Annotated in this window: 54 protein-coding genes (2 of these 54 running past the window's edge); 26 read left to right on the top strand and 28 right to left on the bottom strand. The window is 67.2% G+C overall.

Annotation, left to right across the window (positions count from 1 at the left end):
* The 9 genes from RD110_RS09045 to RD110_RS09005 form a co-directional block, all read left to right on the top strand.
* Positions 1-253: the 3' portion of a PqqD family peptide modification chaperone gene (locus RD110_RS09045; protein ID WP_076198723.1), read on the top strand. 1,895 nt of this gene lie to the left of the window's left edge; only the last 253 of its 2,148 coding nucleotides appear in the window; the start codon falls outside the window, past its left edge; its stop codon occupies positions 251-253.
* A 1-nt stretch (position 254) separates the two neighbouring features.
* Complete coding sequence (locus tag RD110_RS09040; RefSeq protein ID WP_076198721.1) at positions 255-2,246, top strand: preprotein translocase subunit SecA; 1,992 nt, start codon at positions 255-257, stop codon at positions 2,244-2,246.
* Positions 2,243-3,067 (top strand): efflux RND transporter periplasmic adaptor subunit, encoded by an 825-nt coding sequence (locus RD110_RS09035; protein WP_076198719.1) that lies wholly within the window; start codon positions 2,243-2,245, stop codon positions 3,065-3,067. The genes RD110_RS09040 and RD110_RS09035 overlap by 4 nt, the downstream gene beginning before the upstream one ends.
* Before the next feature lie 202 nt (positions 3,068-3,269).
* Positions 3,270-3,716, top strand: coding sequence for a thioesterase family protein (locus tag RD110_RS09030; RefSeq protein WP_076198717.1), 447 nt, complete (start codon positions 3,270-3,272; stop codon positions 3,714-3,716).
* A 9-nt stretch (positions 3,717-3,725) separates the two neighbouring features.
* Positions 3,726-5,072 carry a phenylacetate--CoA ligase family protein gene (locus RD110_RS09025; protein ID WP_076198715.1) on the top strand — a complete coding sequence of 449 codons (1,347 nt, stop codon included), beginning with the start codon at positions 3,726-3,728 and terminating at the stop codon, positions 5,070-5,072.
* Positions 5,069-5,824: an enoyl-CoA hydratase/isomerase family protein gene (locus tag RD110_RS09020; protein ID WP_076198713.1), complete on the top strand. Its 756-nt coding sequence runs from the start codon at positions 5,069-5,071 to the stop codon at positions 5,822-5,824. Before RD110_RS09025 ends, RD110_RS09020 begins: the two co-directional genes overlap by 4 nt.
* A gap of 14 nt (positions 5,825-5,838) precedes the next feature.
* Complete coding sequence (locus RD110_RS09015; RefSeq protein ID WP_076198711.1) at positions 5,839-6,531, top strand: HAD family hydrolase; 693 nt, start codon at positions 5,839-5,841, stop codon at positions 6,529-6,531.
* A 36-nt stretch (positions 6,532-6,567) separates the two neighbouring features.
* Positions 6,568-7,692, top strand: a complete 1,125-nt coding sequence (locus RD110_RS09010) for a branched-chain amino acid ABC transporter substrate-binding protein (protein WP_076198709.1) — start codon at positions 6,568-6,570, stop codon at positions 7,690-7,692.
* A 54-nt stretch (positions 7,693-7,746) separates the two neighbouring features.
* A complete protein-coding gene (locus RD110_RS09005) occupies positions 7,747-9,519 on the top strand; it encodes a sigma-54 interaction domain-containing protein (RefSeq protein ID WP_239467204.1) in 1,773 nt (590 codons plus the stop codon).
* Between the two features lie 5 nt (positions 9,520-9,524).
* Here RD110_RS09005 and RD110_RS09000 read toward each other — a convergent pair whose 3' ends face one another.
* Positions 9,525-10,382, bottom strand: coding sequence for a LysR family transcriptional regulator (locus RD110_RS09000; RefSeq protein ID WP_076198707.1), 858 nt, complete (start codon positions 10,380-10,382; stop codon positions 9,525-9,527).
* Between the two features lie 99 nt (positions 10,383-10,481).
* Between RD110_RS09000 and RD110_RS08995 the strand changes: the two genes are divergently transcribed.
* The 3 genes from RD110_RS08995 to RD110_RS08985 all read left to right on the top strand — a co-directional run bounded on the left by RD110_RS08995 (position 10,482) and on the right by RD110_RS08985 (position 14,243).
* Positions 10,482-11,792, top strand: a complete 1,311-nt coding sequence (locus RD110_RS08995) for an aspartate aminotransferase family protein (protein ID WP_076198705.1) — start codon at positions 10,482-10,484, stop codon at positions 11,790-11,792.
* Positions 11,793-11,895: 103 nt separating this feature from the next.
* Positions 11,896-13,737: a M14 family metallopeptidase gene (locus RD110_RS08990; protein ID WP_394329446.1), complete on the top strand. Its 1,842-nt coding sequence runs from the start codon at positions 11,896-11,898 to the stop codon at positions 13,735-13,737.
* A 101-nt stretch (positions 13,738-13,838) separates the two neighbouring features.
* Complete coding sequence (locus tag RD110_RS08985; RefSeq protein WP_076204684.1) at positions 13,839-14,243, top strand: hypothetical protein; 405 nt, start codon at positions 13,839-13,841, stop codon at positions 14,241-14,243.
* A gap of 18 nt (positions 14,244-14,261) precedes the next feature.
* Here the strand turns inward: RD110_RS08985 and RD110_RS08980 are convergent, their stop codons facing one another.
* From RD110_RS08980 to RD110_RS08950, 7 genes are all read right to left on the bottom strand, one after another.
* The gene (locus tag RD110_RS08980; protein WP_076198703.1) at positions 14,262-14,897 is read right to left on the bottom strand and encodes a hypothetical protein; all 636 of its coding nucleotides are present in this window, start codon (positions 14,895-14,897) and stop codon (positions 14,262-14,264) included.
* Positions 14,898-14,914: 17 nt separating this feature from the next.
* Complete coding sequence (gene zapE, locus RD110_RS08975) at positions 14,915-16,015, bottom strand: cell division protein ZapE (protein ID WP_076198701.1); 1,101 nt, start codon at positions 16,013-16,015, stop codon at positions 14,915-14,917.
* A gap of 81 nt (positions 16,016-16,096) precedes the next feature.
* Positions 16,097-17,515, bottom strand: coding sequence for a dihydrolipoyl dehydrogenase (gene lpdA / locus RD110_RS08970; RefSeq protein ID WP_076198699.1), 1,419 nt, complete (start codon positions 17,513-17,515; stop codon positions 16,097-16,099).
* A gap of 14 nt (positions 17,516-17,529) precedes the next feature.
* Positions 17,530-18,807 carry a 2-oxoglutarate dehydrogenase complex dihydrolipoyllysine-residue succinyltransferase gene (gene odhB / locus RD110_RS08965; RefSeq protein ID WP_076198697.1) on the bottom strand — a complete coding sequence of 426 codons (1,278 nt, stop codon included), beginning with the start codon at positions 18,805-18,807 and terminating at the stop codon, positions 17,530-17,532.
* Positions 18,808-18,906: 99 nt separating this feature from the next.
* On the bottom strand, positions 18,907-21,774 hold the full coding sequence (locus RD110_RS08960) for a 2-oxoglutarate dehydrogenase E1 component (RefSeq protein ID WP_076198695.1): 2,868 nt from the start codon (positions 21,772-21,774) through the stop codon (positions 18,907-18,909).
* Positions 21,775-21,998: 224 nt separating this feature from the next.
* Complete coding sequence (locus RD110_RS08955) at positions 21,999-23,939, bottom strand: propionate--CoA ligase (protein ID WP_076198693.1); 1,941 nt, start codon at positions 23,937-23,939, stop codon at positions 21,999-22,001.
* Positions 23,940-24,043: 104 nt separating this feature from the next.
* On the bottom strand, positions 24,044-24,646 hold the full coding sequence (locus tag RD110_RS08950; RefSeq protein WP_076198691.1) for an isochorismatase family protein: 603 nt from the start codon (positions 24,644-24,646) through the stop codon (positions 24,044-24,046).
* Positions 24,647-24,965: 319 nt separating this feature from the next.
* On the opposite strand from RD110_RS08950, the gene RD110_RS08945 reads away from it, so the two are divergent.
* Positions 24,966-25,826: an Ivy family c-type lysozyme inhibitor gene (locus RD110_RS08945; RefSeq protein ID WP_083686169.1), complete on the top strand. Its 861-nt coding sequence runs from the start codon at positions 24,966-24,968 to the stop codon at positions 25,824-25,826.
* Between the two features lie 10 nt (positions 25,827-25,836).
* Here RD110_RS08945 and RD110_RS08940 read toward each other — a convergent pair whose 3' ends face one another.
* Entirely contained in the window at positions 25,837-26,928 is a 1,092-nt protein-coding gene (locus RD110_RS08940) for a PQQ-dependent sugar dehydrogenase (RefSeq protein ID WP_239467273.1), read from the bottom strand.
* 308 nt (positions 26,929-27,236) lie between these two features.
* Here RD110_RS08940 and RD110_RS08935 point away from each other — a divergent pair, with 308 nt between their 5' ends.
* Positions 27,237-27,800, top strand: a complete 564-nt coding sequence (locus tag RD110_RS08935; RefSeq protein WP_076198687.1) for a C40 family peptidase — start codon at positions 27,237-27,239, stop codon at positions 27,798-27,800.
* 204 nt (positions 27,801-28,004) lie between these two features.
* Positions 28,005-30,107, top strand: coding sequence for an elongation factor G (gene fusA, locus RD110_RS08930; RefSeq protein WP_076198685.1), 2,103 nt, complete (start codon positions 28,005-28,007; stop codon positions 30,105-30,107).
* A 20-nt stretch (positions 30,108-30,127) separates the two neighbouring features.
* Here the strand turns inward: fusA and RD110_RS27810 are convergent, their stop codons facing one another.
* The 9 genes from RD110_RS27810 to RD110_RS08885 form a co-directional block, all read right to left on the bottom strand.
* The gene (locus RD110_RS27810) at positions 30,128-30,481 is read right to left on the bottom strand and encodes a hypothetical protein (protein ID WP_162277353.1); all 354 of its coding nucleotides are present in this window, start codon (positions 30,479-30,481) and stop codon (positions 30,128-30,130) included.
* 121 nt (positions 30,482-30,602) lie between these two features.
* Positions 30,603-30,827, bottom strand: a complete 225-nt coding sequence (locus RD110_RS08920; protein WP_076198681.1) for a hypothetical protein — start codon at positions 30,825-30,827, stop codon at positions 30,603-30,605.
* A gap of 141 nt (positions 30,828-30,968) precedes the next feature.
* Positions 30,969-31,739 carry a CbtA family protein gene (locus RD110_RS08915; protein ID WP_076198679.1) on the bottom strand — a complete coding sequence of 257 codons (771 nt, stop codon included), beginning with the start codon at positions 31,737-31,739 and terminating at the stop codon, positions 30,969-30,971.
* A gap of 12 nt (positions 31,740-31,751) precedes the next feature.
* Positions 31,752-31,937: a CbtB domain-containing protein gene (locus RD110_RS08910; protein ID WP_076198677.1), complete on the bottom strand. Its 186-nt coding sequence runs from the start codon at positions 31,935-31,937 to the stop codon at positions 31,752-31,754.
* A 122-nt stretch (positions 31,938-32,059) separates the two neighbouring features.
* Positions 32,060-32,611 (bottom strand): VWA domain-containing protein, encoded by a 552-nt coding sequence (locus RD110_RS08905; RefSeq protein WP_239467203.1) that lies wholly within the window; start codon positions 32,609-32,611, stop codon positions 32,060-32,062.
* Positions 32,612-32,760: 149 nt separating this feature from the next.
* Positions 32,761-33,840: a magnesium chelatase ATPase subunit I gene (locus tag RD110_RS08900; RefSeq protein ID WP_076198675.1), complete on the bottom strand. Its 1,080-nt coding sequence runs from the start codon at positions 33,838-33,840 to the stop codon at positions 32,761-32,763.
* Positions 33,837-37,667 (bottom strand): cobaltochelatase subunit CobN, encoded by a 3,831-nt coding sequence (cobN, locus tag RD110_RS08895; RefSeq protein ID WP_076198673.1) that lies wholly within the window; start codon positions 37,665-37,667, stop codon positions 33,837-33,839. The genes RD110_RS08900 and cobN overlap by 4 nt, the downstream gene beginning before the upstream one ends.
* Positions 37,668-37,679: 12 nt before the next feature.
* The gene (gene cobW, locus RD110_RS08890; RefSeq protein WP_076198671.1) at positions 37,680-38,729 is read right to left on the bottom strand and encodes a cobalamin biosynthesis protein CobW; all 1,050 of its coding nucleotides are present in this window, start codon (positions 38,727-38,729) and stop codon (positions 37,680-37,682) included.
* Positions 38,730-38,760: 31 nt separating this feature from the next.
* Positions 38,761-39,351: a CHAP domain-containing protein gene (locus RD110_RS08885; RefSeq protein ID WP_157900101.1), complete on the bottom strand. Its 591-nt coding sequence runs from the start codon at positions 39,349-39,351 to the stop codon at positions 38,761-38,763.
* A 120-nt stretch (positions 39,352-39,471) separates the two neighbouring features.
* On the opposite strand from RD110_RS08885, the gene RD110_RS08880 reads away from it, so the two are divergent.
* The 4 genes from RD110_RS08880 to RD110_RS08865 all read left to right on the top strand — a co-directional run bounded on the left by RD110_RS08880 (position 39,472) and on the right by RD110_RS08865 (position 43,709).
* The gene (locus RD110_RS08880) at positions 39,472-40,134 is read left to right on the top strand and encodes a response regulator (RefSeq protein WP_076204679.1); all 663 of its coding nucleotides are present in this window, start codon (positions 39,472-39,474) and stop codon (positions 40,132-40,134) included.
* Positions 40,131-42,035, top strand: coding sequence for a sensor histidine kinase (locus tag RD110_RS08875; RefSeq protein WP_076198667.1), 1,905 nt, complete (start codon positions 40,131-40,133; stop codon positions 42,033-42,035). Before RD110_RS08880 ends, RD110_RS08875 begins: the two co-directional genes overlap by 4 nt.
* Positions 42,036-42,183: 148 nt before the next feature.
* Entirely contained in the window at positions 42,184-42,525 is a 342-nt protein-coding gene (locus RD110_RS08870) for a hypothetical protein (protein WP_157900100.1), read from the top strand.
* Positions 42,526-42,632: 107 nt separating this feature from the next.
* Positions 42,633-43,709 carry an NAD(P)-dependent alcohol dehydrogenase gene (locus RD110_RS08865; protein WP_076198663.1) on the top strand — a complete coding sequence of 359 codons (1,077 nt, stop codon included), beginning with the start codon at positions 42,633-42,635 and terminating at the stop codon, positions 43,707-43,709.
* A 10-nt stretch (positions 43,710-43,719) separates the two neighbouring features.
* On the opposite strand, the gene RD110_RS08860 is transcribed toward RD110_RS08865, so the two are convergent.
* On the bottom strand, positions 43,720-44,067 hold the full coding sequence (locus tag RD110_RS08860; RefSeq protein ID WP_076198661.1) for a hypothetical protein: 348 nt from the start codon (positions 44,065-44,067) through the stop codon (positions 43,720-43,722).
* Between the two features lie 219 nt (positions 44,068-44,286).
* Here RD110_RS08860 and RD110_RS08855 point away from each other — a divergent pair, with 219 nt between their 5' ends.
* Positions 44,287-45,009, top strand: a complete 723-nt coding sequence (locus tag RD110_RS08855) for a helix-turn-helix domain-containing protein (protein WP_076198659.1) — start codon at positions 44,287-44,289, stop codon at positions 45,007-45,009.
* Between the two features lie 3 nt (positions 45,010-45,012).
* Here the strand turns inward: RD110_RS08855 and RD110_RS08850 are convergent, their stop codons facing one another.
* Positions 45,013-46,716, bottom strand: coding sequence for an FAD-dependent oxidoreductase (locus RD110_RS08850; protein ID WP_076204676.1), 1,704 nt, complete (start codon positions 46,714-46,716; stop codon positions 45,013-45,015).
* 213 nt (positions 46,717-46,929) lie between these two features.
* On the opposite strand from RD110_RS08850, the gene RD110_RS08845 reads away from it, so the two are divergent.
* From RD110_RS08845 to RD110_RS27805, 6 genes are all read left to right on the top strand, one after another.
* Positions 46,930-47,427: a hemerythrin domain-containing protein gene (locus tag RD110_RS08845; protein WP_076198647.1), complete on the top strand. Its 498-nt coding sequence runs from the start codon at positions 46,930-46,932 to the stop codon at positions 47,425-47,427.
* A gap of 141 nt (positions 47,428-47,568) precedes the next feature.
* Complete coding sequence (locus tag RD110_RS08840) at positions 47,569-47,832, top strand: hypothetical protein (protein WP_076198645.1); 264 nt, start codon at positions 47,569-47,571, stop codon at positions 47,830-47,832.
* A 174-nt stretch (positions 47,833-48,006) separates the two neighbouring features.
* Complete coding sequence (locus RD110_RS08835) at positions 48,007-50,844, top strand: ATP-binding protein (RefSeq protein ID WP_076198643.1); 2,838 nt, start codon at positions 48,007-48,009, stop codon at positions 50,842-50,844.
* A gap of 97 nt (positions 50,845-50,941) precedes the next feature.
* Complete coding sequence (locus tag RD110_RS28825) at positions 50,942-51,064, top strand: hypothetical protein (RefSeq protein WP_275425867.1); 123 nt, start codon at positions 50,942-50,944, stop codon at positions 51,062-51,064.
* Between the two features lie 105 nt (positions 51,065-51,169).
* Entirely contained in the window at positions 51,170-51,439 is a 270-nt protein-coding gene (locus RD110_RS08830) for a hypothetical protein (protein ID WP_157900099.1), read from the top strand.
* 14 nt (positions 51,440-51,453) lie between these two features.
* A complete protein-coding gene (locus RD110_RS27805; RefSeq protein WP_157900098.1) occupies positions 51,454-51,627 on the top strand; it encodes a hypothetical protein in 174 nt (57 codons plus the stop codon).
* A gap of 63 nt (positions 51,628-51,690) precedes the next feature.
* Here the strand turns inward: RD110_RS27805 and RD110_RS08825 are convergent, their stop codons facing one another.
* The 8 genes from RD110_RS08825 to ccoP form a co-directional block, all read right to left on the bottom strand.
* The gene (locus RD110_RS08825) at positions 51,691-52,566 is read right to left on the bottom strand and encodes a class III extradiol dioxygenase family protein (protein WP_076198639.1); all 876 of its coding nucleotides are present in this window, start codon (positions 52,564-52,566) and stop codon (positions 51,691-51,693) included.
* 3 nt (positions 52,567-52,569) lie between these two features.
* A complete protein-coding gene (locus tag RD110_RS08820) occupies positions 52,570-52,932 on the bottom strand; it encodes a protocatechuate 4,5-dioxygenase subunit alpha (RefSeq protein ID WP_076198637.1) in 363 nt (120 codons plus the stop codon).
* A 13-nt stretch (positions 52,933-52,945) separates the two neighbouring features.
* The gene (locus tag RD110_RS08815; protein WP_394329445.1) at positions 52,946-53,263 is read right to left on the bottom strand and encodes a high-potential iron-sulfur protein; all 318 of its coding nucleotides are present in this window, start codon (positions 53,261-53,263) and stop codon (positions 52,946-52,948) included.
* A gap of 106 nt (positions 53,264-53,369) precedes the next feature.
* Entirely contained in the window at positions 53,370-54,098 is a 729-nt protein-coding gene (locus RD110_RS08810) for a sulfite exporter TauE/SafE family protein (RefSeq protein WP_076198635.1), read from the bottom strand.
* 40 nt (positions 54,099-54,138) lie between these two features.
* Complete coding sequence (locus RD110_RS08805) at positions 54,139-54,378, bottom strand: hypothetical protein (protein WP_076198633.1); 240 nt, start codon at positions 54,376-54,378, stop codon at positions 54,139-54,141.
* Positions 54,375-54,662: a FixH family protein gene (locus RD110_RS08800; protein ID WP_076198631.1), complete on the bottom strand. Its 288-nt coding sequence runs from the start codon at positions 54,660-54,662 to the stop codon at positions 54,375-54,377. Before RD110_RS08800 ends, RD110_RS08805 begins: the two co-directional genes overlap by 4 nt.
* A 44-nt stretch (positions 54,663-54,706) precedes the next feature.
* Positions 54,707-56,170 carry a cytochrome c oxidase accessory protein CcoG gene (gene ccoG, locus RD110_RS08795; RefSeq protein WP_083686649.1) on the bottom strand — a complete coding sequence of 488 codons (1,464 nt, stop codon included), beginning with the start codon at positions 56,168-56,170 and terminating at the stop codon, positions 54,707-54,709.
* A gap of 8 nt (positions 56,171-56,178) precedes the next feature.
* Positions 56,179-56,350, bottom strand: the 3' end of a protein-coding gene (gene ccoP / locus RD110_RS08790) for a cytochrome-c oxidase, cbb3-type subunit III (protein ID WP_076198629.1). Its footprint extends 746 nt past the window's final position; the window shows 172 of its 918 coding nt (coding positions 747-918); its start codon lies off the right edge, out of view — the gene reads right to left on this strand; it ends in the stop codon at positions 56,179-56,181.

The following is a 56,350-nucleotide window of genomic DNA, read 5'->3' as shown; positions in this document are numbered from 1 at the left end:
GGCCAGCCACAACCTGCCGAGCGCGGCACTCGGTGCCACGGGCGGCGGCAAGTTCGCCGTCGATCCGCGCGACGAGACCGGCGCCACGGCGATGGAGACGGCGTTCCAGTTCGACATCGAAACCCCGGACACACCCACGCTGGGCGCCATCGGCACCCGTGCCTATGTGGCACTCGAGCAGTCGCCGGAGGCCATCGGCTGGCGCTGGTGGCGGCATGCACGACGGCTTTTCCTCGCTCACCTCAATATCTGAAATGACATCGCTGAACGCCAACCTCGACCTGGCCCGCAGCGGCAGTGCTTATCCCGAGCGCGCCGACCTGCGCGAAACTGCGCTCGATCGGTGGGCGCGCGCTTGCTGGCGGAAGTTCGAAGCACTGGATCGGCGCGACCAGGCGCTGCGCCAGAGCGTGCAGCAGGCCGTGGGCCGCGCTGGCGCGATGCGGCAACTCGGCGAGGCCGAACTGCTGGGCCAGCTGCGCCGCAGCGCGCGTCGCGGCTGGGGCGAAACCGCGCACCTGTCGGAGGCGCTGGCCGGCGTGCGCGAGTTGTGCCGGCGCAGCCTGGGCATGGAGCCGTATCCTGCGCAGTTGCTCGGCGCGGCCGGCCTGCTGACCGGCCGCCTCGTGGAGATGCAGACCGGCGAAGGCAAGTCGCTCACGGCCGCGCTCGGCGCCACACTCGCGGCGAGTGCCGGCATTCCTGTGCATGTGGTGACGGTGAACGACTACCTGGCCGAGCGCGACGCCGAAGAAATGAAGCCGCTGTTCGAACGCGCCGGCCTCGGCGTCGGCTCCATCATCACCGGCATGTCGCTTGGCGAGCGGCGCGCGGCCTACGCCCGACACATCTGTTATTGCACCGGCAAGGAACTGGTGTTCGACTACCTGAAGGACCGCTCGAATTTCGGCGCCGACGTGAGCGCCGCGCGCCAGCACCTGCGCCACTGGGTGGACCACGAGGCCGCGGGTCAGGCGCTGCTGCGCGGCCTGCACTTCGCCATCGTCGACGAGGCCGACAGCATCTTCATCGACGAGGCGCGCACACCGCTGATCCTGGCCGTGAAACTCGGCGCCACCGGCGAGAGCACCCATTTCACCGAAGCGCTGCAACTGGCCGCCAGACTGGAGCCCGAAAAACACTTCATCATCGCGCCGCGCCACCGTTCGATCCAACTCACCGTGCTGGGACGGCAGGAAATCACCCAGGCCAGCGTGCTGCTTGGCGCCAGTGCATCGGCCTCCGCCGCAGAATGGCAGGTGCGCCTGGCGCGTGAGCATTGGGTCATGCAGGCGCTGCGCGCGATCCACCTGTTCCTGAAAGATCGGCATTACGTGGTGCGCGAAGGCAAGGTCGAGATCGTCGACGAGAACACCGGTCGTGTACTCGAAGGCCGCACCTGGGAACAAGGCCTGCACCAGATGATCGAGACCAAGGAGGGCTGCGCGCTGTCGGACCGCGCCAAGACCATGTCGCGCATCACCTACCAGCGCTTCTTCGCGCGTTACCTGCGGCTGGCGGGCATGACCGGCACGGCGCGCGAGGTGCGCCAGGAGATCCGCGCCTGTTACGGCCTGCGCACGCTGGTGGTTCCCACGCACCGCCCTTCGGCGCGTGTGCGCTGGCCCGACATCGTGGTGGCCGACACGCCGGCCAAGTGGCAGCGCATCGCGAGCGAGGTCGAGCGTCTGGTCGCCGCCGAACGTGCGGTGCTGGTCGGCACGGGATCGGTGGAAGCCTCCGAAGCCCTGTCGCTGGTGATGGCCCACCGCGGCATCGCACACCGCGTGCTCAACGCGCAGCAGGACGCGGCCGAGGCCGAACTGGTGCGCAGCGCCGGCCTGCCGGGCATGGTCACGGTGGCCACCAACATGGCTGGGCGCGGCACCGACATCAAGCTGCCGGCCGAGGTGCTGCGTCGCGGCGGCCTGCACGTGATCCTGAGCGAACACCACGAATCGAGCCGCGTCGACCGGCAATTGTTCGGCCGTGCCGGACGCCAGGGCGACCCGGGCAGCGCGCAATGCATCGTGGCGCTCGACGACGACCTGTTCACCCAGTTCACCCCGGCCCTGTCGCGGCTGGCGAGGCAACTGCAGCAGGCCGGCGCGCGGAACGCTGCATTCCGCCTGGCGCGCTGGCTCGCGCAGCGCAAGGCCGAACACCAGCACCACAACTCTCGGCGCGAAGCCTTGCGCGTCGACGATCAGTTGGCGGACCTTTTGTCGATGTCGGGACGTTTATGAAACACCTCAGTCAATCCCTGGCGGCAACGCTTGCCGCACTTGCCACGGCTTCGGCTCTCGCCGCCGACACCCTGCCCTGCCTCATCGAGCCCGCGCAGAAGCTGTCGATCCGCAGCACCGTCACCGCGCAGATCGTCGACGTGCCGGTGGACCGCGGCAGCGTCATCCGCAAGGGTCAGCCCCTGGTGACCCTCGACGCTTCGGTGGAAAAGGCCGCGCTCGACGGCGCGCGTTACCGGGCCGTGATGCAGGGCGCGGTGACCGCCGCCGATGCGCGCCTGGCCCACCTCAAGGAAAAGCTGCGCCGCCGCGAAGAACTGGTGAAGGAGAAATTCGTCTCGAGCCAGGACCGCGACGACACGCTGGCCGAGTCGCGCGTGGCCGAGGCCGACCTGCTCGAGGCCCGTGACAACCGCGAACTGGCCAAGCTGGAAGTGCAGCGGCTCGCAGCCGAACTCGGCCGGCGCAGCATCAACAGCCCCGTCAACGGCGTGGTCACCGACCGCCTGCAACACCCGGGTGAAATGGCCCAGGCCGGCGAAAGTGCAGGCGCGATCCTGAAGCTCGCGCAGACCGACCCGGCGCGTGTCGAAGTGGTGCTGCCGGTGGCGATGTACGGCCGCGTGAAGGCCGGCGACCTGGCCGACATCAAGCCCGAAGCACCGTTCGCAGGCCTTTACAAGGCCACGGTGCGGGTGGTGGACACGGTGGTCGACTCGGCCAGCGGCACCTTCGGCGTGCGGCTGGAGCTGCCGAACCCAAGCGGCAAGATACCGCTGGGCGTGCGCTGCAGCGCGTCCTTCGGCCCGGCACCGGGCTGAAGCGGGAGGTCGGCGTCCCTGGTGCCGCCACGCCGGAAAGAAATTTGCCGGTCGACATCTTTTGTGCCGTCAAGCTTTTGCGCGACCATCGGCGTCGCCCCGCGAATAGCCGCATAAAATCGGTCTACACGCATCTTTTCACACCCATCTTCACCTAAATCCAATGATTTCGGGGTGGCATACCTATTGCAAAGAGGTGTGCATGAGCACCTCAGAACCCCTTCTCCAATCCGGCGCGCAAGTCGCCATCGACCAGACCGTGACGCCTGGCGACCTGGCCTCGGAGTACGCGGTCACCTCGGGTGAGAACTACCCTAGCGTTCTCGCCACGCCGGCCATGCTGGCGCTGCTCGAACGCGCCTGCGCTCAGTTGCTGCAGCCGCTGCTGAAGCCGGACCAGCTCAGCGTCGGTGCCGCGGTCGAGATCACCCACACCGCCCCCACCGCCGTCGGCGAAACCGTGCGCGCCGAGGCGCGCTTCTCCCATCTCGACGGCCGGCTCTACTGGTTCGACGTGACGGTGCGCGACGCTGCCGGCCTCATCGGCCAGGGACGGCATGCACGCGCCATCGTCAGCCAGACCATGGTTTCGGTGAGGGCCGAGACCCGCCGCGCCGCGCCGCCCGTTCCAGCCCCCGCCACCTTCTGAACACATCCCATGCCAACCAGCAACGACACCTTCTTCGACCCCGAATTCGAAACTCTCGCTCCTGCCGACATCCGCCGCGCGCAGGAAGAACGCTGGGCGCAGCAATGGCGCTACCTCGGCGAACACTCTGTTTTCTACCAGCGCCTGTTCGGCGAACGTTTTTCCAGGACGCCGAACCTGGACGACCTGCAGGACCTGCCCTTCACCGAAAAAGACCACCTGCGCATCAGCCAGGAAGCCTCCTATCCCATGGGCGAATACGTGGCCTGCACCGAGGCCGACGTGGCCCGGCTGCACCGCACCTCGGGCACCACCGGCCGGCCGTTGATCCTGGCCAATTCACGCCGCGATGCACTCGACGTGGCCCATGTGGGCGCGCGTTCGATGTGGGCTGCCGGACTGCGCCCGACCGACCGCGCCGTGCATTGCCTCAACTACTGCATGTGGACCGGCGGCTTCACCGACCACACCATCCTCGAAGCAACGGGCGCCGCCGTGCTGCCCTACGGCACGGGCCAGACCAGACAACTCGTCACCTCGATACGCGAACTGAAGATCACCGCCATCTCCTGCACGCCGTCGTATCCGGCCCTGTTGGAGGAAGTCCTGCGCGAACATTTCCCGGGCCTGCAGCCGCGCGACCTGGGCCTGAAACTCGGCCTGTTCGGCGGCGAGGCCGGCCTGGACAACCCCGACTTCCGCGCGCAGATGGAGGACAAGTGGGGCTTCAAGGTGCGCAATGCGAACTTCGGTCTCTCCGAGGTGCTGAGCATCATCGGCGGCCAGACCGACTGGACCAACGATCTGCTGTTCCATGGCGCCGACGTGGTCTTCGTCGAGATCATCGATCCGGTGACACTGCAGCGCCTGCCGATCGCCGAAGGCGTGACCGGCGAACTGGTCTGCACCCACCTGCGCAAGCAGTGCCAGCCACTCGTGCGTTACCGCACCCGCGACGTGGTCACCATCACCGGCGTCGCACCCGGCCCCGACGGCCGCACCGCGCCGCGTTTCCGCGTCAGTGGCCGCACCGACGACATGTTCAACGTGCGCGGCATCAACGTGTTTCCGAGCGCGGTGCGTGCGGGCATCGAGGCCCATCCCGACCTCAGCTCGGGCCAGTTCCGCATCCTGCTCGACGGCCCGGGCCCCTACGACCGCGTCGATGTACGCGCCGAAGCCGCGCTCGGCCTGCCACCCGAGGCCTGGCCCGACGCGGCCCGCGCGCTGGAGCAGGCCGTGCGCGAACGCATCGGCGCCACGGCGCTGGTGCAGATCGTGCCCTTCCAGTATTTCCCACGCACGGACGGCAAGACGCAATGGGTCGAACAAGTCAAGAAGGAGACCAAGCCATGAGCTACGTCAACATCGAAAACCACGGCCCGGTGCGCCACGTCATCCTGAACCGGCCCGAGCGGCTCAACGCCATCAGCGGCGCACTCATGGACGACCTGCATGCGGCGCTGCGCCTCGCGCAAGCCGAAGAAGCCGTTCAGGTGATCGTGCTCAGCGGCAACGGCCGCGCCTTCTGCGCGGGCGACGACCTGAAGGAATTCGGCGACCAGACCAGGGACGCCGACGCCATCGTGCAACACATCGACCGCATCCAGCAGATCACGCGCGACCTGATGTTCGGCGCCAAGCCGGTGATCGGCGCGGTGCACGGCTACGCCGTGGGCGGCGGCTTCGAGTGGCTGCTGAACTGCGACATGGTGGTGGCCGCCGACGACCTGGTGTGCTTCTTCCCCGAGATGGACTGGGGCCAGTTCGTCACCGGCGGCGTGACCCATCTGCTGCCGCAAGTCGTGGGCTACCAGAAGGCCATGGAATTGTGGCTGCTCGGCGAGCGGCAGAGCGCGGCGGACCTGAAGGCGCTGGGCATCGTCAACTGGGTCGTGCCGAAGCAGCAGATGCTGGCCAAGGCGCTGGAAGTGGGGGCCAAGGTCGCCACCAAATCGACCTTCAGCGTGGGGCGGCTCAAGCGCTTGTTGACCACCCAGCTAAACCCGCAACTCCCGGCCGCGCTGGAGCTCGAAAAAGACGCCACCATCGCCGCCTTCGGCAGGCCCGAAGCCGCCGAACGCGTGCGCAAGTTCGGCCAGAAATAAAACAAGGAATCCTCATGCAGATCAAGGCCATCACCTTCGACTACTTCGGCACGCTGGTGGACGTAGACCGGGGCGGCATCCGCGGCATGCAGGCCGTGCTCGACGCGACGGGCATTGACACGCCACGCACGGCCGCCGAGCTCTACCTCGACTGGGACGTGATCAACGTACAGACCTACCGCGGCGGCAAGTTCCGCCGCTACCGCGAGGTGAGCACCATCGCGCTCGCGCACTGCCTCGAAAGACTCGAACCCGGCGTGACGCGGCGTGTCGACATCGACCAGCTCGCCGACATGCTCCTCGGCCATCTGGTCGAGGATTCGCCACCACACACCGACGCGGTGGCCGCGCTCGAATGGATGTCAAAGACTTATCCACTGATGCCGATCACCAACATGGACAGCGACCTCTGGCAGCGCAGCGCCCTCGTCGATTATTTCGAACACGTGACCACGGCCGAAATGGCGCGCGCTTACAAACCGTCGGAGGCCATCTTCAAACTCGCCATCGACCGCCTGGCCGTGGCGCCGGAAAACATCCTGCACTGCTCGCTGGCATCCTGGGCCGACATCGACGGCGCCAAGCCGCTGGGCATGAACGTGGCCTGGATCAACCGCGGCGGCGAGAGCCTGGGCCCTTGGCAACCGCGCCCTGACTTCGAATTCCCGACGCTGGCCGGCGTGCAAGCCGTGCTCTCGCCCAGCTGACTCCGATTTTTCAACCCAGCCACCAAGAGAGAAACCATGCGCAAAACTTCATCGAATATCGCCATTGCCCTGCTGGCGCTCGCTTCCTCCGCCGTCATGGCCCAGGACGTCGTCGTCAAGATCGGCCATGCCGGCCCGCTCAGCGGCCCGCAGGCCACCAGCGGCAAGGACAACGAACGCGGCGTGGCGCTGGCCGTGGCCGAACTCAACGCCTCCGACTTCAAGGTGGCCGGCAAACGCGTGAAGTTCGAACTGCTGTCCGAGGACGACCAGGCCGATCCGCGCGCCGGGGTGACCGTGGCGCAGAAGCTGGTGGACCAGAAGGTGGCCTTCGTGCTGGGCCACTACAACTCGGGCGTGTCGATCCCGGCCTCGCGCATCTACAACGACGCCGGCATCGCCATGATCAGCGGAGCCTCCTCGAATCCCAAGCTCACGCAGCAAGGCTTCAAGACGGTGTTCCGCCTCGCCGCGAACGACAACGTGATGGGCGCGGCCATCGCGCGTTATGCGGCAGATCACGGCGTGAAATCGGTGGCCGTGGTGGACGATCGCACGGCTTACGGCCAGGGCGTGGTCGATGTATTCCTGAAGACCGCGACCGAACTCAAGCTCAAGGTGGTGGGCCATGAGTTCGGCACCGACAAGTCCACCGATTTCACCGCAGTGTTGACCAAGCTGCGCGGCGAGAAGCCGGACGCGATCTTCTACGGCGGCTACTACGCACAGGCCGGCATCATGGCGCGCCAGATGAAACAGCTCGGCCTCGACGCGATGCTGATGGGTGGCGACGGCATCTGTTCGAATGACGTCCTGACGCTCGGCGCCACCGTGCTCGAAGGCAAGTTCATCTGCGCCCAGGGAGGCTCGCCACTGGCCTCGCAGCCCGGTGGCGCCGAATTCACCCAGAAGTTCCGGAAAGCCTATGGCGCCGACATCGACGTGTACGCCCCGGCCTTCTATGTGGCCACACTGGCCGCCGCCAAAGCCATGCAGGACGCGGGCAGCACCGATCCGAAACAGATCACGGCCGCGCTGGCCAAGGTGGACTACGACAGCCTGCTCGGCAAGGTGAAGTTCGACGCCACCGGCGAATGGATCAACCCGCCGGTCACGGTCTACAACGTGCTCGGCGGCAAACTCGTACCACTCGCGAAGTAGCCCTAGCCACGCAGGCGGTCATATAAACTGGACCGCATTTTCCGACCCACCGAAGTGCAACACATCGAGCCCTCGACCGAGTCACCGTCTCACAACGCATCAGAACGCATCTGGGCCTACCTGACGCGCCAGTTCGTCGCGGACGGGCTCGAGTGCTGCGTGGTCTGGACGGCCACGCAGCACATGGTCTGGACCGACGGGGCGCCGCTGATCATCGAAGGGACACCCCAGACGCTGAGCGAACCGAGCGATGGTGTCGCCAAGGCGCAACTCGAAGTCGTGCTGAACGGCATGCTGGCCCGGCTGCAAGGCATTGCCGCCATCGGCGACGCGCCGGATTCGGTGTTCGTGCTGGGCCGGCGCAAGTCAGGCGGCGACGGCCTGCACGATCTCCTGAAGCCCGTCGCGCTGCTCTGGCAGATCGCGCTGGAAACCGCGGCGCTGGTGGACGCACAGGCGCACCAGTTGCGCGAGCAGCAGGCCATCGTCGACCACATCACAGACGGCCTGCTGGTGGTGGACCGGGACGGCGTGGTCAAACACCTGAACGCCGCGGCCGGCCGCATCCTGAGCCTGGTGCCGGCCGAAAGCGTGGGCCGGAAGTTCAGCGAAATGCTCGACTTCGAGCCCATCATCGCGCCGATCCTGGCCAGCGGCGTGGGTTACCAGGACCGCGAACTCATCATCGATTCGCCGCGCCGGCACCTGCACCTGATCGACACCGCCGTGCCGATCGAGGACCGGCACGGCCGCGTGATCTCCATCGTCAACTCGTTCCGCGAGATCCAGCGCGTGCGCAAGGTGGCCGACAAGTTCAACGGCAGCCATGCGCGCTACACCTTTGCCGACCTGATCGGCCAGAGCGAAGCGCTGCTGCGCGCCGTGGACGCCGCGAAGAAGGCCGCGCGCGGTTTTGCCAACGTGATGCTGCTCGGCGAAAGCGGCGTGGGCAAGGAGGTGTTCGCGCAGGCCATCCACAACGCGAGTGAACGTGCCGACGGGCCGTTCGTCGCCATCAACTGCGCCGCGCTGCCGCGCGACCTCATCGAGAGCGAGCTGTTCGGTTATGCCCCTGGCAGCTTCACCGGTGCGCGCAAGGAAGGCCGGCCCGGCAAGTTCGAGGCGGCGTCTGGCGGCACCATCTTCCTCGACGAGATTTCGGAGTTGCCGATCGACGTGCAGGCGAAGCTGCTGCGTGTGCTGCAGGAGCGCGAGGTGGTACGCGTGGGCGACAGCCGTGGCATCCCCATCGACGTGCGGTTGATCTCCGCCTCGAACCGCGACCTGCGCGCCATGTCGCGGCTGCGCGAGTTCCGCGAAGACCTGTATTACCGCTGCAACGTGATCGGCATCAACCTGCCGGCGCTGCGCGAGCGGCCGAGCGACATCCCGCTGCTGACCAACTACTTCATCGCCAAATACGCCGGCCTGCTGTCGCGCAACGTGTTCGGCTTTTCGCCCGAGGCGCTGGAGCGTCTGCACCGCTACAACTGGCCGGGCAACGTGCGCGAGCTGGAAAACGCCATCGAACGCATCGTGAACCTCACCGAGCACCCGCTGGTGCAACTGAGCGATCTGCCGGATGAACTGCAGGACTTGGTTGCGCCGATGGCGCATGCCGCGGACCCACAAAACACGATATCCGTGCCGGCCGTTGCGCCACGCAGCCTGCACGAGGTCGAGCGCGAAGCCATCGTCGCCATGCTGCAGCACTGCGGCTTCAACGTGACAGCCACCGCACGCAGGCTTGGCATCTCCAAACCCACGCTGTACGCCAAGGTGCGTGAACACGGCATCACGCTGGAGCGTGGACCCAGGGCAGAGTAAACGGGCTACAGCGCGGGAAGAATCGTGCGCAGATGCGTCGCGAATTCGGTGACCAGCGCCGGCGGCCGGGCCAAATCGAACAACACCGTGAGGCCAACCGATGGCAACGGCGGCAAGGCGTCGGCCACGCCCAGGATGCGCAGGTCGGCCGGCACAGCGGCCTGCGTCAGCACCGCAATCGCCTGGCCCGATCGCACCACCGCCAACAACCCCGAGATGCTGCCGCTCGCGTAAGCAACACGGTAGGGCCGGCCCGCAGCCTCGAGCGCAGCACACGCGGCGCGGTGGTCCAGCGTGTCGGGATCGGACAACGCTAGCTGCAACGGCGTGCGCGCCCCGGCCTTGTCGCCCGCCTGGCCGACCCACACCAGTGGTTCGCGGCGGATCACTTCGGCCTTGGCGTCGGTCTCGGCCACCGAGGTCAGCGCCAGATCGAGCGCATGCTGGCGGATGCGCTCCAGCAAGCGCGGCGTCGGCGCGCAGAACACTTCGACGAAGACCTGCGGATGCCGGCCCGCGAAGTCGCGCAGGATGGCCGGCAGGAAGGCCGCCGCGTAGTCGTCGGGGCAACCGAAGCGGATCGTGCCCGACAGCCCCGCGCCCGAGATGTCGGCCAGGGCCGCATCGTGGTGGCGCAGGATGGTACGCGCGTGGCCGAGCAGCCGCTCGCCATGCAGCGTCAGCACCACGCCGCGGCCGGTGCGGTTCAGCAGCGGCTGGTTCAGCATGTCCTCGAGCTTCTTCACCTGCATGCTGACCGCCGCCTGGGTGCGGCCGATGCGCGCGGCGGCACGGCCGAGGGTCTGTGTCTCGGCGATGGCGGCGAAGGTGCGCAGCAGGTCGATGTCGAGGTGGCGGGCCAAGGTATCAGATTTTCTTAATTCTAGGTTTAGAAATATTAGCTTTATTTGAATCTCGATGTTTTCTAAGCTGGTGGCTGCCCATCTTTCCAAGGAGCCCCCATGTCTCGCAACGACGACCCGCTGTTCTGGCAAAACGCACGCCAGCACCTGATCCGCTACGGCGGCAGCTTCGAGCCCATGGTGATCGAACGGGCCCAGGGCTGTTTCGTCTATGACGCCGATGGCCGCGCCATCCTCGACTTCACCTCCGGCCAGATGAGTTCGCTGCTGGGCCACGGCCATCCCGAGGTCGCCGCCGTGGTGGCCGACCATGCGAAGAACCTCGACCACCTGTTCAGCGGCATGCTCACGCGGCCAGTGGTCGACCTGGCCACCAAACTGGCCGAAATCACCCCGCCGGGCCTGGAACGCTCCATGCTGCTGAGCACCGGCGCCGAAGCCAACGAGGCGGCCATCAAGATGGCCAAGCTCTACACCGGCAAATTCGAGATCGTGAGCTTCGCGCAGTCCTGGCACGGCATGACCGGCGGCGCCGCTTCGGCCACCTACAGCGCGGGGCGCAAGGGTTATGGGCCGGCGGCCGTGGGTTCGTTCGCGATTCCCGCGCCCAACACTTACCGCCCGCGTTTCGAGCGCGGCGGCGTGTTCGACTGGCAGGCCGAGCTCGACTACGCCTTCGACCTGATCGACCGGCAGTCGAGCGGCAACCTCGCGGCCTTCATCGCCGAGCCGATCCTCAGTTCCGGGGGCATCCTGGACCTGCCGTTGGGCTACCTGGCCGCGCTGAAGCACAAGTGCACGGAGCGCGGCATGTTGCTGATCCTGGACGAAGCGCAGACCGGCGTGGGCCGCACCGGCACCATGTTCGCGTTCGAGCGCGACGGCGTGACACCCGACATCCTCACGCTGTCGAAGACGCTGGGCGCGGGCCTGCCGCTGGCCGCGGTCGTCACCTCCGCCGAGATCGAGGAGGCCTGCCATGCGCGCGGTTTCCTTTTCTACACCACGCATGTGTCCGATCCGCTGCCAGCCGCCGTCGGCCTGAAGGTGCTCGAAGTGGTGCAGCGTGACAGGTTGGTGGAACGTGCGCGCGTCGCTGGCCAGAGGCTCGAAGGCGGCCTGCGCGCGCTGCAGCGCGAGTTCGACTGCATCGGCGATGTGCGTGGCCGCGGCCTGTTGCTGGGCATGGAGATCGTGAAGAGCCAGGCCGGCAAGGAAGCCGCGCCCGAACTCGGCACGGCCATCACGCGGGAATGCATGAAGCTCGGCCTGAGCATGAACATCGTGCAGTTGCCGGGCATGGGCGGGGTGTTCCGCATTGCGCCGCCGCTGACCGTGAGCGATACAGAGATCGAGCTCGGGCTGGATCTGTTGAAGCGGGCGATCGAAACGGTCCTGGCGAAAGCGTGAGGGGCGGCCCGGCGCGGGCCTGCGTGTAGGCCAATGTCTGTAGGCCCGGCGCCGGCAGCCGGGTAACATGGTGCCCGATTTCCCCGCACCACAGAGAGACAGCATGAAGCCTAACAACATCCCGACGCTCGGACCGCTCTGTCTCAAGCCAGCACCTGCGCCATGGCGGCGGACGTCGATGGCCGCGCTGGCCACAGCCCTCTGGCTGGCTGGCTGCACGTCGACGCCACTGCCGCCATGGCGTCCGTACGGCACCGCCCCGGCCGCCACGGCGCCGCAGGTCGCAGCACCCGCGCAGCAGGCGCCGGTGGTGATCCTGGCGCCGGCACCTGCACCCGGCGCCGCCGTGGCCGTTCCGGTCCCCACGCCCGGCGTGGGCGACGTCCCCGCCGTCGTGCCGGACAAGCCGCCCTACAACGAAGCGGTGGCCGCGCGCTTCCCCGATCCGGCCATCGCCTACAGCACTCCCGGGCTGAACCCGGGCCGCACGGCGTTCAGCAGCAACGAGGAAGTCTCGGCCTGGCTCAGGCAACTCGCCGCCAGCCCGGCCTCGGGCGCCCAGGCCGCGGTGCTGCAGATCGGCTCCTCGCAGCAGGGCAAGCCGCTCGAAGCCCTGGTGCTGACCCGCGCCGGTGCCACCGACCCGGCTACGCTGCTGGCCGGCGGCAAACCCACGGTGCTGCTGATCGGGCAGCAGCATGGCAACGAACCCGCCGGCAGCGAGGCGCTGCTGGTGGTGGCGCGCGAGTTGGCGCAGGGCCTGCTCGTGCCGGTGCTCGACCGCATCAACGTGGTCATCGTGCCGCGGGCCAACCCCGACGGCGCAGCGGCCGACAGCCGCGTCACCGCCAATGGCATCGACATGAACCGCGACCACCTGCTGTTGCAGACGCCCGAGGCCCGGGCGCTGGCCAAGCTCGGCCGCGACTACCGGCCGGCGGTGGTGGTGGACGCACACGAATACACCGTGGTCGGCCGTTATCTCGAGAAGTTCGGCACGATCCAGAAGTTCGATGCCCTGCTGCAATACGCGACAACGCCCAACCTGCCCGAGTTCCTGCCGCGGGCGTCGGAGGAGTGGTACCGCCGGCCGGTGCGCGCCGCGCTCAAGGCGCAGGCGCTGACCGACGAGTGGTACTACACCACCTCGACCGACCTGGCCGACAAGCGCATCTCCATGGGTGGCGTACAGCCCGACACCGGGCGCAACGTGAACGGCCTGAAGAACGCTGTGAGCCTGCTCATCGAGACGCGTGGCGTAGGCATCGGCCGCATGCACATCCAGCGGCGCGTGCACACCCAGGTCACGGCCATCGTCAGCGTGCTGCAGTCCACCGCGAGCCGAGCCGAGGACATCAACAAGCTGCGGCCCTACATGGACAAGGAAATCGCGAGCAAGGCCTGCAGCGCGGAGGCCGTGGTCGAAGCCGGCCAGACGCCGGCCCAGTACCAGCTGGCGATGCTCGATCCCGCCACCGGCGCGGATCGCCTGCTCACCGTGGACTGGAACTCATCCCTGTCGCTGGAAAAACTCAAGGCCCGTGTGCGGCCCTGCGGCTACTGGCTGTCGGCGGCGTCCACCGGCGCGGTGGAGCGGCTGCAGCTGCTCGGCGTGCAGGTGCAGCGCGTGGGCGAATCGAGCTCCATCCTGGCCGATGTCTACCGCGAGACCAGTCGCAGCCTGGGACAGCGCGACGACGTGCGCGGCAGCGTGGCCGGCGGCGGCGAGATCATCAAGGCCCAGGTGGACCTGGTGCGCGGCGTGATCGACGCACCGATGGGCAGCTTCTACGTGTCCCTGAACCAGCCGCTGGCCAACCTGGCGCTGGCCGCGCTCGAGCCGGACACGCAGAACAGCTATTTTGCCAACCACGTGCTCGACAGCTTGCAAAGCGCGGCACGCGTGATGTCGGAGCCCTCGCTCAAGCTCGAACCGATCGACTGACCGGCAGGATCGGCGTCCTACGACAGGCGATGGGCTGCGCTGACAGACGGCACAGCCCTGTGCGCCGCTAATCGTTGCATGACACGAACGAGGAGCGCGCGATGCAACGATTCGAACTCGACCCCGGCATGCTCACCATGGCCGGCGTCTTCTACCCCACGGGTTATCTTTTTGTGATGCTTCCGGAAGAGGAACACGTGCAGCAGGTGGCGCGGTCCCTGCCCGCGAGCGCACACGATGGCAAACCAACGATGGTGCTCACGCCGAACGAGGTGCTCGAAAAAGTGGTGCGTACCGTCGGCAGTGCCGACATTCCGCTGCCTTCGGTCGGCACCGAGGCCGCCACGATCCGCAGCTATGCCGACCTGGCGAGCAAGGGCCATCACGCGCTGATGGTGTACGCGCCGAGCGCGGACGAGACCGAAGAAGTGATGAAGGCCGTGCGCCAGGCGCCGTTCGCGTGCGCCATCAAGTACCGGAAACTGGTCATCGAAGAGATGACCTGATCTTGATCGGGGCCCGGTTCAGGGCGCCGGCGGCAGCGGTTGGGCGCGAGGCTTGGTACGCTCGGCGTTGCGCTTGGCCAGTTGCGCCTTGTGCGCGGCGGCCTCCTCGAGCTTGCGCTCGTAGCGCTCGCGTTCCTGCGCGGCCTCGGCGGCGGCCACCGCCGGATCCTTCACCACGGGCACATGCGGTGTGCGCGGCTTCGGCACTTTCGGCGCCGAGGCTTCGCGCGGCGCTTGTTCACCTGTCTGGCCCGCCTGGCCCGGGTTGGCCGGCTTGCCGCGTTCGCGCTGGTGCATCGGCTGCGGCGGCACCTGGTCCTTCTGTTTGTCTTCCATGCGCTGGATCTGCTCGGCACCCTTGCGCTTGCGCTCGGCGTCGTTGAGCGAAATCTCCTGGCGCCGCAGGTCGGCCAGCTTCTCGCGGCGCACGACGCGGCTGGCGTTGATGCAGTCGTTGACCGCGAATTTTTGGTAGCAGGCGGTCTCCTCGGCCTTGAAGCGCGCCTCCACCTGCTGGCGCTCCGCCGAGATGCGGCTGCGCTCGGCGGCCACGTCCAGGCCGCCGGCCAGGGGCTTCGAAGGGGGTGCCGAGGCCTGCGCCCACAGGCCGGAGGAACCGAGTGTCAGCAGCAGTACCAGGCAAAATTTCTTCATGGGTGCGTCAGGTAGGTTCAAGTCAGGCCGGTGTCGACCGACCGGCGCTCGAGCGCCAGGAATTCCGCCGACTGCATTTCGCTCAGGCGCGATGCAGTGCGCGGGAATTCGTGCGCCAGCGGGCCGGCCGTATATAACTCCTCGGGCACCGCTTCGGCCGACATGATGAGTTTCACGCGGCGGTCGTACAGCACGTCGACCAGCCAGGTGAAGCGCCGCGCCTCCGAGGCCTGGCGCACGGCCATGACCGGCACGTCGCTGAGCAGCACGGTGTGGAACTGCGTGGCGATCTCGAGGTAGTCGTTCTGCGAGCGCGGGCCGCCGCACAGGATGCGGAAGTCGAACCAGACCACGCCGCCGGCCTTGCGCCGGGCGCGGATCTCGCGCTGCTCGATGTGCAGCACCGGGTCTTCGTCGTCGTGCGATTCCGCCAGGCTCTCGAAGGCCGCTGTCATCTCGGCGTCGGCCTCGGGGCCGAGCGGGGTGTGGTAGAGCTTGACCTGCTCCATGGTCTTGCGTCGGTAGTCAGTGCCGTTGTCGACGTTGACCACCTCGAGCCGCTCGTTGAGCAGCGCGATGGCCGGCAGGATCCGGTCGCGGTGCAGGCCGTCGGGATACAGGTCGTCGGGGCGGAAATTGGAGGTGGTGATGAAACCCACGCCGTTGTCGAACAAGGCCTTGAGCAGCCGATACAGGATCATGGCGTCGGTGATGTCGGCGACATGGAACTCATCGAAGCACAGCAGCTTGTAGCGCTTGGCCATGCGCCGGCCGAGTTCGTCCAGCGGGTCCGGCGTGCCATGCAGGTCGGCCAGTTCGCGGTGCACCTCGCGCATGAATTCGTGGAAGTGCAGCCGCACCTTGCGCTTGAGCGGCACGGCGTTGAAGAAGCAATCCATGAGGAAACTCTTGCCGCGCCCCACGCCGCCGTACATGTAGACGCCGCGCGGGATCTCCGGGTGGTTGATGAGTTTCTTGAAGGCGTTGGAGCGCTTTTCCTTGAACGCGGCCCATTCGCTGGCGCAACGCTCCAGCGCATCGACGGCACGCAACTGCGCCGGATCGGCGGTGTAGCCGCGCTGGGCCAGCTCGGCCTCGTAGGCTTGTTTCACGCTCACGGAAAAGACCTCGGGTTGCTCTAAATAAAATAGCTGCCAGCGCAGGATTCACCTACGCTGGCAGCCATTTTCGTTCGAAACTTAGAAATTCAGCGTACGCTTTTCGACGGCCAGTGCCGCTTCCTTCGTGGCTTCCGAAAGCGAAGGATGGGCGTGGCAGATGCGGGCGATGTCTTCGCTGCTGGCGCGGAACTCCATCGCCACCACACATTCGGCGATCAGTTCGCTGGCCATCGGCCCGACGATGTGCACGCCGAGGATTTCATCGGTGGCCGCGTCGGCCAGCATCTTCACCATGCCGGTGGTATCACCCAGTGCACGCGCGCGACCGTTCGCGAGGAACGGGAACGTGCCGGCCTTGTAGGCGCGGCCCGCGGCCTTGAGCTGCTGCTCGGTCTGGCCGACCCAGGCGATTTCCGGGTTGGTGTAGATCACCCACGGGATGGTGTTGAAATTCACATGGCCGTGTTGTCCGGCAATGCGTTCGGCCACGGCCACGCCTTCTTCCTCGGCCTTGTGCGCGAGCATCGGGCCCCGCACCACGTCGCCGATGGCCCACACGCCTGGCAGGCTGGTCTTGCATTCGTCGTCCACGACAATGGCGCCACGCTCGTCGAGCTTCAGACCGACCGCGTCGGCACCGAGGCCGATGGTGTTCGGCACGCGGCCGATGGAGACGATCAGTTTGTCCACTTCCAGCGTCTGGGCTTCACCCTTGGCATCGGTGTAGGCAATGCTCACGCCCTTCTTGCCGGTTTTGACCTCACCGACCTTCACGCCGAGGTTGATCTTCAGGCCCTGCTTGTCGAACGCCTTCTTGGCTTCCTTGGCGATCTGCTCGTCCACCGCGCCCAGGAAGGTCGGCAGGCCTTCAAGGATCGTGACTTCGGCACCGAGGCGGCGCCACACCGAGCCCATTTCCAAGCCGATGACGCCGGAGCCGATCAGGCCCAGCTTCTTCGGCACCGCGCCGACACGCAGCGCGCCGTCGTTGGACAGCACCAGTTCCTCGTCGAACGGCGTGCCGGGCAAGGCGCGTGCATTGGAGCCGGTGGCCACGATCACGTTCTTGGCCGTCAGCGTTTCCTCGCCGACGGTGATGTCGTACACGCCGTCCTTGGCCGCCGCGAAGGTGCCGCGACCGTGGAAGAAGGTGACCTTGTTCTTCTTGAACAGGTACAGGATGCCGTCGTTGTTCTGCTTGACCACCTGGTCCTTGCGCGCCAGCATCTTGCCGACGTCCAGGCCCAGGCCCTTGACCTCGATGCCGTGGTCGGCGAAGTGGTGGTTGGCCTGGTCGTAGTGCTCGGACGACTGCAGCAGCGCCTTCGAAGGAATGCAGCCCACGTTGGTGCAGGTGCCGCCCGGAGCCGGGCCGCCCTTGCCGTTCTTCCACTCGTCGATGCAGGCCACGTTGAAGCCCAGCTGGGCCGCGCGGATGGCCGCGATGTAGCCGCCAGGGCCGCCGCCGATGACGATGACGTCGAATTGCTTGGACATTCTTCGGATTCCTTTTAGATGTCAAACAGCAGACGTGCTGGATCTTCGAGCGCTTCCTTCATGGCGACGAGGCCCAGGACAGCTTCGCGGCCGTCGATGATGCGGTGGTCGTAGCTCATGGCGAAGTAGTTCATCGGGCGCACCACGACTTGGCCGTTCTCGACGACGGCGCGGTCCTTGGTGGCGTGGATGCCCAGGATCGCGGACTGCGGCGGGTTGATGATCGGCGTGGACAGCATCGAGCCGAAGGTGCCGCCGTTGGAGATGGAGAAGGTACCGCCGGTCATCTCTTCGATGCCCAGCTTGCCGTCCTTGGCCTTCTGGCCGTATTCGGCGATCTTCTTCTCGATGTCGGCAAAACTCATCTGGTCGGCATTGCGCAGGATCGGCACCACCAGGCCGCGTGGCGAGCCGACGGCGATACCGATGTCGAAGTAGCCGTGGTAGACGATGTCGTTGCCGTCCACGCTGGCATTGAGCACCGGGAACTTCTTCAGCGCATGCACGGCAGCCTTGACGAAGAAGCTCATGAAGCCCAGCTTGGTGCCGTGTTCCTTCTCGAAACGCTCCTGCATGCGCTTGCGCATTTCCATGACCGGGGCCATGTTGATTTCGTTGAACGTGGTGAGGATGGCGTTGGTGGACTGCGATTGCAGCAGGCGTTCGGCCACGCGCGCGCGCAGGCGGCTCATCGGCACGCGTTGTTCGGGGCGGTCGCCCAGGTCAGGGGCCAGGGTCGCCACCTGCGGCAGCGACTTGGTCGGCACGCCGGTGGGAATGGCCGCAGCGGCCTTGGCGGCCGGTGCGGGCGCGGCAGCGCCGGAGGCCACGGCGCCGAGCACGTCACCCTTGGTCACGCGGCCGTCCTTGCCCGAGCCGGCCACGGAGCCGCTGGCGAGGTTGTTGTCGGCCATCAGCTTGGCGGCGGCCGGCATGGCGACGCCGGCCATCGAACCGCCGGTGGCGGCCGGTGCGGGCGCAGGTGCTGCGGCCACGGCGGGGGCTGCGGCCGGTGCGGCGGAAGGTGCCGGTGCGGCGGCGCCGGCCTTGGCTTCGGTGTCGATCTTGGCGATCAGCTGATCGGCCTTGACGGTGGCGCCATCGCCCACGGTGAGCTCGGTGATCACGCCGGCCGACGGTGCCGGCACTTCCAGCACCACCTTGTCGGTTTCGATTTCGATCAGGATTTCATCGACGGCGACGGCGTCTCCGACTTTCTTTTTCCACTGCAGCATCGTCGCTTCTTCGACGGACTCGGACAGCTGTGGGACTTTGACTTCTACGATGGCCATTTCAATACTCCAATTTTTCTTTTGCGGGGGATGCGCGCGCGGGGCCAGCACGGCCCCGGCGTTCAAGAGCCACGGCTTGCGGCGCCGCGGCCAAGCTGCTTATTTGGTGAGGACGAAACCCTTGAGTTTGCCGAACGCGCCATCCACCAGCGCCTTCTGCTGCTCCTGGTGCAGGTGCGAATAACCGGCTGCCGGGGAAGCGGAGGCGGCACGGCCGGAATAACCCAACCGTTGTCCTTCGCTCATGTTCTCGTGCAGGTAGTGCTGCACGAAGAACCATGCGCCCTGGTTCTGCGGCTCGTCCTGGCACCACACGACTTCGGTGGCGTTCGGATACTTCTTGAGCTCGGCCGCAAAAGCCTTGTGCGGGAACGGATAGAGCTGTTCCACGCGCAGCAGCACCACGTCGTCGATGCCCTTTTCCTCGCGCTTGCGGGCCAGGTCGTAATACACCTTGCCCGAGCAGGCGACGATGCGCTTGACCTTGTCGGCCTTGAGGTCCTTGCTCTCGGGGATGACGGTCTGGAAGCCACCCTTGGTGAACTCGGACAGCGGCGACGCGGCATCCTTGGCGCGCAGCAGCGACTTCGGCGTCATGATGATCAGCGGCTTGCGCAGGTTGCGCACCATCTGCCGGCGCAGCAGGTGGAAGATCTGGCTGGCCGTGGTGGGCTGCACCACCTGCATGTTGGTGTCGGCGCTGAGCTGCATGAAGCGCTCCAGGCGGGCCGAAGAGTGTTCCGGGCCCTGGCCTTCGTAGCCGTGCGGCAGCATCAGCGTGATGCCGTTGACGCGACCCCACTTCACTTCGCCCGAGGCGATGAACTGGTCGATCACGACCTGGGCGCCGTTGGCGAAGTCGCCGAACTGCGCTTCCCAGATCACGAAGGTGTTGGGGTCGTTCGACGCGTAGCCGTATTCGTAGGCGAGCACGGCTTCTTCGGACAGGATCGAGTCGATGACGGTGAACGGTGCCTGGTTCTCGGCCACGTTCTGCAGCGGCGTGTAGGTGCCTTCGTCGAACTTCTCGCGGTTCTGGTCGTGGATGACGGCGTGGCGGTGCGTGAAGGTGCCGCGGCCGCAGTCTTCGCCCGACAGGCGCACCGGGTAGCCGCTGGCCACCAGCGAGGCGAAGGCCATGTGCTCACCCATGCCCCAATCGACCGGAATGTCGCCGCGGCCCATGGCGGCGCGGTCGTCGTACACCTTCTTGACCAACTGGTGCGGGGTGACGCTGGCCGGGATGGTGGTGATTTTTTCGGCCAGGCGCTTCCACTCGGCCATCGGGATCGCCGTGTCGCCGGCATCGGTCCACTTCTTGCCGAGGTAGGGCGACCAGTCGACCGCGAACTTGCTCTTGAAATTGGTCAACACCGGGTCGAAGGTGTTCTTGCCGGCGTCGAGCGCGGCGCGCAGCGACTTGACCATGTCGTCGCCCAGCGTCTCGCCATAACCCTGCGCCGCCAGCTTGTCGGCGTACAGCTTGCGCGTGCCGGGGTGCTTGGCGATCTTCTTGTACATCAGCGGCTGGGTCAGCGCAGGCGTGTCCTGCTCGTTGTGGCCGAGCTTGCGGAAGCAGATGATGTCGACGACCACGTCCTTGTGGAATTCCATGCGGTAGTCGAGCGCGATCTGCGTGGCCAGCACGACGGCTTCCGGGTCGTCGCCGTTGACGTGCAGCACCGGGGCTTCGATCATCTTCACGACGTCGGAACAGTACAGCGTGGAGCGGCTGTCGCGCGGATCGCTGGTGGTGAAGCCGATCTGGTTGTTGATCACGATGTGCACCGTGCCGCCCGTGTAGTAGCCACGGGTCTCGGCCAGCGCCAGGGTTTCCATCACGACGCCCTGGCCGGCGAAGGCGGCGTCGCCGTGCACCAGCACCGGCAGCACCTGCTTGCCCAGCGGATCGCCGCGGCGGTCCATGCGGGCGCGCACCGAACCTTCGACGACCGGGTTCACGATTTCCAGGTGGGACGGGTTGAAGGCCAGCGACAGATGCACCGGGCCGCCGGGGGTGGACACATCGGAACTGAAGCCCTGGTGGTACTTCACGTCGCCCGAAGGCAGGTCTTCCGGCGCCGTATGGTCGAACTCGGCGAACAGGTCGGCCGGCACCTTGCCCAGCGAGTTGACCAGCACGTTCAGGCGGCCGCGGTGGGCCATGCCGATGACGATTTCCTGCACGCCCTTCTCGCCGCCCATCTGGATCAGTTCGTCCATCGAGGCGATGAAGCTTTCGCCGCCTTCGAGCGAGAAACGCTTCTGGCCGACATACTTGGTGTGCAGGAAACGCTCCAGACCTTCGGCCGCGGTCAGGCGGTCGAGGATGTGGAGCTTCTTTTCCTTGGAGAAATTGGGCTTGCTGCGAATGCCTTCGAGCTTTTGCTGCCACCAGCGCTTCTTGTTCTGGTCGCTGATGTACATGTATTCGGCGCCGATGGTGCCGCAGTAAGTCTCGCGCAGCGCGTTCATCAGGTCGCGCAGCGACATGGTTTCCTTGCCGAAGAACGTGTTGCTGGTGTTGAACACGGTTTCCTGGTCGGCGTCGGTGAAGCCGTAGAACGAAGCTTCGAGCTCGGGAATCTGTTCGCGCTCGGTGCGCTTGAGCGGATCGAGGTCGGCCCAGCGAACGCCGACATTGCGGTAGGCCGCGATCAGCTGCTGCACGGCGGTGCGCTTGCGGCCCATCTCGGAGTCGGCGCTGGCGACGATGACCTTGGTCTGGCCCTGCTTGGCGCGCTCGGCGAAGGCGTTGACGACGGGCAGGTGCGGCACGTCCTTGGCATTGCTGCCGTCGACGGCGGGCACGTTTTGCAGCGCGTCGAAATAGTCGCGCCAGTTGTCGGGCACGCTACCGGGATTGCTCAGGTAGTTTTCGTAGAGCTCTTCGACATAGGGCGCATTGCCGCCGAAGAGATAGGTATTGCCCTGATAGGCGCTGTAGACCGAAGAAGTCTCACTCATATTCCGCTGACCTCCGTTTCCCTTGGGGAAACATTAGCTGGTTAAAGCTTGTTAATTAACCTTCCGCGACACGGCTGGACCGATTGGCGGATGCGACTGTGGCAGGAAGGGCCGAGTACACCCGGCATTATCGCACCGAATGCAGCGTCACTATCCGGCGGCTATGTGACGGGGAGTTGACTGTACGCCCAAACCCGGGCGTGGCGGGAGCCGCCGGCCTAGGGTTACCCCGCAGCCGAAATGGGTTTGCCCGCCTGCATGGCCTGGCGGATCTGCACGAGCGCCGTCGGGTCGTCGAGCGTGGAAAGGTCGCCGGCATCCCGCCCCTCGCAGACGGCCTGCATGGCGCGGCGCAGCAATTTGCCGCTGCGTGTCTTGGGCAGCAGACCGACGAAAAACACCCGCGCGGGCCGGGCCACGGCGCCCAGCTCCGCGTCGACCCGCTTCATGATCTCGCCCTCGAGCCGCAGGCGCAATGCCTCGTCGGCCACCGTGGCGGCATCCCTGGGTACGGCGAAGGCCACCGCCACCTGGCCCTTGAGCGCGTCGGCCACGCCGAGCACGGCGACTTCGGCGACCTGGGCATGGCCGGAGATGCATTCCTCGATCTCGCGCGTGCCCAGCCGGTGGCCGGCGACGTTGATCACGTCGTCGGAGCGACCGAGGATGAAGAAATAGCCGTCGGCGTCCCGGATGCCCCAGTCGAAGGTGCTGTAGACCTGCCGGCCCGGCACCGACGACCAGTAGGTCTGCACGAAACGCGCGTCGTCGCGCCACACGGTCTGCAGGCAACCCGGCGGCAGCGGCCCTTCGATCACGAGCACGCCCTTCTGGTTCGGCCCGGTCAATTCGGCGCCGGTGTTCTCATCGAGCAGCTTGACGTTGTAGCCGTACATCGGCACGCCCGGACTGCCGAACCGGCTGGGCTTGCGCTCCACGCCATTGGCGATCGTGAGGATCGGCCAGCCGCTTTCGGTCTGCCAGTAGTTGTCGATGATGGGCACGCCCAGGCCTTCGCTGATCCAGCGCGCGGTCGGCTCGTCCAGCGGCTCGCCGGCGAGGTACAGCGCTTTCAGGCTGGAGATGTCGTGTTGCCGCAGATGGGCCGCGTCGTACTTCTTCAGCACCCGCACCGCCGTCGGTGCCGAGAACATGCGGGTGACCTTGTACTTTTCGACGAGCTTCCACCAGATCGAAGGATCGGGCTCGCCGTCCATGCCCCGCACCGGCAGTCCCTCGTACATCAGCGTCGCCATGCCGGCGATCAGCGGGCCGTAGACGATGTAGCTGTGGCCGACGACCCAGCCGATATCGCTGGTCGAGAAATAGGTTTCGCCGGGCTGTCCCTCGAAGATGTGGCGCATGCTGGCCGCCAGGGCCACGGCATAACCACCGGTATCGCGCTGCACACCCTTCGGTTTGCCGGTGGTGCCACTGGTGTAGAGCGTGTAGCTGGTGTGGGTGGCATCCACCCATTCGCAAGCGACCTCGGCATCGAGGTATTGCATGCGCAGCGGCGCGTACAGGTGGTCCCGTCCCTCGACCAGCGCCAGCGGCGCAAGCTGCCGATCGACCAGCAGCACGCTTTCTGGCTGGTGCCGGCTGTGCCGGATGGCCTCGTCGAGCAGCGGCTTGTACGCCACGACCTTGCCGCCACGCATGCCGGCATCGGCGCTGACCACGACGCGCGGCTCCGCATCCTCGATGCGCGAGGCCAGCGAAACAGCCGCGAAGCCGCCGAAGACCACCGAATGGATCGCGCCGATGCGGGTGCAGGCCAGCATGGCGAACGCGGCCTCGGCCAGCATCGGCATGTAGATCAGCACGCGGTCGCCCTTGCGCACACCCAGCGAGAGCAGGATCGCCGCCATGCGCTGCACCTCGCGATGCAGTTCGTTGAAGCTGTAGATACGTTCGCTGCCGGTTTCGCTGGAGACGTGGATCAGCGCCGCCGACTCGCCCCGCTTGGGCACGTGCCGGTCCACGGCGTTGTGGCAAAGGTTGGTGGTGGCGCCGGGAAACCAGCGCACGAACGGCGGCCGGCTGTTGTCGCAGATCTGCTGTGGCGGCGTCTGCCAGTCGATCAGCGCGGCCTGCTCGGCCCAGAAGGCGTCACGGTCGTCGATGGAGCGGCGGTAGAAGTCGGCATAGGTCGAGGAAGGCATGGGGCTTGTCTCCGTGATGCCGGCTTGCGTTCGGTGCCGGCTTGTGCGCCCATCATGCGCAGCCAGGTTTGCGTGAACCTGACGCGACCGCCCATCCGCCCGGATTACTTGATCAGCGCGTGCACGGCCTTGAACTGCGCGTGCTCGGCGGTGCGCAGCCACTCGAAAGCGACCATCTCGGTGGTCACCAGTTCGGCACCGGCGCCGGCGAGGCGGTCGAAAGCGGCGTCGCGGTTGCGCTCGGTGCGCGAGCCGCAGGCGTCGGTGACCACGCAGACGTCGAACTCGTCCTCCAGCAGGTCGAGTGCGGTCTGCAGCAGGCAGACATGGGCCTCGCAACCGGCGATGACGATGCTGCCCGGCTCTTCGGCCTCGGCCGCGGCCTTCTGCAAGTGCTTGGGCAGGCTGCGCGCGTTGCCCTGCGGCGCCTTGGCCGGCGGCCGCAGCCATTCGCCCAGGCCCTCCTCGACGCCGCTGAAATGCATCTTGGACAGCGTCTTGCGGCACAGGCCGCGCAGGACCGGGTCGTTTTCGCCGAGCCTGGACGGGTTCTGCTCCGTGCCCCACACCGGTACGCCGAGCAGCTTCGCGATCTGCGCCAGGCGCTGGGCGTTGGCCAGCACGGCCGGCCCTTCGAAGATGGCGGGCATCAGGCGTAACTGGTAATCCACCAGCACGAGTTGGGAGGCCGAGGCGTCGAGCAGCATGAAATTCCTTGCAAAGCGGTACGAAAGAACGAACCCGGATTAAACCGCAGCCCCAGCGATTCGCCGAAAAGCGGACATAGTTGGCAGCCCTGTCATTGACCTTTCATTTGCCAAAGCTACATTCGAAACATGTCGGTGCCGGGGCGATCACCCCCGGCGAGCAAAGCGCCAGTGCCCGTGGCGCCACCGACGCCAAACCCCAGAGCGAGCCCCGAGCGGCTCGCTTTTTTCTTCTTTCATCGCCACTGCGCTACATTCGGCCAAATTGGCGTCGGACAGGCTCGCGACCGGCGCAAATAACGATGAAGGAGACAAGACAATGCATCCGTTGCTGGACAAATGCCAGCGGCGCGGCTGGTTTCCGCCCGCTTCGTTTCTTTTATCAGCCAGCTTGGCGGCATGTGTCGGATCCAGCCAGGCGCAGGAGCGGCTCAAGCCGGATCTGCTCAGGCAATACGGCGGCGTCTACTCCAGCGCCTGCGACAAACTGGAAGCACCGCGCCTGCGCGTGCTGCCCGATGCGCTGGTGGTGCAGCACGCCGGCAAGCGCATGACCGGCCGCCAGCCCCAGTCCGCCTATGTCTACTATGGCAAGACAGCGCCGCCCCAATTCCGCGTCGGCTTGATGAGCCGGGCCCCGAACGGCGGCGCGCTCGATTTCATCGTGTTCGTGGACAGGCGCGGACCCTACATCAGCGTGCTCGGGGACAAGCTGGTTCAGGCCGAGCTGGGCAAGACGGTCACCAATCCGCGCTATCGGCGCTGCGAAGACCCGCTCACGCAGCCCACCGCACGCGCCACGCCGTCGGTCCCCGCACAGGACGAGCCGGTCAGTGACGCGGAAAAGATGCTGCTCGATCCGCAGTTCCGTGCGGCCCACCTGCGCGCGCTGGGGCCGCTGGCCAAGGAGCGCTGGCTGGCCCGCCTGGAAGGCCCGCGCCCGCCGACACGGCAGGTGCGGCTCGAAGGTGTGGACTACACGCTGGTCGCGGTCTGCAAACCCCATGACTGCGCCGACCACAACAGCGTGCTGCTGTACGGCACGAACATCGCCTCCGAACAGGTCGCCGTGTTCGGCAAGGTCGTACAGGACGGTAAGTCGACGCTGGTCGGCGAGCCTCCGCCGGTCGTCGCGGCCGCGCTCGACAGAATCTGGGCCACGGAGTGGCGGCGCAAATAGCCCGCCGGCTTCAAGAGCCTGGCTGCAGCCGCAGCAAGCGGCCATTCGCTTCATCGGTCAGCACATACAGCAACCCGTCCGGACCCTGGCGCACGTCGCGGATGCGCGAGCCGCCCTCGGCAAGCAGCTTGTGTTCGCGCACCACCTTGCCCTTGAACGGCTGGCTGAGTTCGATGCGGTCGAGGTAGCCGAACTTCAATGAACCGACGAAAAGGTTGCCGCGCCAGGCTGCGCCGTATCGGTCGCTTGTGAGGAATGCCATGCCTGAAGGCGCGATCGACGGCACCCAGTAGTGCAGCGGCGGCTCCATGCCGGCCTTGGCGGTAAGCCCCTCGCCAATCTTGCCGCCGCCGTAGTTCTCGCCGAAAGTCACGACCGGCCAGCCATGGTTCCGCCCAGGCTGCGGGAGGTTGATCTCGTCGCCGCCTTGCGGCCCGTGCTCGTGCATCCAGAACGTCCCGTCCGGCGCGAGAGTGGCGCCTTGAGAGTTGCGGTGGCCGTAACTCCAGATTTCGGGCAGCGCGCCGGCACGGCCGACGAAGGGGTTGTCCTTCGGCACACCACCGTCCTTGCCGATGCGCACGACCTTGCCATGGTGGTTGTCGAGTTTCTGCGCATCTTCCTTGCGCGAAAAACGTTCGCCGAGCGTCAGGAACAACAGGCCGTCGGCCTTGCCCTCCTGCCGACTCTCGACGATGCGGCAGCCGAAATGGGCGCTGCTCTGCACCTTGGGTTTCTGGCTGAAGATGACGCGTACGTTCTCCAGCGCGTCGCGGCTCGCCGAGAGCCGCGCGCTGGCCAGCGCCGTGCTGTTGCCCATACCGTCGGCCGCTGGTTCGGAAAAACAGAAATAGAGGGTGCGGTTATTCGCGAAGCCGCTGTCGAGCATCACGTCGAGCAAGCCCCCTTGACCGCCGGCGGCGATCGTCGGCAGGCCGGTCAGTGCCGGCGCCACACGGCCATCGGCCTCGATCACGCGCATGCGGCCGGGCCGCTCGGTGACCAGGAAGCGCCCTTCCGGCAGAAATGCCACCGCCCAGGGGTTCTGCAGGCCGTCGGCCACCACTTCCGGGCGCACGGCCTGGGCACGGCCGACGGCCATCGTGGACAGCAGCAAGACGGAAATCAGGGCGGCGCGCGCCATCGGTTTTTGCATCATCCCGGCATTCTGAGTCGAACGCTCCCGCCGGTCGAGTCGACGTAAAGACACCGGTGCATGTAGGATTTGGCGCCGTTCTTGCGTACATCTTTTGTTCAATGCTCGGCAGGCCGGCAGGCCCCGAAAAGGTGCGAAATCCTGCCAGACAAGTAAACAAGTTACAAAAAACTTGAAAGTAATCATTATGAATCAATGACTTACAGGAGATTTTGGATTTGACTTCTCAGAAGAATCTACGTAACCTCAGCGCGATGACCAAATGGCTAGCTGCTCTTCTTCTCGTCTGCTCCACGGCCCACGCCTCACCAGCGCTTCCCACCCAAGATGAAATCGACAAGATCCTCGCCGACCGCGGTTTGTTGACGCAGACCTTCGGCCAGCTCGAACAGGTCCGCCAGTCGGTCAGCGACAAGGCGACCGACCTGGTGAGCAACGCCATGGGCTTCCTGGGCGTTCCCTACAAGCGCGGCGGAAACTCCGCCGAGTCCGGGTTCGATTGCAGCGGCTTCGTGCGCGCCATGTACGAACAGACCGTGGGCATGGTGCTGCCGCGCCGCGCCAAGGAACAGGCGGCCGCCACCGACCGCATCGACAAGAACGACCTGCAGCCTGGTGACCTGGTGTTCTTCAACACCATGCGTCGCGCTTTCAGCCACGTCGGCATCTATGTCGGCGACGGCAAGTTCATCCACGCACCCCGCAGTGGCTCCGAGGTGCGCGTGGAGGACATGCGTCAGTCGTACTGGCAGCGCCGCTTCGACGGGGCGCGGCGCGTCATCGAAGGCAGCCGAGAGCCTCAAGCCTCGGCGCCTTGAAAGAACCAGCAGAACAAGCGCCCTCGGGGCGCTTTTTTCATGGGTGCGCGCAGGCGCCTGCCAGCGTTCGCCCTACCCGCGCATGCCTATCCCAAAACTCCCGGATTTGCGTTAGCCAGCGCCAATGGCCTCGATAGCCTGTCGCCGTGCTTGACTTTGTGCTGTTTGGCCTCAAAGTTGGGGAGGCCCCAAGGAGGCTTCAATATGTCACGCAAAACACCCATCGAAAGATACCGCAACATCGGCATCAGCGCCCACATCGACGCTGGCAAGACCACCACCACCGAACGCATCCTGTTCTACACCGGTGTCAATCACAAGATTGGCGAAGTGCACGATGGGGCCGCCACCATGGACTGGATGGAGCAGGAGCAGGAACGCGGCATCACCATCACCTCCGCCGCCACCACGGCGTTCTGGAAGGGCATGGCCGGCAACTATCCGGAACACCGCATCAACATCATCGATACCCCCGGCCACGTGGACTTCACGATCGAGGTCGAACGCTCCATGCGCGTGCTCGACGGCGCCGTCATGGTGTATGACGCCGTGGGCGGCGTGCAGCCGCAGTCCGAAACCGTCTGGCGCCAGGCCAACAAGTACAAGGTGCCGCGCCTCGCGTTCGTCAACAAGATGGACCGCGTGGGCGCCGACTTCTTCCGTGTGCAGAAGCAGATCGGCGACCGCCTGAAAGGCGTGGCCGTGCCGCTGCAGATCCCCGTGGGCGCCGAGGAGAACTTCCACGGCGTGGTCGACCTCGTGAAGATGAAGGCGATCTGGTGGGACGACGCCAGCCAGGGCGTGAAGTTCGAATACCAGGACATCCCGGCCGAACTGCAGGCAACGGCGAAAGTCTGGCACGACAAGATGGTCGAGGCCGCCGCCGAGGCCAGCGAGGAACTGCTGGACAAATACCTGGCCGGTACGCCGCTGACCGAGCAGGAAATCAAGACCGCCATCCGCCAGCGCACCGTGGCCGGCGAGATCGTGCCCATGTTCTGCGGCAGCGCGTTCAAGAACCGCGGCGTGCAGGCCCTGCTCGACGCGGTCGTCGACTACATGCCTTCGCCGCTCGACGTGCCGGCCATCCTGGGCCACACGGAAGACGACGCCGAGGCTGAACGCCATCCTTCCGACGAGGAGCCGTTCTCCGCGCTCGCCTTCAAGATCATGACCGACCCCTTCGTCGGCCAACTGACCTTCTTCCGCGTCTATTCGGGCGTGGTGAAGACCGGCGACACGGTCTACATCCCCGGCAAGCAGCGCAAGGAGCGGCTGGGCCGCATCCTGCAGATGCATGCCAACACCCGCGCGGAGATCAAGGAAGTGTTCGCCGGCGACATCGCTGCGGCCGTGGGCCTGAAGGACGTGACCACAGGCGACACGCTGTCGGCCACTGACCAAATCATCATGCTGGAGAAGATGGTGTTCCCCGAGCCCGTGATCTCGCAGGCCGTAGAGCCGAAGACGAAGGCCGACCAGGAAAAGATGGGGATTGCGCTCAATCGACTGGCGCAGGAAGACCCGTCGTTCCGCGTGCGCACCGACGAGGAATCCGGCCAGACCATCATCGCCGGCATGGGCGAGCTGCATCTGGAGATCCTCGTGGACCGCATGCGTCGCGAGTTCGGCGTCGAAGCCACCGTGGGCCGGCCGCAGGTGGCCTACCGCGAGACCATCAAGCAGGCCGTGACCGATGTCGAAGGCAAGTTCATCAAGCAGTCGGGGGGCCGAGGCCAGTACGGGCATGCGGTGATCAACCTCGAACCGTCGGAACAGGGCAAGGGCTACGAGTTCGTCGACGCCATCAAGGGTGGCGTCGTGCCGCGCGAGTACATCCCGGCGGTGGACAAGGGCATCCAGGAAAGCCTGAAGGCCGGTGTGCTTGCGGGATACCCGGTGGTGGACGTGAAGGCCACGCTGGTGTTCGGCTCCTACCACGACGTGGACTCGAACGAGAACGCGTTCCGCATGGCCGGCTCGCTGGCTTTCAAGGAAGCCATGAAGCGCGCCAAGCCGGTGCTGCTGGAGCCGATGATGGCCGTCGAGGTGGAGACACCGGAGGACTTCACCGGCAACGTGATGGGCGACCTGGCGACAAGGCGCGGCATGGTGCAGGGCATGGACGACATGCCGGGCGGCAGTGGCAAGCTGGTGCAGGCCGAGGTGCCGCTGTCGGAGATGTTCGGCTATTCGACCACCCTGCGCTCGTTGAGCCAAGGCCGGGCCTCGTACACGATGGAGTTCAAGCACTACGCCGAAGCGCCGGCGGACGTGGTGCAGGCCATCGTGCGCGGCAAGAGCTGACGACCCGGCTGCGGCTGGCCCTAGCGCAGGGCCGGTTGCAGCCGCCGCCTCTGGATTCGGCGAGGCGCTGGCGCCTGGTTCTGCAATGGTGCGGCCAATTCGAAGTCGCACCGGACTTCCTCGATCACGGACGCGAAGACACCGAAACCGTCCCAGCGCGTGTCTTGCACCATGGCGACCAGCGCCGAGCGTTCCCCGTCCTCTTCCATCGCCTCATCCGACGCCACGGGAAACGCCATCCCATCCAGATACATTGGATGCGCCCGCAGCCGCCGGTTCAGCAGTGCCAGGTAATCAGCCGCACCCAATGCGGGCCGCGGGCGTTCGCCCGAAATGGCACCGGCCAAGCGGCACCGAAGTGCAACACGGGACATCGCTGGACTCCGTTCAGTTTCAGGGAACATGAACGCAGTCTGAACGTGCCGCCCCCACTGACCATTCGGCGGATGGGCCATCCACGCGTCGGCGCAGTCTTACAGCGCCCGGCGGCAGGGCCTATTTGTCGATGCCGGGGCCAGTGTCGACCACGGGGTCGTCGTCTTCGTCCTCAATGTCGGCCGCCATCTCCGGCACATCGGTCGGCAGGGGGGGCCGGTGGCTGATGTCCTCGGCATCGAGTTCAGGCTTCAGATGCGCGTCGACCGTCGCCTCCGGCGGAAAACTCGCGTCCTTGTTCTGGTGCAGGATCTCCTGACCTTCCGGGGTGGGATCGATCGGCATGTGGGCACTCCTCGCATGGTGGGCAATGCCTCAATGTAACAAGGCTACGAGCCGCACGCTGTAGGAGATTTCCAATTCCACACCCACCAAAGAAAAGGCCGCCCCATCGCTGCGGCGGCCCTCGCATGCATTCGGCCCGGATCAGGCGACAGTGGCCTCCAACTGCGGTGCGGCCAGCACCGGCTTGAGCCAGCGCGCATAGACCACGGCGCACAACAGCCCCATCAGCGCCCAGAACGACAGAGACAGCCAGGTCGTGGCCCAGATGAATTGGCGACCGAGTTCCTCGAGTTGCGCGTGCGCCGCGCCGCTGAAACCCGCCAGCGCGTCGCCCGTGTGCTGCGGCGCGCCGACCAGGAACGGCAGCGCGAGAAAGGCCACGGCTGCGACGAAGCGCCACACCCGCGTGGCGAAGGCAGTGATGCCGCAGGCCAGCGCCGCGCACGCCGCCGCCAGCACCCACCAGCCCTGGCGCGCGCCGAGCGCAGCCGCATCCATGCCCGGCACTTCGGCATGCAGGCCCAGCGATGGCCAGAAATGCAGGCTCAGCCAGCCCGAGGCGGCCACCGCGAAGGCCAGTTTGAACGCGCCTGTGTTCGCGCCGCGTCGGTAGGTCCACAGCCCCATGGCCGCGAGTGCCAGCAGGGCCATGCTGAACGCGTGCAACACGTTGGCCACCCAGGTCCAGCCGGTGCGCTCCAGGCCTTCGGCCGGCGCCCATTCCTCGGCGCCGTGTTCGTGTGCCGCTTCGTGTTCATGCGCCGTGGCCTGCACGGGCTCGACCTTTTCACCTTCGAAGACTTCGGCCGCCAAAATGATCGGGACGGTCTGGAAGCGCTGTAACACGCTCTGTGCGCTGCCGAGCAATACCGCCACGGCCAGGGCACACCAGATCAGACGTTGGAACAACATCGCGTCGTCCTCTCAATGGCAGGGTTTGACGGTGACGTGGCGCACGTCGTGCGCGGCATTGTGCAGCACCGGGCTGTCAGCAAAAGCCACGCCATAGAGCAGTACCAGGCCGAGGCCGGCTGCGCCGGCGAGCTGCATCAGCACGCTGCTGGTGGTGACCACCCGTGGTCGGCTGGGAGCAAGAGGCGGTGTCGTCATGGCGAAGTCCTTTCAATCGAAAGATGGTTGAAAACGGGAATGGGAACAGGCGGATTGGCGATCCGGACGCGCCGCCGAGACGGCGCGGCGGACGTGGCTGCGCGCATGATATCGCGCCCCCGTCACGCTTCAACCGCCCGGCCGCCGCCGGCTGTCTCGTTCCGGATATCCGCATCACGCAAATAAGCCGCGCCCCAATCGGCTGCGAGTCGTGCCGCGCGCGCCAGCGGCACCCGCGCGGATTCAAAATCGATCACATGCAACGCGTCCGCCGCGGCCGGCGGCGCTGGCTGCTCGGTGCTGCGGCCGTCGGTGAGCAGCCACAGCGAGCGGCGGCCGGCGCGGGCGCGGGCGCGGCGCAGCAGACGCTCGGCGGCGGCCACCCCCAGCGTCAGCGGCGTGCCGCCGCCACCCGCGATCGGCGCGATCCAGGCTTCGTTCCAGGCCGCTGCGCGGCGCGGTGCCAGGCGCAGTTCCACGGCACCGCCCGCGAAACACAGCAGGGCCACATGGTGGCGCCGGCGATAGGCTTCATCGAACAGGTGCAGCAGCAGACCCTTGGCGCGCGCCAGGGCGCCACTGCTGCGCATCGAAGCCGAGCAATCGAGCAGGAAACAGTGCAGTTCGGCGTCGGCCGGGGGTTCGGGGCGATGCCGCAGGTGGCCGGGTCGCAAGGGTGCTGCACCGCGTGCCGCGAACGTGGCGGGCCAGTCGACGCTGGACGCCAGCGAGCGCTGGCGTGTTTCGCGGCCCTCGCCGACTGCAGTGTTTGCGCCCTGCCCCGCGCCGCGCCGGTTCGACCCGGCCGGCAGCGGCGCAGGGCTCAGGCTTTTTTTGCGCTGGCCTGCGCCGGCAGCGCCGAAAGCAGCGGGCGCAGCGGCTTCACGCGGTCCACACCCACGGGTTGCGGCGGCAAGGCGCCCCAGTCGGCTTCGTCTTGCGCTGTCGACGCGGACTCGCCGGTTTGTCCTGACAACAGACCCTGACTCGGCTGCGCATGCGTCGCCGCCTTTTGCGCCTGGGCCTGCGCACCCCGCCGATGCGCGAGCACGAGTTCGGCAACACGCTGCACGTGCGCTGCCGTGACGGCGGCCGCATCTTCGAGCGCGGCCAAGGCACGGGCCGCACGCAACATCACCAGGTCGGCGCGCAGGCCGTCCACGCCAGCGGCGATGCACAAGGCGCTGACCATCTCGTGCACGGCGTCGTCGATGGCCAACGCCTCCGGGTCGCCGAGCACGGCGCGGGCAGTGCGCAGGCGCTGCTGCAGATCGGCCTGGGCATCGGCATGGCGCGCGCGAAAACCCTGGGGATCGGCATCGAAGGCCAACCGGGCGCGCACCACGGCCTGGCGCTCGGCGGGTTCGTTCAGGTTCTGCAGGCGCACGAACAGGCCAAAACGATCCAGCAGTTGCGGCCGCAAGTCGCCCTCCTCCTGGTTCATGGTGCCGACGAGCACGAAACGCGCGGCATGCGCCTGCGAAAAACCGTCGCGCTCCACCACGTTCACGCCGCTGGCGGCCGCGTCGAGCAGCACATCGACCAGGCCGTCGGGCAGCAGGTTCACCTCGTCCACGTACAGCACGCCGCCGTGCGCCCGCGCGAGCAATCCGGGAGAGAATTTCAGCGCGTGGCCTTCGAGCGCAGCGCCGAGATCGAGCGTGCCCACCAACTGCGCCAGGCTGGCGCTCAGCGGCAAGGTGACGAAGGGCGCGCCGCCGAGCAATTCGGCCAGCGCACGTGCCGCCGTCGACTTGGCCGTGCCGCGCGGACCTTCGACCAGCACACCGCCGAGCGCCGGATCGGCGGCGGCCAGCAGCAGCGCTTCGCTCAAGGCAGGCTGGCCGGCGATGGCCGTGAACGGGAACTGCGACGGCAGGCCCTGGACTTCGAGGATGGTCATCCTGGGCTTCCTTCCATGTGTTGTTCGTGTTCGAGCAACAGATCTTCGAGTTTGGTTTGGTAATCCCCCGGCGCCTGCCACATGCCGCGCGCCATGGCTTCGAGCAGGCGGCCCAACATGTCCTGCAGCGCGCGCGGATTGTGTTTCTGAACGAAATCGCGGGTCGCTGCATCGAGCACATAGGCGTCGGCGACCATCGCATACTGGTGGTCGCCCACGACACGCGCCGTGGCGTCGAAGCCGAACAGGTAGTCCACCGTGGCCGCCATCTCGAAGGCGCCCTTGTAGCCGTGGCGCTTCACACCGTCGATCCACTTCGGGTTGACCACGCGGCTGCGCACCACGCGCGCGATTTCTTCTTTCAACGTGCGGATCTGCGGCGACGCGGGGTTGCCGTGGTCGCCGTGGTACATGGCCGGCTGCGTGCCGCTCAGATGCCGCACGGCAGCCGCCATGCCGCCCTGGAACTGGTAGTAGTCGTTGGAGTCGAGCAGGTCGTGTTCGCGGCTGTCCTGGTTCTGCGCCACGGCGTCCATCGCTGCGAGCCGGCGCGACAGCGCGGCGCGGGCTGGCACGCCGTCGCTGCCCGAGCCGTAGGCATAGGCGCCCGCGCCGACATAGGCTTCGCTCAAGTCGGCGTCGTCCTGCCAGCCCCCGCTCTGGAACAGCGCATGCAGGCCCGCGCCGTAATGCCCCGGCGCGGAGCCGAACACGCGCCAGCCGGCCTGCGTGCGCGCCTGCTCCGCCTCCATGCCTGCCGCGCGCAGGGCTTCGGCCTCACGCAGCACGCGCGCGCGGATCGGGTTGTGCTCGGCGTCCTCGTCGTCCTGCGCGGCCACGGCCTGCACGGCGGCGTCGAACATCTGCACCGCGCTGGGAAACGCGTCGCGGAAGAAGCCGGAGATGCGCAGCGTCACGTCGATGCGCGGCCGGTGCAGGCCGACGATGGGCAGCACCTCGAAATCGGTCACGCGCTGGCTGCCCGCGGCCCACCTGGGCCGCACGCCGATCAGCGCGAAGGCCTGTGCCAGGTCGTCGCCGCCGGTGCGCATGGTGGAGGTCCCCCACACCGACAGGCCGATCGAGCTGGGATAGTCGCCATGGTCCTGCAGGTGCCGTTCGACCAGGCGCTCGGCCGACTTCATGCCGAGCGTCCAGGCCGTGGGCGTAGGAATGGCGCGGGTGTCGATGGTGTAGAAATTGCGGCCTGTGGGCAACACGTCGGGCCGGCCGCGCGAGGGCGAACCGCTCGGGCCCGGCGGGACGAAACGCCCCGCGAGCGCATCCATCAGGCGCTGCCCTTCGGCCGGGCCACACGCGTCGAGCGCGGGGGCGAGCGTGGCGTGAATGCGCGCCATCACCGCGGCCGTGGCCGGCAGCGCGGCGACGGACGGCGCATTGTCATCCAGCAACTGCTGGGCCAGAATTTCAAGCCTTTCACGCGTGTCGCCCTGGTGGCGCCAACGGGTGGCGCTCACATTTTTGAGTATTTCGGGCCGTGCGCCGGTCCAGGGTGCCACGGGATCGATGTCCAGTGGATCGAAAGTGGCGTCCGCCAGCAGATCCTGCGCCAGCGCGGCCAACAGGCTCGCATTCGCGCCGCGGCCATCGAGCGCGGGATAACGCGCCAGCGCCAGCAGCGTGTCGCGGCGCTGCCGGCCCAGCGGCGAGGCGCCGAAGACGTGCAGGCCATCACGGATCTGGGTTTCCTTCAGCGCGCACAGGTAGGCGTCGACACGCGCCAGCACGCTGTCGTCGTCGGTGGGGGCTCCGGTCGGCAGGTCGATCTCGTCGGCCAGCCGCTGCTGCCGCACGGCCGCAAGGATCTGGGTCCGCAGCAGCTTGGCCCGGCGCGCATCGACGAGCAGCGCGTCGTAGTACTCGTCCACCTGGCGCTCCAGGTCCTGCAGCGGGCCATGGTTTTCCGCGCGCGTGAGCGGCGGCATCAGGTGGTCGATGATGACGGCCTGCGTGCGCCGCTTGGCCTGCGCGCCCTCGCCCGGGTCGTTGACGATGAAGGGATAGATGTTGGGCAGCGGGCCGAGGATGGCATCGGGCCAGCACGCCGCCGACAGGGCCAGGCTCTTGCCTGGCAGCCATTCGAGGTTGCCGTGTTTGCCCACATGCACCACGGCGTCGATGGCGAACACGTCGCGCAGCCAGAAATAGAAGGCCAGGTAACTGTGCGGCGGCACCTGTTCGGCGTCGTGGTAGCTCGCGTAGTCGGCGACACCGTCGCCGGCCAAGCTGCGCGACGGCTGGATGCCGACGAACACCTGGCCCAGGCGCAGGCCGGCGATCATGAAGCGGCCCTGTCGCAGCATCGGGTCGGCCTCGGGTGCACCCCAGCGCGCGTCGATGGCGGCGGCCATGCCTTCGGGCAACGCGGCCAGCCGCATCCTGTAGTCGGCCAACGCATAACTCTGCCACGCCGGGCGTTGCGGCCACTGGGACGGGTCGTTGGCAATACCTTGCTGCAGCTTCTGCATCAACGCATCGCCATCGGCGGGCCAGGCCGCGGCATCGCCCATGGCATAACCCTCGGCGGCCAGGCGCCGCAGGATGCCGACCACGGACGCCGGTGTATCCAGCCCCACGCCGCTGCCGATGCGGCCCTCGCTGCCCGGGTAGTTGGCCAGCACCAGCGCGACCCGTTTCTCGGCGGCCGGCAGGCTGCGCAACCGGCACCAGCGCCGCGCGAGCGCCGCGACGAAGGCCACGCGGTCCGGTTCGCCCTGGTAGGCGACGACGTCGGTCTGCGTCAATTCGCAGCGGTAGGCCAGGCCCTTGAAGCTGATGGCGCGGCTCACGATGCGGCCATCCATCTCGGGCAGCACGATCTGCATGGCGATGTCGCGCGGCAGCAGGCCCTGGCTGTCGGCCAGCCAGTCGTCGCGGTTGCCGCCGCTGACGATCACCTGCAGCACCGGCGCGTCGCCGGCCAGCGGCTGCCAGCCGTCAATGCCCGCAACACCATGACCCAAAGCCGCGAAGGCCGTGGTGTTGAGCACCAGCTGCACGCCGTGCTCGCGGCACAGGCCGCGGAACGTGGACAGGCACAGCGGATCCTTCAGGGAATCCAGCGCCACCGGCAAGGCATTCACGCCCTCCGCATGCAGCGCCTGCGCCAGCGCATCGAACACCGCGGTATTGCCCGACAGCAGGTGCGACCGGTAGAACACGATGGCTGCGACCGGCGCACCGTCATGCCAGCCACGCCGCAGGTCGTCGATGCCGACCACCGCTGCGGCGTCTGCTGTTTCACCCCAAGGAACGTGCAGCGCCACCGGCGGCAAAACGCGCGGCGGCAGCGGCGCCGGGCCCCGGTCCAGGCCGTGGTACGCCGCCGCGCGAAGGAACTGCAGCGCGTTGACCTTGCCGCCGGCGCGCAGGTACTGCCACAGCTGCCGGCTCACCGCGCGCGACAGCGTGCCCTGGCCGAGCAGGTTCTCGTCTTCCTGCAGGTCGCCGGAAAACATGGCCAGCCGCTGCCCGCTCCTGCGCGCGAGCGCGCCGATTTCCTGGATGCCGTAGGGCCAGGCGGTGTCGGCACCCAGATGATCGACGATCACCACCTTCGCGTGGCGCAGCACCTCGTCGATGTACAGGTCGAGCGAGGCCGGCTGGCGCAGGAACAGCAGGTTCACCAGCCGCAGCGCGGGATAGGACGGATCGCTCGCGGCCAGCGCCTCGCGCGCGGACGACAGCAGGGCCAGCGTGGTGTCGGCCGAGCTCAGCACCACGATCTCGCCCGGCGTCTGGTCCAGCCGCGCGACCACGGCATCGTCCTCGACGAAGCCGCCGGGGCGGGTACTCAGCAGGTGCATGGATGCGCGCGCTCAGGCCGCCACGCCGGCCAGGCCCGCGTGCAGCGCCTGCGCGTCGAGGTCGGCGCCGATGAACACCAGGCGCGTACGCTGCGCCTCGCCCGCATGCCAGCGCCGGTCGAAATGGTGATCGAAGCGTTGGCCCACGCCCTGCAGCAGTAGCCGCATCGGCTTGCCCGGAATGGCGGCAAACCCCTTCACGCGGTAGATGGTCTGCTGCGCGACCAGGCGGGCGAGTGCCGCCAGGAGGCGATCGCGGTCCACCGGCGGCAGTTCGATCACATGGGAATCGAAATCGTCGTGGTTGTGGTCTTCCTCATGGTCGTGGTGGCTGGCGCGCTGGTCGATGCTGGCCTCGGCCGCGCGGCCCTGGCCCAGCAGCAGGGCCAGCGGCAACCGGCCTTCGGTGGCGGTGACGATCTTCACCTCGGGCGGCACCTCGCCGCGGATCAGCGCCTCGACCTGGGCGCGGGCCGCGTCGTCCATGAGATCGGTCTTGTTCAGCACCACCAGGTCGGCGGCGGACAACTGGTCCTCGAACAGCTCGTGCAGCGGCGATTCATGGTCCAGGTTCGGGTCCGCGCGGCGCTGCGCGTCCACCGCCTCCGGGTCCTCGGCGAACTGGCCGCTGGCCGCGGCCGGGCCATCGACCACGGTGACCACCGAATCCACGGTGAACACGTTGGCGATCTCGGGCCACTGGAAGGCCTGCACCAGCGGCTTGGGCAGGGCCAGGCCCGAGGTTTCGATGAGCACCGCATCGATGCGCTCGCGCATCTCGGCCAGTTTCTTCATCACCGGGAAGAACTCCTCCTGCACGGTGCAGCACATGCAGCCGTTGGCGAGCTCGTACACCGAGCCTTCGATCTCGTTGCCCTCCTCGTCGCAGCCGATACCGCAGCCGCGCAGGATCTCGCCGTCGATGCCGAGTTCGCCGAACTCGTTGACGATGACGGCGATGCGCAGGCCGCCGGCGTTTTGCAGGATGTGGCGCAGCAGTGTGGTCTTGCCGCTGCCAAGGAAGCCGGTGACGATGGTGGCTGGGATTTTGGAGGTTTGCATCCGGCCATTTTCACACGGGCCCCAGCCCGGCTCAGGGGGTCATGGGCCGGAACCAGGCGTAGATGGATTTGCCCTGATCCTCGAATACCCGGGCCGTGGTGATCTTGATCGCATCCGCCGGCGCCGCAGAGAAATTCTTGGCCGAGCAATGCACGATGCGCGCAGCCCGGCCGTCGTTCGCCACCTCGGTCACCAGCGCCACATGGCCGTAGGTTTCACCGCTGCCTTCTTTGGGATAGACCACCAGGCATCCGGGTGCCGCGCGTTCGATCTGGCGGAACTGCGCGCCGCGTCCGGTTGCATCCTCCCAGATGCTGTCGGTGTTGATCCAGCGCCCCGGTGCCGGATTGCGCGCGATGCCCATCGCCCAGCAGACGAAACCCGAACAGTCGCAGGCCGGCGCGACCAGTTGCGGATCGTCGACGTCCAGCCCCGCGGCCTCGGCCATCGGCCGCAGTTGCGCCTGTTCCGCGGCGCTCAGACCGGGCCATTTCTGGCCGATGGCCAAGGGCTGGGCGGGGGTAGGCGCGAGCGGGTCGAAACCGCCGGCGCCGGCCCAGTAGACGGTGTGGCGGCCGACCATCTGTGTGGCGCGGGCCAAAACGGTGGATACGTTGGTCATAGCGGCTTTCTCCATTTGAGCGTCGAGCTTATGGGCTGGCCGAGGCGCTGGCCATAGCGCCAAGACGCTATGGCCCGAGCATGCACCGGTGGCAGAATGCATTCATCACCAGGAGAGATGATGGCCACCAGGGTGCTGATCGTGGAGGACGAACCCGAGTTCATGCGGCGGTTTTCCAACGCGGTGTTGAACGACGCCGCGCTGAGCCTCGTGGCCGCGGTGAGCACCGGCCAGGCCGGCCTGGCCATGCTCGACCTGCAGGCGCCCGACGTGCTGCTGGTGGACCTCGGCCTGCCCGACATCGCAGGCGTACAGCTGATCGAACACGCCGCACGCCACCACCCGGGCTGCGATGTGCTGGTGGTGACGATGTTCGCCGACGACGAACACGTGGTCGCCTCCATCGAAGCCGGCGCCTCCGGTTACCTGCTGAAGGATGCCTCGGCCGAGCGCATCGCGGCCAGTATCCACGAATTGCGCGCGGGCGGGGCGCCGATCAGCCCCGGCATCGCGCGGCGCGTGCTCGATCGTTTCCGTCGGATCGCGTCCGGCGCACAGGGGCCGGCCGGTGCCGCCGCCGCGGGCGATGCCTCGCCGCTGACGCCGCGCGAGACGGAGCTGCTGCGCATGGTGGCCAAGGGCTTCACCTTCGACACCATCGGCCGCCTGCTCGACATCTCGCCGCACACCGTGGTCGCCCACGTCAAGAAAATCTACCGCAAGCTCGCCGTGCATTCGCGCAGCGAGGCCGTGTTCGAGGCCAGCCAGTTGGGCCTGCTGTGAACCGGCGGGGCACCGCGGCGCTTGCGCTCTGGTGCCTGCTGTCGGTGCTGGTGTGCGCACTGGCCTCAGCAGCGGCGCGTGCGGATGTCCTTGAATTCACCCACATGCAGCGGCTGGACTCGGACGCAGCCACCCCGCCCGGATCGGGCGACTGGCGCGATGCCCCCCTGCCCGACGCGCAGGCCGCAGGCGGCAATCCCCAGCCGGCCTGGTACCGCGCCAGCTTCGACGTCGGCGACGACGGCACCCGCAGCACCTGGGCCGTCTACCTGCCGTTCCTGTACGAAGGCGCGCAGGTCTGGGTCAATGGGCGCTTCGCGGGCCATGTGCCGGAGAGCACGCCGGGCGTGCGCGTGCGCTGGGAACGGCCGCACCTGATCGTGCTGCCGCCGTCGCTGCTGCAGGCGCACGGCAACCAGCTGGCGTTGCGCGCCGCGGCCACGGCCAGCGGCGGCGTGCGGCATTTCCCGCGCCTGGCCGTCGGGCCGCTGGCCGAGCTGCAGCCGCGCGCCGACCGGCGCACCTTCTGGGTGCGCACGATGCCGCAGGTGACCGTGGTGGTGTGCCTGCTCGTCGCCGGCTTCGTACTGTTCATCTACTGGCGTCGGCGCAGCGAGGAACTGTACGGGCTGTTCGGCCTGGCGTCCGCGCTGTGGGGCGTGCGCACCCTGACCTTCGTCATCGAGCGCATGCCGTCGGACAGCTGGCAACTGTGGCGCATCACTTACCTGGCCGCGACGGGGGGCTTCATCGTCGTGCTGGCTCTTTTCTCGCTGCGCTTCGCAGGTTTTCACCGTCCCGTGCTCGAGCGCATGCTGGTGGCCTATTGGCTGGCCGGACCGCTGTGGTTGTGGCTGGCAGGCGGGAAGCTGGAGGTGCTGGTCAACCAGCTGTGGAGCGCCGGCCTGATCCCGATCGGCCTGTCGATCCTGGGCCTTTCCTTCTGGTCGCTGCTGCGCCAGCGCACCGTGGCCGCGGCGGTGATGCCGGTCACGCTGATGATCGCGGTCCTGGCCGGCGTGCACGACTACCTGATCGCCTGGGACGCGGGTGCACTCAGCCGCTGGTGGCCCCAATGGGCGGGCCAACGCATTTTCCTGCTGCACTACGGCGCCGACCTAGTGCTGCTGGGCATGGGCGGACTGCTCACCGCGCGATTCATCGAGGCGCTGTCATCGCTGCAGGCGGCCAACCGCGAGCTGGCCGACCTCAACGAAACGCTGGAGCAGCGCGTGGCCGAACGCGAGCGCCACCTCGCCGCCAACTTCGAGGCCATGGGCGCGCTGCAGCGCGAGCACGCCGCCGAGCAGGAGCGGCAACTCATCATGCGCGAGATCCACGATGGCCTGGGCTCCCGGCTGTTCACCTCGCTGCTGCGGGTGGAGCGTGGCGACATGAGCGATACCCAGATTGCCGACGCGCTGCGCGACTGCATCGCCGACATGCGGCTCGCGCTCGAGGTGCTGGCGCCCGACGACGACTTCCAGGCCGCGCTGGGCAATTTCCTGTTCCGATGGCAAACGCTGATGCTGGAGGCCCGCGTACAGCCAGCCTGGGCCATCGACGTGCCCGACAGCGCCCTCCAGCTGTCGCGCCAGGCGGCACTGCAGTTGTTGCGCGTAGCCCAGGAAGCCCTGACCAACGTGCTCAAGCACGCCCGCGCGAAAAACGTCCGCATCGAACTGCGCCAGCGCGGCCCGATGCTGGAGCTCGAGGTAGCCGATGACGGCGTCGGCCATGCGCGGCCGGAACAAGGCGCCGGCCGCGGCATCGGCAACATGCGGGCGCGGGCCCGGCAACTGGGCGGGGACCTCGACCTGCGGTCGGGCGCGGGCGGCACCCGGGTGCTGCTCCGGCTACCGGTGCCAGGCCTCGCCGAAGCCGCGGTTCATCCTCAATAAGGAGTCCCGCAAGCACGGTATGCGGGCCCCGCATGCGCCCGCGCCGCCCCCCGCATCGCGCCTTCACGGCATTCACGCCCACGGCTTGCATTTCTACAGTTCGGAGCGGTTCGCAGGAACCCCACCGCCCCGTAACAAAGGATGCGCCATGCTGTTGTCTTCTCCCGTGCCCGACACCCCGCTGCTCGCCACCATCGCCTGGCTCTACCTGCTGACCAATGCCACGCGCATCGTGAGCTACCTGCCGCAGATCGTGGTGGTCTGGCGCTGCACCGATGGCGCGGCGTCGGTTTCGCTGCTGACCTGGGGCTCCTGGGTGTTGTCGCAGATGACGGCCGTGTTCTACGGCGTGCTGGTGCTGCAGGACCTGCCCTTCGTGCTGATCTCGCTGATCAACCTCGGCGGCTGCGGCTGCGTCACGCTGATCGCGATGCGCCGGCGCGCCCAATGGAAGCGGGCGGGCACGCTGCAGCGCTGCGCCGTGCGGTGAGCAGGGCCGGGCCGCGGTATTCGGCGGGTGGTTTGATCCATCGCAAAGGTCCGCGCCCGCACCCGACCGATGCTGCCGGACCAGGCAACAGCAGCGGGGGAAATGCCATGGCGAGAATGATGAAGGCAGCGATATTCGTCGAACCGGGGCGCATCGTCCTCGACGACAAGCCAATTCCCGACGTGGGGCCGCTGGACGCGCTGATGCGGGTCACGACCACCACCATCTGCGGCACCGACGTGCACATCCTCAGGGGCGAATATCCGGTGGCGCGCGGCCTCACGATCGGCCACGAGCCGGTGGGCGTCATCGAAAAGCTCGGCTCCGCCGTTACCGGCTACAGCGAGGGCCAGCGCGTGATCGCCGGCGCGATCACGCCCAGCGGCTGGAGCAACGCCTGCCTGTGCGGCACCTGCTCGCAAGACGGCGCCGGCACGCGGCATGGCTGGAAGGCCATGGGCGGCTGGAAATTCGGCAACACCATCGACGGCTGCCAGGCCGAATACCTGCTGGTGCCCGACGCCATGGCGAATCTGGCGCCGGTGCCCGACACCCTCGGCGACGAACAGGTCCTGATGTGCCCCGACATCATGTCCACCGGCTTCAGCGGCGCGGAAAACGGCGGCATCCGCATCGGCGACACCGTGGCCGTGTTCGCCCAGGGGCCGATCGGCCTGTGCGCCACCGCCGGCGCCAGACTCAGCGGTGCCGGCCTGGTGATCGGTGTGGACCGGCTGCCCGACCGCCTGGCCATGGCGCGCCGGATGGGTGCCGACCATGTGGTCGACAGCGGCAGGCTCGATGCGGTGGCCGAGATCATGCGGCTCACCGAAGGCCGCGGGGTGGACGTGGCCATCGAGGCGCTCGGCACGCAATCCACGTTCGAGGCCGCGCTGCGCGTGCTGCGGCCCGGCGGCACCTTGTCGAGCCTTGGCGTGTACTCCGCCGACCTGACGATTCCGGTGGGCGCCTTCGCCGCCGGCCTGGGCGACCACCGCATCGTGACGTCGCTCTGCCCCGGCGGCAAGGAGCGCATGCGCCGGCTGATGTCGGTGGTCGAATCCGGCCGCGTCGACCTGCACGCCATGGTGACGCACCGCTTCAAGCTCGACGACATCGAGCGCGCCTACGAATTGTTCGCCCATCAGCGCGACGGCGTGCTGAAGGTGGCGATCACGCCCTAGACGCCGGACCTCAGGCCGCCGGCAGCAGCCGCTGCAGGGTGGGCGCCAGCTCCGACCACGGCAGCACCCCGTCGCCGGCTTCGCCGAACATCAGCAGCCTGGCCTTCGGGGCCGAGCGCCGCGCATGGCGCCGCAGGCTGGGCAGCAGGTCGCCGGCGATACCGGTGTCCACGAGCAACAGGTCGACCGGCTCGCCCAGCAACGTGAGCACGGCGTCGGTGGCGCTGGCCACGTCCAAGACCTGGCTGCCCGGTGCCAGGGCCTCGCACCAATGGCGGACCAGTTCACGGTGGCTCCCGGCTTCGAACACGGTCAGAATTTTCAACAGCTTGCTCACCAGTTCGTCCTTGCTTCGCATCCGGTATCGGCGACTCAGTCGGCAGTGTGGATGCTGAATGCACGGCCGGGCTTGATCGGCGTCAACCCTGCGACAGGCAGAGGTGGTATTTGGCGACGGTGCGGCCGACGCGCCTGTGCGGCCGGCCATGCCTCCCTTCATGCCACGTCGAGAACTCCCTACAGAGGCATGTGCCGGGCCCGCCTACATTCACATCACCAGCCTCAACAAGGAGCAGTGATGAACCCAACCGCAACGACCACGACCTGTGCCGAATGCAAGCTGCAGGCCCATTGCCTGCCGGCCGGCCTCGACGCCGGCGAGCGCGACCGGATCGACTCGCTGATGTCCAAGCGCATCCGCGTCCATCGCGGCGACGCCCTGTACAACAACGGCGACGACTTCGTGTCGCTCTACACCGTGCGCACCGGTTTCTTCAAGACAAGCGTGTCGTGCGACAGCGGCCGCGAACAGGTGACGGGTTTCCAGATGGCAGGAGAAATCCTCGGGCTGGACGGCATCCACACCGGACACCACCAGAGCGACGCGGTGGCCCTGGAGGACGCCGAGGTCTGCTCGATCCGCTTCGACCGGCTGGAGACGGTGTCGCGGGAGATTCCGGCGATGCAGCACCACCTGCACCAGTTGATGAGCCGCGAGATCGTGCGCGACCACGGCATGATGCTGCTGCTCGGCGGCATGCGCGCCGAGGAACGGCTCGCCTCCTTCCTGCTGAACCTGGCCGCCCGGCTGCGTACGCGCGGCTTCTCCGCCTGCGAATTCGTGCTGCGCATGACACGCGAAGAGATCGGCTCCTACCTCGGCCTGAAGCTGGAGACCATCAGCCGCGCGTTCTCCAGGCTGGCGGCTCTGGGCATCATCGAGGTGCAGCAGAAGCATGTGCGCATCCTCGACATCCACCAGCTCGAGCACGTGGAACAGGAAGAGGCGCTGGCGGCCTGACGCTCAGGCGGCCTGGGCCGGCAGCGCGGCGTCCGGTACCGGCGCGGGCTCCGCCGCGAGGAAGGCGTGCAACGCGGCCACCACCTGGGCGCCTTCGCCGATCGCCGCGCCGACGCGTTTGACCGAACCCGAGCGCACATCGCCCACCGCGAACACGCCGGGAATCGACGACTCCAGCAGATGCCGGCCCGCCGGCCCGCCGGTAACGACAAAACCCGCCGCATCGAGGAGCACGCCGCCGTTGGCCAGCCAGCGCGTGGCCGGATCGGCCCCGACGAACAGGAACAGGTTGCGCGTGGCGATGGCCTGCGTGGCGCCAGTCTCGCGGTTCGTGCATTCCACCTCGGCCAGCTGGCCGCCCGCATCGCCCACCAGCGCGGTGACCTCGGTGCGCGGCATCAGCACGATGTTGGGCGCGGCCGCGATGCGCGAGATCAGGTAACTCGACATGGTCTGCTTCAGGCCTGCACCGCGGATCACCATGTGCACTTTCGCCGCGAAGCCGGCCAGAAACACCGCCGCCTGACCCGCGGAGTTGCCGCCGCCGACCAGCACCACCTCGGCACGCGTGCACATCTTGGCTTCGAGCGGCGAGGCCCAATACCAGACGCCCCGGCCTTCAAAGCTCGCCAGGTCGGGAATGGCCGGACGCCGGTAGTCGGCCCCGCTGGCCACCACCACGGCCTTCGCGCGCAGGCGGCTGCCGTCGTCGAGTTCGATCTGCAGCAGGCCGTCGACACGCTCCGGCACCAGCCGCTCCACACACACTGGCATCAGCATCCGGGTGCCGAACTTCTGCGCCTGCACGTAGGCGCGGCCGCTCAAGGCCTGGCCGCTGATGCCGGTGGGAAAGCCGAAGTAGTTCTCGATGCGCGCGCTGGCACCGGCCTGCCCGCCGTAGCCGCGCCGGTCCACCACCGCCACCGACAGTCCTTCCGAGGCGCCATAGACGGCGGTGGCCAGGCCGGACGGGCCGGCGCCGACGATCACCACGTCGAAACGCTCCTCCGCCCGGGCCGAAGCCACCATGCCGATCTCGCGCGCCAGCTGCTTGTCCGTGGGGTTGCGCAGGATGGTGCCACTGGGACAGACGGCCAGCGGCAGGTCCGCCGCGCCGACCGCCAGACGCGCCACCAGCGCGGCCGCCTCCTCGTCGCCGGATGGATCGAGCAGGCGGTGCGGCTGCACGTTGCGGGCCAGAAAACCCTGCAGCCGCACCACGGCCGCGCTGCCGCCGTGCCCGATCAGCACCACGCCGCCGCCGCCCGACTCCATGAGGCTCACGCGGCGCAGGATCAGCGCGCGGGTGATGCGTTCGCCGAGCACCGCTTCCTCGACGATGAGCGCGCGCAGCCGGTCCTGGGGAATCAGCACGGCGGTCAGGTCGTCGTCGGCCACCACGTCCACCAGCGCGTATTGCCCGGACAACTGGCCGACCTCGGCGATGAACTGGCCCGGGCCCTGCTCGACGATGGGCGTGACGTGGTGCATGCCATCGCGCTGGGTCACGCTGGCGTGGCCGGAGATGATCAGATACATGCCAGGCGACGGTTTGCCTGCATCGAACAGCACGTCGCCCCTGCCGAACCGGCACAGGGTGCCGAAGCGTTGCAGGCGGCCCACCTCCTCCTCCGACAGCACGGGGAACATCTGCTCGAAACGGGTGTGCAGCGTGGCTGAATAAGGCGCGGGGACTGGCTGTGCCATGTGCTCGACTCCATCGGTTGCCGCATCCGCGGTACGCGTCCGATTGTGCATGGCACGGGCCGGTTTTCCGCTGCGAAAGACAGCCGCATGCGCTGCTTGACGACGCGGCGTGTGTGATTTGGCTGACGCCGCCGTCCCGCCCCGCCGTCTAGATTGGCATCGCGGCCGGAAATTCCTCCCCCGCCCCACGCAAAGAAGAAAGACCCAAATACCATGGCAACTGCAAGCAAGACCCCCGCGAAGAAGAGCCCCGCCAGGAAGACCGCCCCGCCCAAGGAAGCCACCGCCCTGCTGCGCGCCGACCACAAGCTGGTCAGCGACCTGTTCGATCAATATGAATCCACCCGTTCCGCGTCCAAGAAGGCCAAGCTGGTGGCGCAGATCTGCAGCGAGCTCACGGTGCACGCCCAGGTGGAAGAGGAAATCTTCTATCCGGCGGTGAAAGCCGCGCTCAAGGACAAGGAACTGGTGCCCGAAGCCACGGTGGAGCACGCCACGCTGAAAGACCTGATCGCGCAGGTGGAAGGTGTGGCACCGGATGGCGAGATGTTCGATGCGAAGATCAAGGTCATGGGCGAATATGTGAAGCACCACGTGAAGGAGGAGCAGAACGAAATGTTCCCCAAGGCCAAAGGCACCAAGCTCGACATGATGGCGCTCGGTGAACGCATGCTGGCGCGCAAGCAGGAACTGATGGCCGCGCGCGGCTGACCCGCCAGACCCAGACCGAGGATGGGCTTTCCTCCTACACCGCACAGGCAAGGTTTCCCGGCAGAATGTTGCAATGCAGCAAAACTGGTGCCGATCTTGCTTGTCGGTACGACCGTTGGAGATCAGGGAGAAATTCGCACCATGGAAATCGCAAAACAGGAAGTGCTCTCAACCTTGCAGCGTTTTGACCTGATGGGCATGGGCTGCCGGGTCGACGATCCGGTGGAGAGCGAATACGCGCTCGAAGCCGTGCGCATCGCCCGCCTGGTCGCCGATGGCCGCCCGCTGCGCGACGCCATCATCGTCACCTTCGACGACCATTTCTATGCCGGCTGCCTGGCCGAACCCGAACGGCGCCCCCACCTGGAACGCTTGCTGCACGATTTCGAGCAGACCCCGGACTGATCGGCACGCAGTTTGGAGCGCGCAGGCGGCCAATCGGACGCACTTTTGACAGATTGTTGCAAAACAGCGCCCTGACCGTCAGAATGCAGGCGGAATCCGGGCGATCTGTCGGTCGACGCATCGCAATCACCAACATCTGCCCCTGCGTGCGGGCGTCGGTACTGCTGGGGCGTTATGCGAATCGGGTGGCTGTTCGAACTCACGCTGCTACTGGCCGCCTGCGCTGCCTTTCTGGTGCTGCGCAGAAGGCGGCGCGATGGCTCCCAGACCCACCTGACATCCGACGTGGAGGAGGAATTGCGGCGGCTGCGCGGCATGGCGCAGCATTCCCTGGAACGGCTGCGCGAGATGAGCGACGCCCTGCCCTGTGCGGTATTCCAGATGCTGCAGCCGCTCGAGGGCTCGCCGCGTTTCCTCTTCGTGGGCCAGCCGATCGAGGACATCGTCGGCGTGACGGCCGCCGAGCAGATGCAAGACTTCCGGGCGCACCGGCGCCACATCGCTTCGAAAGACCTGCCACGCGTGATGGACGCCCTGCGCGAGGCCAGGCTTAGCCGCGGCAGGATCGAGCTGGACTACCGGGTCGAATGGGGTGGCCGGCAGCGCTGGGTGAAGCTCAACGCCGCTTCCACCGAGAAGCCGGACGGCGTGCTCTGGACCGGCTACTGGCTCGATGTGACGGAACAGCACCAGGCCTTGCAGCGCATGGCCGACCAGTTGGACTTCCAGGACCGGTTGATCGACACCATCCCGACGCCCACCTTCATCAAGGACGAAAACGCGCGCTACCTGTCGATCAACCGGGCCTTCGAGGAAGCCTTCGGCCTGGACCGCAGGAACCTGATCGGCAAGACCATCCTGGACTCGAACCACATCGCCGACCCGGTGCGCCGCCAGCGCGTGCACGACCAGCAACTGGAGGTGATCCGCACCGGCGGTCTGTTCCACGAACAGCATGACAACACCTGGGCCGACGGCAAGCTGCGGCCCGAACTGTATTGGGAACAGGGCATCAAGCGCGCCGATGGCCAGCCCGCCGGCCTGGTCGGCGTGCTGATCGACATCAGCCCGCAGGTCGAGGCCCAGGAGGCGCTCAAGCGCGCGGCAGAGACGATGCAGGTCGCGAAGGACATCGCCGAGGCGGCGACGACGGCCAAATCGGAGTTCCTGGCCAGCATGAGCCACGAGATCCGCACACCCATGAATGCCATTCTGGGACTGTCGCACCTGCTGCTGGAGACCCCGCTGGACGAAAAGCAGGCCCACTACGCGGCGAAGATCAGGCAATCCGGCCAGCACCTGCTGGGCATCATCAACGACATCCTGGATTTTTCGAAGGTCGAGGCCGGCAAGCTCGACATCGAACACGCCGACGTGGACCTGGAGAAGATCCTGGACAACGTCGCCACGCTGGTGGGCGAGAAGGCGCGTGCCAAAGGCCTGGCGCTCGTTTTCGATGTGGCCTCGGACGTCCCCCGCTGGCTGGTGGGCGATGCCTTGCGACTGGGGCAGATCCTGGTCAATTATGCGAACAATGCCGTCAAGTTCACCGAGCGCGGCGAGGTCGTCGTCAGCGTGACGGCTGAGGCCGACGCTGGCACCGAGGTCCTGCTGCGCTTCGAAGTCAGGGATACGGGCATCGGCCTGAGCAATGCCCAGATGGCCCGGCTGTTCCAGAACTTCGTGCAGGCGGACACATCGACCAGCCGCAAATACGGCGGCACCGGCCTGGGGCTGGCCATCAGCAAACGGCTGGCCGAACTCATGGGCGGCGAGGTCGGCGTGCGCAGCGAGCTCGGCCAAGGGTCACGGTTCTGGTTCACCGCCCGCCTGCAACGGCGCGAAGCCACCGCGATGGAACACACCTCGATCGACACAGGCGGCAGGCGGGTGATGGCAAGCGCCGACGAAGAGGCCATGCACGATGCCGCTCGGACGCTGTCCGAGCGGCTGACGAGGCTGCGCGGCGCGCGCGTTCTGCTTGCGGAGGACAACGACATCAACCAGGAGGTGGCCGTGCATCTGCTGGAATCGGTCGGCCTGGTCGTAGACCTCGCCGCCGATGGCCGCGAAGCCGTGGAGAAGGCTCGGCGGGTGGAGTACGACCTCGTGCTGATGGACATGCAGATGCCGGTCATGGACGGCCTGGAGGCGACACGGGCGATCCGCGGTCTCGGCGGCGCGATGCAACCGCCCATCGTCGCCATGACCGCCAGCGCCACGCAGTCGGATCGTGCCCTGTGCCTGCAGGCCGGCATGGTGGATTTCGTGGCCAAGCCGATCGAACCGGACCACCTCTGGGCGACGCTGCTGCGATGGATCGCCAAGCGTTCGCCCGAGGACGGTGCGACCGGCCGCGCGCCTGCGGCGCAGACGGTCGCTGAAAACCAGGCGGGGCCGCCGCTGGAGGTGCCGGGGCTCGACACGGCATTGGGCCTGCGCCGCGTTGCCGGGCGCCCTGACCTCTACCTGACCCTGCTGCGCAAATTTGCCGCGGGCCAGAATGACGCGATCGGCAAGGTGCGCGCCGCCCTCCAGGCCCAGGATGCGAAAACGGCGCTGCGCCTGGCCCACACCCTCAAGGGCGTTGCCGGCAACATCGGTGCCGCGCCCCTGGAGACGGCGGCAGCCGGCCTGGAAGCGGCGCTGCACCAGACGCCGGATGCGCGAGCGGTGAGCGCATGGCTTGAAGAAACCGAGACCGCACTGCAGGCCCTGCTCGGGCAGCTCGTGCCACAGTTGGAGGCGGCGCAAGCCAAGGCCGAGGCAAGGGACGTCGAGGAACCCGCCGTGCCAGCGGATCCTGGGCAACACAAAAACACGGAGGCCGTGCTGCAGCGCTTGGGCGAGTTGCTGGCCGACAACGACTCGCAGGCGATCGCCTGGCTGCAATCCCATCGTGTCCTGCTGCAGGAAAGCGTGGGCGCGAATTACCCGGCGCTGTTGCGGGACATCGAGAACTTCGACTATGACCTGGCGCTGGACACGCTGCGAAAGACCGGCACGGCATGAAGCGACCGGGCTCGGCCCGGTTTCACCATCACGCCACACTTGGCCTGGCGCATGGACCTAAGCTGGAGGTATCCATCGACAACCTGGGTTACACACCATGCCCATCGATTTCCTCATCCGCATGGCCTCTTCCGATCTACCCCAGATCGTGAGCGATCCGGTCGACATGCACCAACTCCGCCGATGCGCCGGGCCGGGTCAAAGCGGCCGGCTCGCTTGACCGGCAGGCGACCACGCCTGTTTATTGACACGTTTTTTAACCGAATAGGTAGAAGCTCCTATTCGAAATTCGATCGAATCTCAGAAAATTGCGACAAAAGCGATCTTGTCCTACAAACTTTCGACAATTCCCATGCTACGCGCCAAATCCATGCTTCGTGCCAAATTCCTGATCACGCTGGCAGTCATCGGCGGTATCCACCAGTTCTATCGCGACGACGACACGGACCTGGCCACGATGCACCTACCGGCAGTGACCTGCGTGGGGCATTCGGCCTCACCCCAAGACGCCAAGGGGTTGGACATGGACGCCATCGGCGTACAGGGTCGCGATTGTGCCGACGTCGAGGTGCGCCCGGACGCCGTGAACGGCTGAGCGCCGTGGTCGCCATGCCATCCTTCGCGACACCCGCCGCGGCGGTCGAGTTCTGGGCTCCAATGCTCCTGGTGGTGCTGCCGTGGGTGATCCTGCTGGCCGCCGCGCTCAAGGGCCTGGCGTCCGATACCGATGAAAGCGCCGACGGGCCCGGCGGTTCGGCCGGCGACACCAGGCTGGAAGCCTGAGCGGCAGGCCCGCGCGTCAGGGATTCAGCCACTCCCGGCCGCGCCGCTCACGACGGGCCCGCCTCAAGCCATGGACAACGCTGTCGAGGCTGGCGCAGGTTCGAACAGCATCAGCCCGGCGGCCGTGTTGGAGATGGGGATGTGGTAGCCCGAATGCAGTTCGCGCACCTCGCCCGACAGCGTGCCGCGCGCCGCGAGCCACATCAGCAACTCCACACCCTGGGTCCCCACTTTTTCCACCAACTGGTTGATCGTGAAGCGTGTGGCCCACTCCGGGTCGGCGGCAAGGCTGTGCATGAACTGTTCATCGAAACGCTTGTTGATGAAACCCGCGCGCTCGCCGTCGAGCTGGTGCGAGAGTCCGCCCGTGCCCACCACGACCACGCGCCGGTCCGCATTCCAGGACGAGATCGCGCGGCCGATGGCCTGGCCCAGCCGGTAGCAGCGCGCGGCCGTCGGCAGGGGGAACTGCACGGTGTTGATGCACACCGGCACGATCGTGACCGGCCATGCGCCCTGCTTCTCGGCGTCAGGCCACAGCAGCTTCATCGGCAGCGTGAGCGCATGGTCGACCAGCATCTCCTGGCAGGTGGCAATGTCGAATTCTTCCTGCATCAACGATTCGACGAGGTGCCAGGACAGGTCCTGGTCGCCCGGAAACGGCAGGCCAACGGGCAGGCCCCAACCTTCGTCGGCGCCGCTGTACGAGGCCGCGGCGCCGACGGAGAAGGTCGGCATCTTGTCGAGGAAAAAATTGAGGCCATGGTCGTTGTAGATGACCACGGCGACGTCCGGCCGCTTCTCGGCGAGCCAGGCGCGCACCGGGGGAAAACTGTCGAAGAATGGCTTCCAGTAGGGCTGCTGCTGCAGGTCTCGCGCAATGGCCCGGCCGATGGCGGGCACGTGCGATGTGGTGATGGCGCCGATGATTTCAGCCATGGTTCAGTCTCCCGCTGCGGCCAGCAGCTTGGCCTGGAATTGTTCGCGCGTGAGGCCGGTCTGCTGCGCGCCGATGTCCTGCATGTCCAGCCCGAAGATGCCGGCGAACTTGGCCAGGTAATAGGCGTTGCCGCCGGCTGCGATGAGATCCAGCACATTGCGCCGTGCAATCGCCGAGGTTTGCGCTTCGTTGAGCCCGAAGCGCGCGCAGTAGGCGGCTTCGTCGCGCAGGAACTCCTCGCGGCAGGCCGCACTGTTGAAGGAAAAGCACATCTTGTTGAGCGCATAGCCCTTGCGGGCCTGGACGCCGTCGAACAGGGTCGTGCCCTCGATGGTGGAGGTGGAACAGGCTAATGGAGCCGACATGTTGCCTCCTCGATCAGGCCTTCTTGACCCAGGCACTGCACCATCCACCATTGGCCACCTGCTTGCCGGCGAACAGCGGGCAGCCCGCCGTGGCCGCCTGCGGCGTGCCCTGGAACAGTTGGCACCCGCCGCAGTTTTGCGAAGCGGCATGCTTGGGGTATTTCTTGTCGTCCACCTTGCGCGTGTCTTCGCGGTAGCCGAGGCTGACGGCGGTGGGGTCGGACTCCTCCAGTTTGACGCCGGCGGCACTGGCGGCGTGGTGGCCGCCCAGCGCGAGGGCGACGGCACCGGCGGTCTGAAGGATGATGTGGCGGCGGTTCATTTTTTGCATGGCATGTGGGGTTTGGATGGGAACACCGTGATGGTGGCCCGGATCGCGGAACAACGCCTTGCGCCAGGTCAAGCCTTTCGCGCGAATTTGTCCGCCGAGGATGACTTCAGACGCACCACTGCGCAATGCGGCTCTGCAGGTCGCCCCAGACGGCCTGCGCGCCCACGGTGGCCAGCAGCAGCCCCGCGATGCGCGTGCCCAGCGGGCCCCGCAGCAGCGACCCGCCACCGCGCAGGCGCTCCCACACCCACGGCGCGAGCACCAGCGAGGCGGTGCTGCCCAGCGCGAACAGCAGCATCAGCACGGCACCTTCCACGGCGCCATCAGCCAATGCGGCCAGCAACAGCGCGGAATACAGCAGGCCGCACGGCATGCTGATCCACAGCAGGCCCGTGGCGAACAGGCCCGAAGTGCTGTGCGTCAAGCCGCGCAGCCGCGTGGCCAGCCAACCGCTGACACGGCCGGACCATAGCGGCTGGCGCCCGGCCACCAGCAGCACCAGGCCCCAGGCCAGGACGGCGGCATGCGCCATCATCCACAGTGGCCGCAGGGCCGCCAGTTGCGCACCGGCGTCGCCCAGCCCCTGCGCCGTGGCCGCCGCCAGCGCACCAGCCGCGGCATAGGACACCACCCGTCCGAGATGCAGTGCCGAGGTGGCCGTGCCGATGTCGGCGCGCCGACCAGCGTGGACGAGCCGCATCACCTGCACCGGCCCGTCCGCGCCGGCGCGCCGCGCGCGGGTCAATGCACCACAGGCCGCGCCGCACATGGCCACGCAGTGCGGCCCGCCCGCCAGGCCCATCAGCAGGGCCGACACGCTCAGCGCGGAAAACATGGCTGTTTTCCGACGCGCAGCCGCACGGGCGCCACGGCGTTCACGGCATCTCCTCATCCGGTGGGGACGTGGCCAGGTGCACCGCCAGCGCCCCCGCCACGGCGGACGCCGCCCAGAACGCAAAGAAGGACAGCGCATAGACCGTCTGGCGGCTCGTGCCCAGGCCCTCGCCGCCCCAGCGCAGGTCGGCCGGATCGACGAGACCGAACACCATCATCTCCAGGCCGCAGGCCAGCAGAAAGCCGGACCACAGCACGGCGATCCAACGACGCACACTCATGGCTTCTTCACCCCGGGCACCGGCAGGTCGGCACCGGGCGTGGCCGCGTGGTTGCGGCCCACCAGCGCCGGCGTCAGCCGGTCGGCCGCCGCCTGATGGCTCTGGATGGTCTCGGCCGCCTGGCGCGAGGCGTCGTCGGCGATCACCGGATCGGGCATGGCGATCGCGATCCATAGCGTGGCGAAGCCGGCGACGACCACGCAGGCCGGCCCGGAAATCACCATCCACACGAGGGGGAAGCGGTACCAGGGCCGGGGGTCAAGGGCGGCATTGTTGTTGGACATTCTGGTCTCCTCGGGGATCAACGGTTGGACGGGCGCCTGCCAGGTCAGCGCGGCACGATGAAGGTGGTCTGCTCGACGATGCGCGCGGCGCCCTCGTCCTGTTGCACCACGAAGCGGATCGGATGCGCACCGGGCGCCGCCGCGTCGAACGGCGCCTGCACACGCACGGCCACCCAGCGCGACGCCGCGGGATCCACGGCGATGTCCTGCGCGGGCTCGGTGCTCAGGCCCGCGAGGCCCTCGGCCGAGACGCGGTAGCGCTGCACACGTTCGGTAGCGTTCATGATCTGCAGCCGGTAGACGTTCTCCAGCCGGCCACCCGCGACCAGGTGAGCCAGAGAACCGCGGTCGCGCACCACGTCCACCTTGAACGTGCTGCGCGCGACCAGGCTGGCCATGAGCCCGATGCACAGCGCGGCCAGCACGGCCGTATAGATGAGCACGCGCGGACGCGCCACGCGGCGCCAGACCTGGGCCGGCGTCCAGCGCCCAGCCATGCCGTTCTGGGTGGCGTAGCGCACCAGGCCAGCGGGCTTCTTGATGCGCTGCATCACGGTGTTGCAGGCATCCACGCACAGGCCGCAGCCGATGCATTCGTATTGCGAACCGTTGCGGATGTCAATCCCCGTGGGGCAGACCTGCACGCACAGGTCGCAGTCGATGCAGTCGCCATAGCCCGGCGCCGGCTCGCCCTTCTTCGCCAGGCCGCGCGGCTCGCCGCGCGCCACGTCGTAGCTCACGATCAGGGTGTCGCGGTCGAACATCGCGCCCTGGAACCGCGCATAGGGGCACATGTACGTGCAGACTTGCTCGCGCATGAAACCCGCGTTGCCGTAGGTGGCGAAACCGTAGAAGAAGACCCAGAACACCTCCCACGAACCCATGCGGGTCTGCAGAAACTCCATGCCGAGCTCGCGGATCGGTGTGAAGTAGCCGACGAAACTGAAACCGGTCCACAGCGCGATGCCCAGCCAGACCAGGTGCTTGAACCACTTCTTCACCAGCTTCTCCATGGACAGCGCCTCGCCGTCGAGTCGCATGCGCGCGATGCGGCTGCCCTCGATCTTCTGCTCCACCCACATGAAGATCTCGGTGTAGACGGTCTGCGGGCAGGTGTAGCCGCACCACAGTCGCCCGGCCACGGCGGTGAACAGGAACAGGGACAGCGCCGAGACGACCAGCAGCCCGGTCAGGTAGATCAGGTCCTGCGGGTAGAGCACCAGGCCGAACAGATAGAAGCGCCGCGCGCCGAGATCGAACAGCACCGCCTGACGCTGGCCCCACTGCAGCCATGGCAGGCCATAGAACACCAGTTGTGTGGCGGCCACCATCCACCAGCGCAGCATGGAGAACCGCCCGCTGATCGAACGTGGGTAGATCTTGCGGTGTGCCGCGTACAGTCCACCGGACACCGCCGCGATCGGGATCACCTTGCGTCGCGCCCTGCCCAGCGCGGCGGGTCCGCGCGCGGTATCTTCGGCCGGGGCCTGGGATGGACGTGCACGCATGCGGGCTTTCACGGCGCCGCCGCGGCGGGCTTGTTGGAAAGCCCCCAGACGTATGCGGCGAGAACGTTGATCTGTGCCGCGCTCAAGCGGCCTTCCTGCGGCGGCATGACGTTGTGCTTGCCGTTGTTGATCATGGCCACGATCGCATCTTCGCCGAAGCCATGCAGCCAGGTGTCGTCG

It is taken from the genome of Rhodoferax koreense, from assembly GCF_001955695.1.
Lineage (GTDB): Bacteria > Pseudomonadota > Gammaproteobacteria > Burkholderiales > Burkholderiaceae_C > Rhodoferax_B > Rhodoferax_B koreensis.
The sequence above is the reverse complement of the archived record's forward strand: the minus strand, read 5'-3'. Positions and strand labels throughout refer to the sequence as shown.

What these genes read in the sequence shown, in the direction of transcription:
- RD110_RS09040 (WP_076198721.1), top strand. Translation starts at nt 255, where the DNA reads ATGACATCGCTGAACGCCAACCTCGACCTGGCCCGCAGCGGCAGTGCT.
- RD110_RS09035 (WP_076198719.1), top strand. Translation starts at nt 2,243, where the DNA reads ATGAAACACCTCAGTCAATCCCTGGCGGCAACGCTTGCCGCACTTGCC.
- RD110_RS09030 (WP_076198717.1), top strand. Translation starts at nt 3,270, where the DNA reads ATGAGCACCTCAGAACCCCTTCTCCAATCCGGCGCGCAAGTCGCCATC.
- RD110_RS09025 (WP_076198715.1), top strand. Translation starts at nt 3,726, where the DNA reads ATGCCAACCAGCAACGACACCTTCTTCGACCCCGAATTCGAAACTCTC.
- RD110_RS09020 (WP_076198713.1), top strand. Translation starts at nt 5,069, where the DNA reads ATGAGCTACGTCAACATCGAAAACCACGGCCCGGTGCGCCACGTCATC.
- RD110_RS09015 (WP_076198711.1), top strand. Translation starts at nt 5,839, where the DNA reads ATGCAGATCAAGGCCATCACCTTCGACTACTTCGGCACGCTGGTGGAC.
- RD110_RS09010 (WP_076198709.1), top strand. Translation starts at nt 6,568, where the DNA reads ATGCGCAAAACTTCATCGAATATCGCCATTGCCCTGCTGGCGCTCGCT.
- RD110_RS08995 (WP_076198705.1), top strand. Translation starts at nt 10,482, where the DNA reads ATGTCTCGCAACGACGACCCGCTGTTCTGGCAAAACGCACGCCAGCAC.
- RD110_RS08990 (WP_394329446.1), top strand. Translation starts at nt 11,896, where the DNA reads ATGAAGCCTAACAACATCCCGACGCTCGGACCGCTCTGTCTCAAGCCA.
- RD110_RS08985 (WP_076204684.1), top strand. Translation starts at nt 13,839, where the DNA reads ATGCAACGATTCGAACTCGACCCCGGCATGCTCACCATGGCCGGCGTC.
- RD110_RS08980 (WP_076198703.1), bottom strand. Translation starts at nt 14,897, where the DNA reads ATGAAGAAATTTTGCCTGGTACTGCTGCTGACACTCGGTTCCTCCGGC.
- lpdA (WP_076198699.1), bottom strand. Translation starts at nt 17,515, where the DNA reads ATGTCCAAGCAATTCGACGTCATCGTCATCGGCGGCGGCCCTGGCGGC.
- odhB (WP_076198697.1), bottom strand. Translation starts at nt 18,807, where the DNA reads ATGGCCATCGTAGAAGTCAAAGTCCCACAGCTGTCCGAGTCCGTCGAA.
- RD110_RS08960 (WP_076198695.1), bottom strand. Translation starts at nt 21,774, where the DNA reads ATGAGTGAGACTTCTTCGGTCTACAGCGCCTATCAGGGCAATACCTAT.
- RD110_RS08955 (WP_076198693.1), bottom strand. Translation starts at nt 23,939, where the DNA reads ATGCCTTCCTCGACCTATGCCGACTTCTACCGCCGCTCCATCGACGAC.
- RD110_RS08950 (WP_076198691.1), bottom strand. Translation starts at nt 24,646, where the DNA reads ATGCTGCTCGACGCCTCGGCCTCCCAACTCGTGCTGGTGGATTACCAG.
- RD110_RS08945 (WP_083686169.1), top strand. Translation starts at nt 24,966, where the DNA reads ATGCATCCGTTGCTGGACAAATGCCAGCGGCGCGGCTGGTTTCCGCCC.
- RD110_RS08940 (WP_239467273.1), bottom strand. Translation starts at nt 26,928, where the DNA reads ATGGCCGTCGGCCGTGCCCAGGCCGTGCGCCCGGAAGTGGTGGCCGAC.
- RD110_RS08935 (WP_076198687.1), top strand. Translation starts at nt 27,237, where the DNA reads ATGACCAAATGGCTAGCTGCTCTTCTTCTCGTCTGCTCCACGGCCCAC.
- fusA (WP_076198685.1), top strand. Translation starts at nt 28,005, where the DNA reads ATGTCACGCAAAACACCCATCGAAAGATACCGCAACATCGGCATCAGC.
- RD110_RS27810 (WP_162277353.1), bottom strand. Translation starts at nt 30,481, where the DNA reads ATGTCCCGTGTTGCACTTCGGTGCCGCTTGGCCGGTGCCATTTCGGGC.
- RD110_RS08920 (WP_076198681.1), bottom strand. Translation starts at nt 30,827, where the DNA reads ATGCCGATCGATCCCACCCCGGAAGGTCAGGAGATCCTGCACCAGAAC.
- RD110_RS08915 (WP_076198679.1), bottom strand. Translation starts at nt 31,739, where the DNA reads ATGTTGTTCCAACGTCTGATCTGGTGTGCCCTGGCCGTGGCGGTATTG.
- RD110_RS08910 (WP_076198677.1), bottom strand. Translation starts at nt 31,937, where the DNA reads ATGACGACACCGCCTCTTGCTCCCAGCCGACCACGGGTGGTCACCACC.
- RD110_RS08900 (WP_076198675.1), bottom strand. Translation starts at nt 33,840, where the DNA reads ATGACCATCCTCGAAGTCCAGGGCCTGCCGTCGCAGTTCCCGTTCACG.
- cobN (WP_076198673.1), bottom strand. Translation starts at nt 37,667, where the DNA reads ATGCACCTGCTGAGTACCCGCCCCGGCGGCTTCGTCGAGGACGATGCC.
- cobW (WP_076198671.1), bottom strand. Translation starts at nt 38,729, where the DNA reads ATGCAAACCTCCAAAATCCCAGCCACCATCGTCACCGGCTTCCTTGGC.
- RD110_RS08885 (WP_157900101.1), bottom strand. Translation starts at nt 39,351, where the DNA reads ATGACCAACGTATCCACCGTTTTGGCCCGCGCCACACAGATGGTCGGC.
- RD110_RS08880 (WP_076204679.1), top strand. Translation starts at nt 39,472, where the DNA reads ATGGCCACCAGGGTGCTGATCGTGGAGGACGAACCCGAGTTCATGCGG.
- RD110_RS08870 (WP_157900100.1), top strand. Translation starts at nt 42,184, where the DNA reads ATGCTGTTGTCTTCTCCCGTGCCCGACACCCCGCTGCTCGCCACCATC.
- RD110_RS08865 (WP_076198663.1), top strand. Translation starts at nt 42,633, where the DNA reads ATGGCGAGAATGATGAAGGCAGCGATATTCGTCGAACCGGGGCGCATC.
- RD110_RS08860 (WP_076198661.1), bottom strand. Translation starts at nt 44,067, where the DNA reads ATGCGAAGCAAGGACGAACTGGTGAGCAAGCTGTTGAAAATTCTGACC.
- RD110_RS08855 (WP_076198659.1), top strand. Translation starts at nt 44,287, where the DNA reads ATGAACCCAACCGCAACGACCACGACCTGTGCCGAATGCAAGCTGCAG.
- RD110_RS08850 (WP_076204676.1), bottom strand. Translation starts at nt 46,716, where the DNA reads ATGGCACAGCCAGTCCCCGCGCCTTATTCAGCCACGCTGCACACCCGT.
- RD110_RS08845 (WP_076198647.1), top strand. Translation starts at nt 46,930, where the DNA reads ATGGCAACTGCAAGCAAGACCCCCGCGAAGAAGAGCCCCGCCAGGAAG.
- RD110_RS08840 (WP_076198645.1), top strand. Translation starts at nt 47,569, where the DNA reads ATGGAAATCGCAAAACAGGAAGTGCTCTCAACCTTGCAGCGTTTTGAC.
- RD110_RS08835 (WP_076198643.1), top strand. Translation starts at nt 48,007, where the DNA reads ATGCGAATCGGGTGGCTGTTCGAACTCACGCTGCTACTGGCCGCCTGC.
- RD110_RS28825 (WP_275425867.1), top strand. Translation starts at nt 50,942, where the DNA reads ATGCCCATCGATTTCCTCATCCGCATGGCCTCTTCCGATCTACCCCAG.
- RD110_RS27805 (WP_157900098.1), top strand. Translation starts at nt 51,454, where the DNA reads ATGCCATCCTTCGCGACACCCGCCGCGGCGGTCGAGTTCTGGGCTCCA.
- RD110_RS08825 (WP_076198639.1), bottom strand. Translation starts at nt 52,566, where the DNA reads ATGGCTGAAATCATCGGCGCCATCACCACATCGCACGTGCCCGCCATC.
- RD110_RS08820 (WP_076198637.1), bottom strand. Translation starts at nt 52,932, where the DNA reads ATGTCGGCTCCATTAGCCTGTTCCACCTCCACCATCGAGGGCACGACC.
- RD110_RS08815 (WP_394329445.1), bottom strand. Translation starts at nt 53,263, where the DNA reads ATGCAAAAAATGAACCGCCGCCACATCATCCTTCAGACCGCCGGTGCC.
- RD110_RS08810 (WP_076198635.1), bottom strand. Translation starts at nt 54,098, where the DNA reads ATGTTTTCCGCGCTGAGCGTGTCGGCCCTGCTGATGGGCCTGGCGGGC.
- RD110_RS08805 (WP_076198633.1), bottom strand. Translation starts at nt 54,378, where the DNA reads ATGAGTGTGCGTCGTTGGATCGCCGTGCTGTGGTCCGGCTTTCTGCTG.
- RD110_RS08800 (WP_076198631.1), bottom strand. Translation starts at nt 54,662, where the DNA reads ATGTCCAACAACAATGCCGCCCTTGACCCCCGGCCCTGGTACCGCTTC.
- ccoG (WP_083686649.1), bottom strand. Translation starts at nt 56,170, where the DNA reads ATGCGTGCACGTCCATCCCAGGCCCCGGCCGAAGATACCGCGCGCGGA.